At 66.8% G+C, this 56,400-nt stretch carries 47 protein-coding genes and 1 tRNA gene (2 of these 48 running past the window's edge); 18 read left to right on the top strand and 30 right to left on the bottom strand.

The annotated features are described in order from the left end of the window. Positions 1 to 170: the start of a sigma-54-dependent transcriptional regulator gene (locus tag BLS55_RS12380; RefSeq protein ID WP_092153452.1), read on the bottom strand. Its footprint begins 2,503 nt before the window's first position; only the first 170 of its 2,673 coding nucleotides appear in the window; it begins with the start codon at positions 168 to 170; its stop codon lies off the left edge, out of view. Between the two features lie 489 nt (positions 171 to 659). Here BLS55_RS12380 and BLS55_RS05985 point away from each other — a divergent pair, with 489 nt between their 5' ends. The 9 genes from BLS55_RS05985 (at position 660) to BLS55_RS05945 (ending at position 10,335) form a co-directional block, all read left to right on the top strand. Continuing rightward, positions 660 to 959, top strand: coding sequence for a DVU0150 family protein (locus BLS55_RS05985; RefSeq protein ID WP_092153465.1), 300 nt, complete (start codon positions 660 to 662; stop codon positions 957 to 959). Between the two features lie 16 nt (positions 960 to 975). Further along, a complete protein-coding gene (locus tag BLS55_RS05980; RefSeq protein ID WP_092153451.1) occupies positions 976 to 2,040 on the top strand; it encodes a sulfite exporter TauE/SafE family protein in 1,065 nt (354 codons plus the stop codon). 12 nt (positions 2,041 to 2,052) lie between these two features. Further along, positions 2,053 to 2,649, top strand: a complete 597-nt coding sequence (locus BLS55_RS05975) for a DUF4881 domain-containing protein (protein ID WP_092153450.1) — start codon at positions 2,053 to 2,055, stop codon at positions 2,647 to 2,649. 239 nt (positions 2,650 to 2,888) lie between these two features. Next, positions 2,889 to 3,236 (top strand): hypothetical protein, encoded by a 348-nt coding sequence (locus BLS55_RS05970; protein WP_257243149.1) that lies wholly within the window; start codon positions 2,889 to 2,891, stop codon positions 3,234 to 3,236. A 94-nt stretch (positions 3,237 to 3,330) separates the two neighbouring features. After that, entirely contained in the window at positions 3,331 to 4,254 is a 924-nt protein-coding gene (locus BLS55_RS05965; protein ID WP_092153449.1) for a hypothetical protein, read from the top strand. A 675-nt stretch (positions 4,255 to 4,929) separates the two neighbouring features. Beyond that, complete coding sequence (gene fdnG, locus BLS55_RS05960) at positions 4,930 to 7,971, top strand: formate dehydrogenase-N subunit alpha (protein WP_092153448.1); 3,042 nt, start codon at positions 4,930 to 4,932, stop codon at positions 7,969 to 7,971. An 89-nt stretch (positions 7,972 to 8,060) separates the two neighbouring features. After that, complete coding sequence (locus tag BLS55_RS05955) at positions 8,061 to 8,720, top strand: 4Fe-4S dicluster domain-containing protein (RefSeq protein WP_092153447.1); 660 nt, start codon at positions 8,061 to 8,063, stop codon at positions 8,718 to 8,720. Between the two features lie 160 nt (positions 8,721 to 8,880). Next, the gene (locus BLS55_RS05950) at positions 8,881 to 9,843 is read left to right on the top strand and encodes a formate dehydrogenase accessory protein FdhE (RefSeq protein ID WP_092153446.1); all 963 of its coding nucleotides are present in this window, start codon (positions 8,881 to 8,883) and stop codon (positions 9,841 to 9,843) included. A gap of 57 nt (positions 9,844 to 9,900) precedes the next feature. Beyond that, positions 9,901 to 10,335: a cytochrome c3 family protein gene (locus BLS55_RS05945; RefSeq protein WP_092153445.1), complete on the top strand. Its 435-nt coding sequence runs from the start codon at positions 9,901 to 9,903 to the stop codon at positions 10,333 to 10,335. 394 nt (positions 10,336 to 10,729) lie between these two features. Here BLS55_RS05945 and aldA read toward each other — a convergent pair whose 3' ends face one another. Beyond that, positions 10,730 to 12,163 carry an aldehyde dehydrogenase gene (gene aldA / locus BLS55_RS05940; RefSeq protein ID WP_092153444.1) on the bottom strand — a complete coding sequence of 478 codons (1,434 nt, stop codon included), beginning with the start codon at positions 12,161 to 12,163 and terminating at the stop codon, positions 10,730 to 10,732. A gap of 128 nt (positions 12,164 to 12,291) precedes the next feature. After that, a complete protein-coding gene (locus tag BLS55_RS05935) occupies positions 12,292 to 13,140 on the bottom strand; it encodes an Mrp/NBP35 family ATP-binding protein (RefSeq protein ID WP_092153443.1) in 849 nt (282 codons plus the stop codon). A 195-nt stretch (positions 13,141 to 13,335) separates the two neighbouring features. On the opposite strand from BLS55_RS05935, the gene BLS55_RS05930 reads away from it, so the two are divergent. Together BLS55_RS05930 and BLS55_RS05925 are read left to right on the top strand one after the other, a co-directional pair. Then, entirely contained in the window at positions 13,336 to 13,755 is a 420-nt protein-coding gene (locus BLS55_RS05930) for a DUF5320 family protein (protein WP_092153442.1), read from the top strand. Positions 13,756 to 14,075: 320 nt separating this feature from the next. Beyond that, the gene (locus BLS55_RS05925; protein ID WP_092153441.1) at positions 14,076 to 14,420 is read left to right on the top strand and encodes a DUF134 domain-containing protein; all 345 of its coding nucleotides are present in this window, start codon (positions 14,076 to 14,078) and stop codon (positions 14,418 to 14,420) included. A gap of 991 nt (positions 14,421 to 15,411) precedes the next feature. On the opposite strand, the gene BLS55_RS05920 is transcribed toward BLS55_RS05925, so the two are convergent. The 12 genes from BLS55_RS05920 to BLS55_RS05865 form a co-directional block, all read right to left on the bottom strand. Then, positions 15,412 to 16,551: a D-alanyl-D-alanine carboxypeptidase family protein gene (locus BLS55_RS05920; protein WP_092153464.1), complete on the bottom strand. Its 1,140-nt coding sequence runs from the start codon at positions 16,549 to 16,551 to the stop codon at positions 15,412 to 15,414. Between the two features lie 249 nt (positions 16,552 to 16,800). Then, on the bottom strand, positions 16,801 to 17,319 hold the full coding sequence (ahbA, locus tag BLS55_RS05915; protein WP_092153440.1) for a siroheme decarboxylase subunit alpha: 519 nt from the start codon (positions 17,317 to 17,319) through the stop codon (positions 16,801 to 16,803). After that, the gene (ahbD, locus tag BLS55_RS05910; protein WP_180365408.1) at positions 17,316 to 18,548 is read right to left on the bottom strand and encodes a heme b synthase; all 1,233 of its coding nucleotides are present in this window, start codon (positions 18,546 to 18,548) and stop codon (positions 17,316 to 17,318) included. Before ahbD ends, ahbA begins: the two co-directional genes overlap by 4 nt. Next, positions 18,548 to 19,534 (bottom strand): porphobilinogen synthase, encoded by a 987-nt coding sequence (hemB, locus tag BLS55_RS05905; protein WP_092153439.1) that lies wholly within the window; start codon positions 19,532 to 19,534, stop codon positions 18,548 to 18,550. The genes ahbD and hemB overlap by 1 nt, the downstream gene beginning before the upstream one ends. Positions 19,535 to 19,730: 196 nt before the next feature. Further along, the gene (locus tag BLS55_RS05900) at positions 19,731 to 20,867 is read right to left on the bottom strand and encodes a metallophosphoesterase (RefSeq protein ID WP_092153438.1); all 1,137 of its coding nucleotides are present in this window, start codon (positions 20,865 to 20,867) and stop codon (positions 19,731 to 19,733) included. A 153-nt stretch (positions 20,868 to 21,020) separates the two neighbouring features. Next, entirely contained in the window at positions 21,021 to 22,202 is a 1,182-nt protein-coding gene (gene ahbC, locus BLS55_RS05895) for a 12,18-didecarboxysiroheme deacetylase (RefSeq protein ID WP_092153437.1), read from the bottom strand. A gap of 13 nt (positions 22,203 to 22,215) precedes the next feature. Beyond that, positions 22,216 to 24,891 carry an alanine--tRNA ligase gene (alaS, locus tag BLS55_RS05890; RefSeq protein WP_092153436.1) on the bottom strand — a complete coding sequence of 892 codons (2,676 nt, stop codon included), beginning with the start codon at positions 24,889 to 24,891 and terminating at the stop codon, positions 22,216 to 22,218. Between the two features lie 99 nt (positions 24,892 to 24,990). Further along, entirely contained in the window at positions 24,991 to 26,073 is a 1,083-nt protein-coding gene (recA, locus tag BLS55_RS05885; protein ID WP_092153435.1) for a recombinase RecA, read from the bottom strand. A 175-nt stretch (positions 26,074 to 26,248) separates the two neighbouring features. After that, positions 26,249 to 27,082: a 3-methyl-2-oxobutanoate hydroxymethyltransferase gene (panB, locus tag BLS55_RS05880; protein ID WP_092153434.1), complete on the bottom strand. Its 834-nt coding sequence runs from the start codon at positions 27,080 to 27,082 to the stop codon at positions 26,249 to 26,251. Beyond that, entirely contained in the window at positions 27,079 to 27,981 is a 903-nt protein-coding gene (locus tag BLS55_RS05875; RefSeq protein ID WP_092153433.1) for an agmatinase family protein, read from the bottom strand. The genes panB and BLS55_RS05875 overlap by 4 nt, the downstream gene beginning before the upstream one ends. Positions 27,982 to 28,258: 277 nt before the next feature. After that, positions 28,259 to 28,792 carry a hypothetical protein gene (locus tag BLS55_RS05870; RefSeq protein ID WP_092153432.1) on the bottom strand — a complete coding sequence of 178 codons (534 nt, stop codon included), beginning with the start codon at positions 28,790 to 28,792 and terminating at the stop codon, positions 28,259 to 28,261. Between the two features lie 81 nt (positions 28,793 to 28,873). Beyond that, complete coding sequence (locus BLS55_RS05865; RefSeq protein WP_092153431.1) at positions 28,874 to 30,157, bottom strand: multidrug effflux MFS transporter; 1,284 nt, start codon at positions 30,155 to 30,157, stop codon at positions 28,874 to 28,876. Positions 30,158 to 30,328: 171 nt separating this feature from the next. Between BLS55_RS05865 and BLS55_RS05860 the strand changes: the two genes are divergently transcribed. Genes BLS55_RS05860 through BLS55_RS05845 form a run of 4 tightly spaced genes read left to right on the top strand, consistent with a single transcriptional unit; the run spans position 30,329 to position 35,366 of the window. Further along, on the top strand, positions 30,329 to 32,659 hold the full coding sequence (locus BLS55_RS05860) for an ATP-dependent helicase (protein WP_092153430.1): 2,331 nt from the start codon (positions 30,329 to 30,331) through the stop codon (positions 32,657 to 32,659). A 1-nt stretch (position 32,660) separates the two neighbouring features. Next, on the top strand, positions 32,661 to 33,680 hold the full coding sequence (gene thiL / locus BLS55_RS05855; protein ID WP_092153429.1) for a thiamine-phosphate kinase: 1,020 nt from the start codon (positions 32,661 to 32,663) through the stop codon (positions 33,678 to 33,680). Between the two features lie 28 nt (positions 33,681 to 33,708). Beyond that, on the top strand, positions 33,709 to 34,704 hold the full coding sequence (locus BLS55_RS05850; protein ID WP_092153428.1) for a glycosyltransferase: 996 nt from the start codon (positions 33,709 to 33,711) through the stop codon (positions 34,702 to 34,704). Continuing rightward, the gene (locus BLS55_RS05845; protein ID WP_092153427.1) at positions 34,701 to 35,366 is read left to right on the top strand and encodes a class II aldolase/adducin family protein; all 666 of its coding nucleotides are present in this window, start codon (positions 34,701 to 34,703) and stop codon (positions 35,364 to 35,366) included. Before BLS55_RS05850 ends, BLS55_RS05845 begins: the two co-directional genes overlap by 4 nt. Before the next feature lie 187 nt (positions 35,367 to 35,553). On the opposite strand, the gene BLS55_RS05840 is transcribed toward BLS55_RS05845, so the two are convergent. The 10 genes from BLS55_RS05840 to ilvD all read right to left on the bottom strand — a co-directional run bounded on the left by BLS55_RS05840 (position 35,554) and on the right by ilvD (position 45,460). Further along, positions 35,554 to 36,156, bottom strand: a complete 603-nt coding sequence (locus BLS55_RS05840) for a tetratricopeptide repeat protein (RefSeq protein ID WP_092153426.1) — start codon at positions 36,154 to 36,156, stop codon at positions 35,554 to 35,556. After that, the gene (locus tag BLS55_RS05835) at positions 36,149 to 36,286 is read right to left on the bottom strand and encodes a CcmD family protein (protein WP_092153425.1); all 138 of its coding nucleotides are present in this window, start codon (positions 36,284 to 36,286) and stop codon (positions 36,149 to 36,151) included. Before BLS55_RS05835 ends, BLS55_RS05840 begins: the two co-directional genes overlap by 8 nt. Positions 36,287 to 36,309: 23 nt before the next feature. Then, positions 36,310 to 36,993: a cytochrome c biogenesis protein gene (locus BLS55_RS05830; RefSeq protein ID WP_180365407.1), complete on the bottom strand. Its 684-nt coding sequence runs from the start codon at positions 36,991 to 36,993 to the stop codon at positions 36,310 to 36,312. Then, a complete protein-coding gene (locus BLS55_RS05825) occupies positions 36,993 to 37,670 on the bottom strand; it encodes a heme exporter protein CcmB (protein ID WP_092153424.1) in 678 nt (225 codons plus the stop codon). The genes BLS55_RS05830 and BLS55_RS05825 overlap by 1 nt, the downstream gene beginning before the upstream one ends. Next, entirely contained in the window at positions 37,658 to 38,347 is a 690-nt protein-coding gene (locus BLS55_RS05820) for an ABC transporter ATP-binding protein (protein ID WP_092153423.1), read from the bottom strand. Before BLS55_RS05820 ends, BLS55_RS05825 begins: the two co-directional genes overlap by 13 nt. Before the next feature lie 143 nt (positions 38,348 to 38,490). After that, entirely contained in the window at positions 38,491 to 40,431 is a 1,941-nt protein-coding gene (locus BLS55_RS05815; RefSeq protein WP_092153422.1) for a heme lyase CcmF/NrfE family subunit, read from the bottom strand. Positions 40,432 to 40,533: 102 nt separating this feature from the next. Then, a complete protein-coding gene (locus tag BLS55_RS05810; protein ID WP_092153421.1) occupies positions 40,534 to 40,947 on the bottom strand; it encodes a cytochrome c maturation protein CcmE in 414 nt (137 codons plus the stop codon). Positions 40,948 to 41,184: 237 nt separating this feature from the next. After that, entirely contained in the window at positions 41,185 to 42,483 is a 1,299-nt protein-coding gene (gene larA, locus BLS55_RS05805; RefSeq protein ID WP_092153420.1) for a lactate racemase domain-containing protein, read from the bottom strand. A 150-nt stretch (positions 42,484 to 42,633) separates the two neighbouring features. Next, positions 42,634 to 43,581: an AEC family transporter gene (locus tag BLS55_RS05800; protein WP_092153461.1), complete on the bottom strand. Its 948-nt coding sequence runs from the start codon at positions 43,579 to 43,581 to the stop codon at positions 42,634 to 42,636. A 193-nt stretch (positions 43,582 to 43,774) separates the two neighbouring features. Next, positions 43,775 to 45,460: a dihydroxy-acid dehydratase gene (gene ilvD / locus BLS55_RS05795; RefSeq protein WP_092153419.1), complete on the bottom strand. Its 1,686-nt coding sequence runs from the start codon at positions 45,458 to 45,460 to the stop codon at positions 43,775 to 43,777. A 375-nt stretch (positions 45,461 to 45,835) separates the two neighbouring features. On the opposite strand from ilvD, the gene BLS55_RS05790 reads away from it, so the two are divergent. After that, positions 45,836 to 45,922, top strand: a tRNA-Leu gene (locus BLS55_RS05790). Between the two features lie 247 nt (positions 45,923 to 46,169). On the opposite strand, the gene BLS55_RS05785 is transcribed toward BLS55_RS05790, so the two are convergent. From BLS55_RS05785 to BLS55_RS12300, 5 genes are all read right to left on the bottom strand, one after another. After that, complete coding sequence (locus BLS55_RS05785) at positions 46,170 to 47,225, bottom strand: asparaginase (protein ID WP_092153418.1); 1,056 nt, start codon at positions 47,223 to 47,225, stop codon at positions 46,170 to 46,172. A gap of 5 nt (positions 47,226 to 47,230) precedes the next feature. Then, complete coding sequence (locus BLS55_RS05780) at positions 47,231 to 50,359, bottom strand: transporter substrate-binding domain-containing diguanylate cyclase (RefSeq protein ID WP_092153417.1); 3,129 nt, start codon at positions 50,357 to 50,359, stop codon at positions 47,231 to 47,233. Positions 50,360 to 50,503: 144 nt separating this feature from the next. Beyond that, positions 50,504 to 51,409, bottom strand: coding sequence for a DNA polymerase III subunit delta' (locus tag BLS55_RS05775; protein ID WP_092153416.1), 906 nt, complete (start codon positions 51,407 to 51,409; stop codon positions 50,504 to 50,506). Between the two features lie 18 nt (positions 51,410 to 51,427). Next, entirely contained in the window at positions 51,428 to 52,705 is a 1,278-nt protein-coding gene (locus tag BLS55_RS05770; protein WP_092153415.1) for an adenylosuccinate synthase, read from the bottom strand. Positions 52,706 to 52,920: 215 nt separating this feature from the next. After that, entirely contained in the window at positions 52,921 to 53,319 is a 399-nt protein-coding gene (locus tag BLS55_RS12300; RefSeq protein WP_257243148.1) for a hypothetical protein, read from the bottom strand. 160 nt (positions 53,320 to 53,479) lie between these two features. On the opposite strand from BLS55_RS12300, the gene BLS55_RS05760 reads away from it, so the two are divergent. Both BLS55_RS05760 and BLS55_RS05755 read left to right on the top strand, forming a co-directional pair. Next, positions 53,480 to 54,757: an IMP cyclohydrolase gene (locus BLS55_RS05760; protein WP_092153414.1), complete on the top strand. Its 1,278-nt coding sequence runs from the start codon at positions 53,480 to 53,482 to the stop codon at positions 54,755 to 54,757. Between the two features lie 4 nt (positions 54,758 to 54,761). Beyond that, a protein-coding gene (locus tag BLS55_RS05755; protein WP_092153413.1) for a cobyrinic acid a,c-diamide synthase CobB crosses the window boundary here: on the top strand, positions 54,762 to 56,400 show its 5' portion. The gene runs 116 nt beyond the window's last position; 1,639 of the gene's 1,755 nt are visible here — the first part of the coding sequence; it begins with the start codon at positions 54,762 to 54,764; its stop codon lies off the right edge, out of view.

The following is a 56,400-nucleotide window of genomic DNA, read 5'->3' as shown; positions in this document are numbered from 1 at the left end:
CGGTTCAGGACCGTATCCACGGCCTTGCCCGTAAACAGCACGATGAGCAGCAGCACCACGGCCAGCAAAGGCAGGCCCAGCATGAGCATGCGGCTGCACAGGCTGCGGTTGAGGAAAAAACTGGTCAGCTCCAGCGAGCTGCCGCCGGGTAGGGGTCTGGGGAATCGCACGCCCGTCCTCCCTTGCGCAAAAAAGCGCAATCTGGTCTGACTATAGAGGGGTTTCTGTCCCGACGCAAGCCCCTTCCCGCAAACGGGCGGCAAATTTCCCCCCACGGGGAGGCGGCCGCGCGATTTTTTTGCGGCCCGATTTTTTTGCGGCTCGGCCCCGATCCTGCGCGCGTGGCCGTGGGGGGGCTGCGGTTCGCCTGCGGCGCAAAAGGCCAGGATTTCAGCCGGTTGCTCTGGCCCAGCCGCAGCTCTGGGGCCCAAAAGGCCCAGGCCGTGGCGCCTGTGCGGCCCTCCGCCCTTGGTTTTTCCGTCGCTTTGGGGGCTCTGCGGACCCCGGATAGCCCCTGTTGCGCGCTCAGCGCGGGCGGGGAACGACGCGCAATGGCACGGGCGTTGCTATAATTTTCACAACTGCATGGCATACGGCGGCGGGCCGCGGGCCCGACCGCACCAAACGGCCCTGAAATGTTTTTGGATCTGGAGGGAATCATGAGCAGACTACGGAAGTGCTGGACCTGGATCGCCGGCTGCGCCCTGATGGTCGCGGCCATGCCGTCCCTGGCCCTGGCGGCCAAGAAGTCGGCGGATGTGGTCATCGTTGCGGATACGCGCAAACTGGACGGCATCCTTTACTGGTGGGCGGAGATGTATAATGAAAGCCATTTCTTCTTCGCCATTCTGACCATGATCATCATCCCCGTTGTGGGCGTGATTTTCGGGTGGCTGGCCGACCTGGTCATGTCGCACATCGGCATCGACCTCAAGCACCGCGATCTGGCGGAAAAGTAGCCGGAAGGAGGCGCATATGGACTGGTTGTATATGTTGATGCCCATTTCCGGCGTGCACATCTTCTGGCCGGGACTGATCATTCTGGGGCTGGGCGTGGGAATCATCGGCGGGTTCTTCGGCATGGGCGGCGCGTGGATGGTGACGCCCGGCCTGAACATTCTGGGCTTCCCCATGGCTTTTGCCATCGGCACGGACATGGCGCAGATGGCGGGCAAATCGCTTATCTCCACCATGCGGCACGGCAAGTTCGGCAACGTGGACTACGCCCTGGGCCTGACCATGCTGGTGGGAACCATCATCGGCATGGAACTGGGCGCGCAGATGGTCATGTGGCTGGAGCGCCTGGGCTCCGTGGATAAAGTGGTGCGCTGGCTCTATGTGGTGCTGCTCTTCCTGCTGGCCTGGCTGGTCTTCCACGACATCGCCGCCCGCAAGCGCAAGGAGCGTGAGGCCCTGGCCCAGCACAAGCAGCTGGACAGCACCGCCACCGGCGTGGACTGGGCCTCGCGCCTGCAGGCCATCCACATCCCGCCCGTGGTGCACTATACGCACGCCAACATCACCTGCTCGGCCTGGCTGCCGCTGATCGTCAGCCTCTTCACCGGCTGGCTGGCCGGCATCCTGGGCATCGGCGGCGGGCTTATCCGCATGCCCGCCCTGGTGTACCTGGTGGGCTGCCCCACGCACCTGGCCGTGGGCACGGACCTTTTTGAAGTGGCCATCTCCGGCCTCTATGGCGCGGCTTCTTACGCTTACAAGGGCCGCGTGGAGCTCCTGGCCGCCCTGATCATGCTTTGCGGCGCGGCCATCGGCGCGCAGATCGGCGTGGTGGCCACCAAGTACGTCAAGGGTTACGGCATCCGCTTTGTGTTCGGCCTGGCCGTGGTGGGCTGCCTCCTTTCCGTGCTGCTCAAGCTGCTGCAGGCCGAACTGCCGGCCTGGAACTGGCTGCTTGGCCTTGTTGCCACCGTGGTGGTGCTCACCCTGGTGACGGGCATTTCCCTCTACATCACCGTTAAGATGGTGCAGGGAGCCAAGGCGGAATTGGCCGCCAAGAAGCGCCAGCCCGCCGCCAACTAAAGGAGACGCGCCATGAAGATGCAAAATCTGCTGCTTACGCTGGCAATGGTCGGCTCCCTCGCCCTGCTTGCCGGCTGCAACTTTGACGGTGGGGTGGAGCAGGGCCGTTGCGTGGCCTTCGACCCCGCCGCAAAAACCGTGACCATCGTGGTGGACGTGACCCACGATCAGTTCAACCCGCACTACAGCGGCGGCGTACACACCTTCAAGCTGCCCGCCGAGTCCAAGGATATGGGCCCCGCGCCCACCCCCGGCGGCCGCCTGATGATCGACCTCAAAAAGTCTGCGGTGCTGATCTACGAGCCCGTCTCCAAGAGCGTGCGGGAGCTGCCCGTGCAGTTTACGGATGTGGAAAAGAACATCGGCGCGGACCACCCCAAGGTGGCGGGCAAGACCTTCCCCGTGGTGGATAAGGAGCAGAGCTCCATCACCGTGTATTCCGCCAGGCTCAAGGCGCTGCTCACCTTTAAGGTTCCGGCCGAAGCCCTGGATCTGCCGCCCTACGCCTGGACGGCCGGACACGAAGTGCGTGTGGCCTTCCGCAATGCGGAGAAGGGCCAGGCCATTCGCGTTATGAACGTAACCAAGACCAATATCTTCAAGAAGTAGCCCCCAGACCGGGCGGGGATCATGCCGCCCCGCCCGGTAAGCACGCGGCGGCTCCCCTCCGCCGCATATAACGGCCGGAGCGGACGCGTTCCGCTCCGGCTTTGCCGGAAGCGCCGCCCGGAATTTCTGCCTGACCGCTCCGTCCGGAGGCCCCGGTCCTGGCAGGCCTGTCCCCACGAGGGGGCGTCACGGCCCCGGCCGCTTGCGGCACGATTGACCGCCGCAAAAAGGAGGAAGACGTGAACAGTTACCGGCAATCCCTGTACGCAGGCCTTATTCGGGTGCTGGCCAACCTGACGATGGTGGCGGCCGTGTTTGTGGCCATGTATATGGCCTCGCACAGCGCCGCGGCCTCCGAGCTGGTGTTCAGCGCCTGGTTTTTCGGCATCAGCGTGCCCGCCTGGGTCGCGGCCTTCTGGCTGACCCGCCTGGTGCGCCGCCGCTGGCCCGCCGTCGGACAGAGCCTGGTGGAGCTGCCCGGCCACGGCAAAAGCCTGGTCCGCTGGCAGGTGGCCGAGCCCGCGCCGCAGGCCCTGCCCGCGCGCGGCCGACCCTCCCTGTCCATTCGGCCGGGCAGCGCCGCCTGACGTCGCCGATCCCCGCACCCGGCCCGACGCCCCCGCGCCGCAGGCTTGCTTTGCGCCCGCCGCAGGGTCATAACCGTCGCAGGAGGGAACCCCCATGCCCCATACGCCCACGCCGCCACCTGCAGCTTCCGCGGCCGCGTCCGACGCCGCCTGGCGTGAATACGCGCGCTTTCGCGGCGTCCAGCGACGGCTGGGCGCGTGCTGCGCCGCCCTGCTGGTTCTGGCCCTGCTGGCCCTGGCCGACGGCATCCAGGGGCTCATGCGCGCCGGCGCGGACGTGCTTGAGCTCACCCCCGGAGAAAGCCTGAGCGTCTCCGGCCCGGCAGCCCTGAAAAATCCTGTGGACAGCGATCTGCAGGTCACCTTCGACCCGCCGGACCCGGCCCTGACCTTCCGCCTGGAAGGATTTTTTACTGGCTACTGGATGGGCAACGGCATGTGGCGCGCACAGGTGGCCGCCGGGCCCGCGGCCGAGCCGGGGCGCTACAGCCTGCGCATCCGCTTTCGCGACGCGCCCGCAAGCACCGACCAGAGCCTGAGCGTGCTGGTGTACGCCGACGACAGCGCCCGGCGCGCGGCCGCCCTTTCCCTGCTGCAAAGGCTGCTGGGCTGGAGCCCCTTTATCCTGGCGGCGAGCTTGTTTTTGCCCGTCCTTGTGGCGGGCGTGCTGGTCTTTGCCCTGGGCAGCCGCTGCCAGCGTCTGCTGGCGGCCCTGGGCTGCGGCGAGGTGCTGCGCGTGCAGGCCGAGGCAACAGGCCGGCGCCTCTGGTGTCTGCTCCTGGGCGCGCCCGCCCCCGCGCCGGGCACGCCCTGCGCCGTGCTGGACCCGCAAGGCCGCCCCTTGGGCCAGGCCGTGGCCCAGGCCCTGCCCCCCAAGCCCCGCGGCGTGCTGGAGCTGCTGCTGGAGCAGAACACGGCCGTCGCCTTTCCCTCTTCTACCCGTTCCGCCGTGCGGCCAGGCTGCCTGGTGCGCCTGCGGCCCCCAAGGCCGCGCACTCCTCAGGCCACAGGGCGCTGACCCACGGCCAGGCCGCGCGGGGCGCGATCCCCCGCGCGGCCGCACGAGAGAATGGTTTTTGTGTGGGGGGAAGGGGAAACTTTTGAGCGCTGCTGTCTTCGCCCGTAACTAGCGCTGCTGTCTTCGCCCGTAACTAGCGCTGCTGTCTTCGCCCGTAACTTCCTTCGTCGTAACGGGCTAAGCTCCTTCGTCGTAACGGGCTAAGCTCCTTCGTCGTAACGGGCTAAGCTCCTTCGTCGTAACGGGCTAAGCTGACCAAACGTTTCCTCTTCCTCCCCCCACGCCCCCCATCCCCTTCAAAAAACTTTTTTCCCCTTCAGCGAGGCAACAGGGCGTACCCGTGGTTGCCCTTGGGGCGTGCCCCTCCCTGGCAGGCGACGCCCACGCGGCGGGCACCCGAAAAGCGGCAGTCCGTCTTTTTTGGCGCGCACGGGCCAGAATCTGTCCGCGCCTGCCGAATGGTATGCTATTCTGCATAGATGGCCGCGACGGCAAAACCGGCGAGGACTCTTGTAAATAATGGCACAGCCTTGCACTATCACGATTTTTGGAATAGGGTGACAACAATTCCCCCCGATGCGGAAGAACGCCGCGCACGGGCGCGGCACAGAGTGGAGCGTCCGGGGCTGCCTCGGCCCCGCCCGTCCTGTATCGGCAAAATCAAGGAGAGGTATAATGAAAAGCACCCGACGGAGTTTCCTCAAGGGCGTCGGCGCAGGAGTCCTTTGCCTCACGCTGGGGCAGCTGGGCTTTGACCTGGGCGAGGCCCAGGCCTATGCCGGCAAGCTCAAAATCGAAGGCGCCAAGGAAGTCATCAGCGTCTGTCCGTTCTGTTCCGTCTGCTGTCAGGTCATTGCCTATGTGCGGGACGGCAAGCTGGTCTCCACCGAGGGCGATCCGGACTTCCCCGTCAACGAGGGCGCTCTCTGCGCCAAGGGCGCGGCCCTGTTCACCATGTACACCAGCGACCATCGGCTGAAAAAGCCCCTCTACCGCGCGCCCCACAGCGACCAGTGGGTGGAGAAGGATTGGGAGTGGTGCCTGAACCAGATCGCCCAGCGGATTAAAGAAACCCGCGATAAGGATATGGTCCTCAAAAACGCCAAGGGCCAGACGGTCAACCGCCTGGACACCATTTTCTGGATGGGCACCAGCCACGCCTCCAATGAGGAGTGCGCCGTCATCCATCAAGCCATGCGCGGCCTGGGTGTTGTCCATATGGACCACCAGGCGCGGGTCTGACACAGCCCCACTGTTGCGGCTCTGGCAGAGTCGTTCGGACGCGGCGCTATGACCAACCACTGGATCGATATCAAAAATACCGATGCAGTGCTTATTATCGGCAGCAATGCCGCTGAACACCATCCCGTGGCCTTCAAATGGATCATGCGGGCCAGGGACAACGGGGCCGTGCTCATGCACGTGGACCCCAAATTCTCGCGTACTTCCGCCCGCTGCGATTTCCATGTGCCCCTGCGATCGGGTACGGACATTGCCTTCCTGGGCGGCATGATCAACTATATCCTTGAGAACGATCTGTACTTCAAAGATTACGTCCTCAACTACACCAACGCGGCCTTTGTGGTGGGCGAAGGCTACGGCTTTAAAGACGGCCTCTTCACCGGCTACGACCCCCAGACCCGCAAGTACGACAAAAGCAAGTGGGGCCTGGCCAAGGGCCCGGACGGCGGGCCGGTCATCGACCCCAGCCTTAAAAACGAACGCTGCGTGCTCAACCTCATGCGCAAGCACTACTCCCGCTATACGCTCAAGAACGTCTCGGACGTCACGGGCGTTTCGCAGGAGAACCTGCTCAAGGTCTACAAGGCCTTCTGCGCCACCGGCAGGCCGGACAAGGCGGGCACCGTCCTCTATGCCCTGGGCTGGACCCAGCACACCGTGGGCGTGCAGAACATCCGCACCTCCACGCTTATCCAGCTTCTGCTGGGCAACATCGGCGTGGCGGGCGGCGGCATCAACGCTCTGCGCGGCGAGCCCAACGTGCAGGGATCCACAGACCACGCCCTGCTCTACCACATCCTGCCGGGCTACCTGCCCGTGCCGCGCGCGCCCTGGCAGGCCCTGGCCGACTACCAGAAGGCCAATACCCCCGTCACCACGCTCAAAAACAGCGCCAACTGGTGGGGAAACCGGCCCAAATACATGGTCAGCCTGCTCAAAGGCTGGTTCGGCGACGCCGCCACGCCCGAAAACAACTTCTGCTACGACCTTCTGGCCAAGCTGGAGCCGGGCGAGGACTGCTCCTACATGTACGCCATGGACAAAATGTACCAGGGCAAGATGCGGGGCGGCTTCATTGTGGGCGTGAACCCCATGAACAGCTTCCCCAACACCAACAAAATGCGCGCCGCGCTGGACAAGCTGGACTGGCTGGTCTGCTCGGAAATCCACCACTCCGAAACCACGGACAACTGGATGCGCCCCGGCGTGGACCCCAAGAACGTCAAGACGGAAGTCTTCCTGCTGCCCTCGGCGCACCGCATCGAAAAAGAAGGCACCATCAGCAACAGCGGCCGCTGGCTGCAGTGGTTCGACATGGGCGTGAAGCCCGGCTACGAGGCCCGCGACTTTGGCGACCTTATCGTGCCCCTGTTCAACAAGATCCGCGGGTTGTACCAGGCGCAGGGCGGCACGCTGCCCGACCCCATCCTCAAGATGCACTGGACGGACAAGTTTGTGGCCGCCGAGTGGACCCGCCGTATCAACGGCCAGTTCTGGGCCGACGGCAAGGTGGGCAACAAGCAGTACAAACGCGGCCAGCAGGTGCCCGCCTTCGGGGCGCTCAAGGACGACGGCACGACCTCATCCCTCAACTGGCTCTACAGCGGCAGCTGGACGGAAGAGGACGGCAACAAGTCCAAACGCCGCGACGCCAGCCAGACGCCCATGCAGGCCAATATCGGCCTTTTCCCCAACTGGTCCTGGTGCTGGCCCGTCAACCGGCGCATCCTTTATAACCGCGCCTCCGTGGATCCCAACGGCCAGCCCTGGAACCCCCAAAAGGCCGTCATCCAGTGGGACGGCTCCAAATGGGTGGGCGACGTGCCCGACGGCCCCTGGCCGCCCCTGGCCGATAAGGAAAAGGGCAAGCTGCCCTTCATTATGATGAAGGACGGCCACGCCCAGTTCTACGGCGTGGGCACGGCGGACGGCCCCTTCCCCGAGCACTACGAGCCCGCGGAAACCCCGCTCAAGAGCCACCCCTTCTCCAGCCAGCTGAGCAGCCCGGTCTACAAGTTCCATACCTCGGATATGGACAAGATAGCCCCGCCCGCGGACCCGCGCTTCCCCATCGTGCTCACCACCTACAGCCTTACGGAGCACTGGTGCGGCGGCGGCGAAACCCGCAACGTGCCCAACCTGCTGGAGGCCGAACCCCAGCTCTATGTGGAAATGAGCCATGAGCTCGCCAAAGAAAAAGGCATCAAAAACGGCGACGGCGTCATCCTGGAGAGCGCGCGCGGCACCTGCGAGGCCATCGCCATGGTCACCGTGCGCATCCGGCCTTTCACCGTCATGGGCAAGACCATCCATCTGGTGGGCATGCCTTTCGCCTTCGGCTGGACGACCCCCAAGTGCGGCGACTCCACCAACAGGCTGACCGTGGCGGCCTTTGACCCCAACACCACTATTCCGGAATCCAAGGCGTGTTGCGTCAATCTGCGCAAGGCCGAGAAGTTGACTGAAATCGGCTAGAGCGGCGGCCCCCCAGGGGCGCTTCTCTGGAATCGGACCCACAGGGCGGGCGCGTCCCCCACAGGGCGCGCCTGCCAAGGAGCATAGCAATGCCGAAGACCTTTCTTGTCGACACCACGCGGTGTACGGCATGCCGGGGCTGCCAACTGGCCTGTAAAGAGTGGCACAACCTGCCCGCCAATAAGACCAAGCAGCGCGGCTCGCACCAGAATCCGCCGGACCTCAACCCCAACAACCTCAAAATCGTCCGCTTCAATGAGCATATGGACGCCAAAGGCACGGTCATCTGGAACTTTTTTCCCGACCAGTGCCGCCATTGCCTCACGCCTGTCTGCAAGGACGTGGCCGATATGAGCGTGCCCGGCGCCATCGTCAAAGACCCCAAAACCGGCGCGGTGCTGGTTACGGAAAAATCCGCCCAACTCAGCGAGGAAGACGCCCAGGCCGTCATTGACGCCTGCCCGTACAACATCCCCCGCCGCGACCCCAAAACCGGCATGCTCGCCAAGTGCGACATGTGCATCGACCGCGTTTCCGCCGGCATGCAGCCCATCTGCGTCAAGACCTGCCCCACGGGAACCATGGTCTTCGGCGAACGGGAAGAGATCCTGCCGCTCGCCCAGAAACGTCTGGAAGAAGCCCGCAAGCGCTTCCCCAAGGCCTTCCTGGCCGACTTCACCGAGGTAAGCGTCATCTACCTGCTGGCTGAGGAAAAAGAACACTATTACGAATACGCCGCCTTCATGTAAGGCCCCCACGGGGGAGCGGCCAAGGCCGCTCCCCCGCAAAAAAGCGGCTTCCCGCAAAGAAGCCGCCGCCCTGGAGTTGTAAAAATGCCCACAGGGCGGTACTATTCTCCAGCGGATGGCCTTGGCCGTCCTTCTTCCCCACTTTTTTCCCGGAGCGCTCATGCCCCTTACCCTTGCCCGCACGACCGAACAGGTGAACCGCACCCTGGACGAACTCCACGCCTGGCGGCCCGTGCTGGACCCCGTACTGCACGCCTTTGCCCCCCTGCTGCGCGCCCGCGCCGACCTGGCCGCCCCCATGGCCGCCGCCCTCACGGAAGCCGGCCTGGCCCTTCCCCCCCTGAACCCCGATCGCCTGCGCCAGGGCGTGCCCCTGCTGGCCGATGCGGATTTCACGGGCAGCGCCGCGCCCCTGCGCCTGGCGGCCGGAACCCTGCTGCCGCACCTGCGGGAGCTCAAAGGCGTGGGGGCCGCCCTGCCCGCCCTGGAAGCCGCCCTGCTGGCCGAAGATGCGGCGCACGTCCACGCGCAGGAGGCGCTGGTCCGGGCCGTGGCGGCCGACGACCACGCCGCGCTGGCCCGCCTGGCCGAAGACTGGGGCCTGGAGCCGCCGGTACTGGAATTTGCGGCGCAGATCATAGCCGGGGCCGTGCTGCGCGGCCTTGCGGCCCAGGCCGCGCCGGAAGGCGCGCCCTCCCCGTGGGACGAGGGCGGCCTGTGGCGCGAAGGCTGCTGCCCCGTGTGCGGGGCGCTGCCCATCCTGGGCTGGCTGGACAAGCCCGCCGTGGACGAAAAAAACGCCTACCTGGTGGGCGGCGGGGGCAAAAAGCACCTCCACTGCGGCCTGTGCGGGGCCAACTGGCAGTTCCGGCGCGGGGCCTGCCCGGCCTGTGGGGCCGAAGGCAACGACGTTATGGAGATCCTGCGCGAAAGCGGCCCGGCCCACGGCGAACGCCTGGACTGGTGCGCCAAGTGCAAAGGCTACTGCCCCACCGTGGATCTGCGGGAACGTGACACCGTGCCCGACCCCGACGCCCTGGCCCTGGGCATGCTGCACCTGGATATGGTGGCGGCCCGCAAAAAGCTGCACCCGCTCCGCCCTTCGTTCTGGAACACCTTTTAACCCCTATGGACGCACGGCGGGTTCGCCGGGCGCAACCGCTCGCTGGAGGAAGCACCAATGAAGTACGCTGTTGTTCTCATGCTGGCCCTGACCTGTTGGTGGGCGGGCAACGCGCAGGCCCGCACCATTAAGGAAATGTCGCAGATCATCAAAAATCCCATCAAGATCGAAGGCGGCAACTCCGACCGCATGAGCGTCATGTTCCCCCATACGGCGCACAAAGGCATCAGCTGCATCCACTGCCACCACGAGAACCCCGGCGACGACCGCTACGTCTCCTGCACGGAATGCCACGCTACTCCCGGCGCGCGCGAACGCGACCCCATGAGCATGTTCATGGCCTTCCACTCCAAAAATTCCGACCGCTCCTGCTACGGCTGCCACTCCCAGAAAAAAGCCCAGGATCCGGCCCGCTACGCCAAATTCAATGGCTGCCGCCCCTGCCACATGAGCCCCGCCGCCCGCGAAGCCGCCGCCAAAGCCGGCAAGTAACGAGCGCTGCAGAGCAGATCTTTTTTGTGGGGGGGAAGGGGAAACTTTTGTGAACAAAAGTTTCCCCTTCCCCCCCACGCCCCCCATCCCCTTCAAAAAAACTTTTCCCCCTCAGGGGACGCGACAGGCTCACCCTGGGCAGGCGGTTTTGTATTCTTGCGCTGCTGTCCGGGTGTCCTTCCAGGTTGTTACGCGCGCATAAAGGGGGCGGCCGCAGGGCAGGCAAGCCTGCGGTCCGGGTATCGCCCGGCTTCCTGCTCCGCCCCGCAGAAACATGGCGGAAAGCGTTTGCGGCAGCATCGCTGCGCCAGCCTTCCGCATTGTTTGCAGGGCGAAAAAAAGGGGGGCGAAACCGCCCCCCGCATAGCCCGCGCTGTAAGCGCAGCGCTGGCGCTTAATAGTCGATATAAGCCACATGGGTCTGCAGATACTCCATCAGGCCATGCTTGCCGTCGGCCCCGCCGATGCCGGACTTGCGCCACCCGGCGTGGAAGCCCTGCATGGCCTCAAAGTGCTCGCGGTTGACGTAGGTTTCACCGAACTTGAGGCGGTTAACGGCCTCCAGTGTGTTGGTGAGCTTGGTGGTGAAGATGGAGGAGGTGAGCCCGTATTCGCAGTCGTTGGCCATGGCAATGGCCTCATCCAGGGTGTGGAAGGTGAGCATGGGCAGCACGGGGCCGAACACTTCCTTGCGCACGATTTCCATATCCTGGCGGCAGTTGCCCAGCAGGGTGGGGGCGTAGAAGTAGCCCGCGCCGCGGCTCAGGGGCGCGCCGCCGGTAATGGTCTCCGCGCCGTCGGCCTTGGCGCGCTTGACCATGCCGTCGATTTTTTCCAGGTGCTCGGCGCTGATCTGGCTGCACATGTCGGGGGCGGGCTCGTCAAAGGGATCGCCCAGGCGCACCTTGGCAAAGGCTTCGGCCAGCTTGTCGGCAAACTGTTCCGCAATGCTGTCCTGCACATAGAGGCGCTCGGCGCAGTTGCAGACCTGCCCGCTGAAGATGGTGCGCGAGGCCGTGACGCCGCGCACGGCCAGGTCCAGGTCGGCATCGGCGCAGACGATGACCGGGGCCTTGCCGCCCAGCTCCAGGGAAACCTTGGTGACGTTGGCCGCGCTGGCGGCGATGATGCGCTGGCCGGCCTCCACACTGCCGGTAAGGGTAACCATGTCCACCAGCGGGCTGGAGGAAAGGGCCTCGCCCAGGGTGGAGCCGCCGCCGGTGACAAAGTTGAGCACGCCGGCGGGCAGGTCCAGCTCGGCCACCATTTTGGCAAATTCCATGACCGTTACGGGCGCGATGCTGCTGGGCTTGATAACGGCCGTGCAACCGGTGAGCAGGGAGGGGGCCACCTTGCGGGCCATGACAAAGAAGGGGAAGTTCCAGGGGCAGATGCCCGCCACTACGCCGATGGGCTGGCGGTAGAGCAGGATGTTTTCGCGCTGGCGGTCGCTCTGGATGATTTCGCCCTCATAGATGCGGGACCATCCGGCGTAATAATCGAAATATTCCGCGGTGCCGTCAATTTCCGCATAGGCCAGAGGCAGGGTTTTGGCCTGTTCTTCGGCCAGCAGACGGGCCAGCTCTGTGCGGTGCTTGCGCACCAGGGCGGCCATCTGCTTGAGGTACGCGCCGCGGGCGGCGGCGGGCTGCGCGGCCCAGGCCTCCTGAGCCTTGTGGGCGGCCTCCAGGGCCTCCAGGGCGTCTTCGCGCCCGCCGTTGGGGGTCTGGGCCATAATTTTTCCGGTAGAGGGGTTTTCCACCTCAATCATGCCCTGACCGGGACGGGAAACCAGTTTGCCGTTGATGAACTGCTGATAGGTGCGCATAGGCTGCTCCTTGGTTTCCCGAACCATAGCCCCAGTCTGCCCCAAAGGTAAAGACAGGCGGCAGACCTGCGAGCCTTGCGGGGCCGCAGGCCTGCCGCCCGCAGAAAGCGCGGCGCAGGCGCGGAGGTTCAGGCTGCGGGCCGGGCCTCCAGGCCCTCCACCGCGTCCAGGGCCTTGTCCAGCCAGGGCCCGGCGACGGATTCCACGTTTCCGGCGTCACAGGCCGCGGCCAGGGCCGGATCAATGGGCAGGCGGCCCAGCACGGGCAGGTGGTGGCGCGCGGCCACCTCGTCCAGGCGGCTCTCACCGAAAATTTTGTACTCCTTGCCGTTGTCCGGGCATTTGAAGTAGGCCATGTTTTCCACCAGGCCCAGGATGGGGATATCCATCTGCCGGGCCATGTCGATGGCCTTCTCCACAATCATGGAAACCAGATCCTGGGGCGAGGTCACCACCACAATGCCGTCCACAGGCAGGGACTGGAATACGGTCAGGGGCACGTCGCCCGTTCCTGGGGGCATGTCCACAAACATGTAGTCCACATCCTTCCAGATCACTTCAGACCAGAACTGCTTGACCACCCCGCCGATGATGGGCCCGCGCCAGATGACGGCATCGCTTTCGCCCGGCAGCAGCAGGTTCATGGACATGATCTGCACCCCGCCCTGGCTGCGCACCGGCAGCAGGCCGGATTCGTTGGCCATGGCCTTGCCGTGCTGGCCGAAGATTTTGGGGATGGAAGGGCCGGTGATGTCCGCATCCAGAACGGCGCTCTGCCGCCCCCGCCGGGTCATGCCCGTAGCCAGCAGGGCCGTGACCAGGGATTTGCCCACCCCGCCCTTGCCGCTCATGATCGCCACCACTTTGCCCACGCGGCTCTGCGGGTGCGGCTTGACGTGAAAATCCGTCTGCTCCGCCTGGCGCTCCGCGCACTGCTCCCCGCAGGCGCCGCACTCGTGACTGCACTGTTCGCTCATGGGAATTTGCCTTCCTGAGGTAAAAGTTTTTAAGCTGCCCAGAATTTTTATTGACATATGTCATAAACTGGGCCTAAATGGATTTACGACATATGTCAAATAACAACTCCCGCCAATTCTGGCAAGAGAAACGCAGGGCCCAGGGGCCGACCTGAAAGGATACCCCGCGGCGCCCCTGCACACAAGGAGGGCAATATGCCTTGTTACAATCACACAGGTCCTGAAGGCAAGGGTTCCCGCACCGGGCGGGGCATGGGAACGTGCGGCAACGCGCAGAACGGCGCGGATGCGGCCCAGGCCGCAGGTCAGGAAGCAGGCCCGGCGCAGGGCCGGGGCATGGGACGGGCGCGGCGTTGCGGCCAGCGGCGCGGCGCGTGCCAGGGCAATGGTCAGGGCATGGGCCAGGGGCGCGGCAGAGGCCGTGGCCAGGGCATGGGCCAAGGAATGGGCATGGGCCAAGGAATGGGCATGGGCCAAGGAATGGGCATGGGCCAAGGAATGGGCATGGGCCAAGGAATGGGCATGGGGCAGGGCCGGGCGGCCGCCCCGGCAGCGCCCGCCGCGCCCGACGCCGCCCCTGTGGTCGCCAGCGGGCCCGATGCCGAAAAAGCGTAATCCCTGACGCCACGCGGGCGGGCCGCATCTGACGCGGTTCCCCGCCTACGTGGGGGCTTCCGGCGCGTCAGAATCCGGCTTCTGCTCCATCTGCCCCGCCGTGGGGCGGGGCGGCAAAAGCCGGAGCGCGCGTCCGCTTGCCTTTGCCGCTCTGGTTTGGCAAAGGCAAAGGGTTCCAAAGGACCGATGGCGGCGGGCAACGCCCCGCGTCCGTCGCCGTCGGATTTTTACAAACCGACGCAGGAAGCGTAACCTGCAAGTGCAGGAAGCGGGGCCGCGCGCCCCGGTTTTTTTCAGGAATCCAACGCTGAGGTCAATCCATGCCGCGTCCCAGAAAATGGCGCAGGGTCTGCTGTCTGCCGGAGAGCGACAGCTTCGGGCCGTTGGGGCCGCGCCCGCCGCAGGGCGAGGTGGTCATGACGGTGGATGAATACGAGGCCGTGCGCCTTATTGATCTGGAAGGGCTCAACCAGGAGTCCTGTGCAGAAAAGATGCGCATTGCCCGCACCACGGTGCAGAGCATTTATGCCGCGGCGCGCCGCAAAGTGGCGGAAGCCCTGGTCAATGGGCGGCGGCTGCGCATTGCGGGCGGCGACTATCAGCTCTGCGACGGGCATGGCCCGCAGTGCGGGGCGGGGGGGTGTAGGCGGCGGCGTGGCCTTTGATTTTTGTTATATTATCCGGGGCGGCGGGACGCGCGGATTTTGCCCCCTGGCGGCGTCAGCGGCCCCTTTCCGGCCGGGTCTGTACCTAAGAGTACTATCCCCGTCCGGGCGGGGCCGCTTCCTTGCCAGGGACCAAAATCCGCAGCGTCCCGCCGCCCCGGATGCCCTTGCCGTTGCCCTTGCCGTCGCTGCCGGATGCCCTTGCCGTTGCCCTTGCCGTCGCTGCCGGATGCCCTTGCCGTTGCCCTTGCCGTCGCTGCCGGATGCCCTTGCCGTTGCCCTTGCCGTCGCTGCCGTCGCCCTTGCCAGAGGCCCTTGCCAGAGGCCCTTGCCGTCGCTGCCGTCGCCCTTGCCAGAGGCCCTTGCCGCCGTTCTTCCGGATGCCCTTGCCAAGAGCGCGGCGGCCTTGCGGCCAGCGGCGTCAGCGGCCCCTTTCCGGCCGGGTCTGTACCTGAAGCAGATTACCTTTGAGAACAGGCATTCTCAACGTTTAAGGCACGCTTGTTTCGGCGCTTAACAGCGCAAATAAATTGCGCTTACGCCTCCACAGCGGGCGTCTGCTCACGCAGCCGCCAGGGCATTTCAAAGTTGAAATGCCCTAAGAGTACTATCCCCGTCCGGGCGGGGCCGCTTCCTTGCCAGGGACCAAAATCCGCAGCGTCCCGCCGCCCCGGATGCCCTTGCCGTTGCCCTTGCCGTCGCTGCCGTTGCCCTTGCCAGAGGCCCTTGCCAGAGGCCCTTGCCGCCGTTCTTCCGGATGCCCATGCCAAGAGCGCGGCGGCCAAAATCCGCAGCGTCCCGCCGCCCTGGACGCCCCAGCCGGAAGGTGTACTGCCGTGAGAAGCGTGCAGCCGTTCAGCCTGGGTGCGTTCTGCGTGTTGCCTGAGGGGAGAAAAGTTTTTTGAAGGGGATGGGGGGCGTGGGGGGAAGGGGGGACTTTTGTACACAAAAGTCCCCCCTTCCCCCCACAAAAATATTCCCCCAAATCCTTTTAACTTGCTTGGTTAGCTGCGGCAACGCGGCGGGCGGCCTGGCCGTCGGCGCGTTTGTGGCGGGCGGCTTTCTGGCCGGCGGCCTTTTTGGTTTTGGCGGCTTTGAGGTGTTTATCCTGCTGGCGGGCGGCCTTGCGCACCTGTTGTTTGCGCGGGGTCTGGTCTGCGCCGGCGTAGAGGCGGCTGGCCTCGCGGGCCAGGAGGTGCGGATCGGGCCGGTAGGCGTTGGGGGGCAGGGCATCCAGGGCGGCGGCCACGGAGACGGCCTGGTTGGCGCAGACTTTGAAGCCCGCGTCCAGCAGGCGGAAGGCTTCCACGCTGCGGGTGCGGGAGTCTGGCGCGCCCATGATCACGGCCAGGAGGCGGCGGTTGCCCTGGGTGGCGGTAAAGATGAGATTGTAGCCGGAGGCGTTGGTCCAGCCGGTTTTGAGGCCGTCCGCGCCGGGGTACTGGCCCAGGAGGGGGTTGCGGTTCCAGGTGACGCTGCCCCGGTGGTTGAGCACATGGGTGCTGTGGAAGCGCAGAGCTTCCGGATAGGTGCGCAGGTAGGCGCGGGCAAGGGCCAGCATGTCGCGGGCGGTGGTCACCTGCCCGCGGGCGGGCAGGCCGTGGGGATTGCGGAAGACGCTGTCCCGCATGCCCAGGCTGCGGGCCTTGGCGTTCATCATGTTGACGAAGGCGGGCACGGAGCCGCCCACGAATTCGGCCACAGCGGTGCTGGCGTCGTTGCCGGAGGACACGGCCATGCCGGTGAGGAGCTGTTCCAGGGTGAGCTGTTCGCGCTGGCGCAGGCCCATGCGCGAGCCGCCGGTGCGTGCGGCCAGGCGGCTGACGGTCACGGGGCTGTTCAGGCTGGCGAGCCCGGCGCGAATCTGGTCCAGGGCCAGGAACATGGAAAGCACCTTGGTGAGGGAGGCCGGGGGGATGGGCACATCGGCGTTCTGCTCAAAAAGAATGGCGTCCTGATCCAGATCGTAGAGGATGGCGGAGCAGACCGCCACTGCGCCGTGTTCGGGCACAGGCGGCGCGGCGCGGCCCACGGCGGCAAGCCCGACCAGCAGCCAGCACAGGCAGCTCAGGGCCAGGACTGCGGCGCGCGGGGCGCGGCCGCGTGCGGCGGCAAAAGGCACTTTGTTCATGCGCATACCCTCGGTTCGCTCCGGGTTCGTGCGGCGGCGCATGGGGCCATGCGGCTGGGGCCTGGTCCTGCGCGACGGCGGCGGGGCGGGGATGTTCTTAATCTAGAAAAACAGTAGACAATTTATTGCCCTGTACGCGAGAAAGCGGGCAAAGGCAAGTGCGCCGTTGTGCAACGGCGAAACGTTTTAGGGGCGGGGCCGGGCTACGGCAGGGGCCGCAGCCCGCCAGGCGGCCTGCGAGGGGGATTTTTACGCCTCGTCCGCCGGGTTGTCCATGCGGAAGTCCACCCGGATTTTGAACAGTTTGGTGGCGGGCAAGTTGAGGATGCCGATGCCCGTATCCCGGCTGATGGCGTCCAGGGTGCTCTGCGCCTCTTCCCGCGAGGGGCTGATGAGGGTGAACCAGATATTGTAGGCGTGTTCGCGTTGGTAATTGTGGGTGACGCCCGGCTCGGCATTAACGCGCGCGACAAAGGCCGCCATTTTCGCCTCGGGAACTTTGGCCGCGCAGAGGGTGGAAACGTAGCCCAGCTTGGCGGATTGGAAGTTGGCCCCCAGGCGGCGGATGATGTTGCGGGCCTTGAGGGCGCGCACCCGTTCAAAGGCTTCCTGCTCGCTGATGCCCAGTTGTTCGCCCAGCACGGCGTAGGGGCGGGGGGCCAGGGGGAAGGCGGTCTGGATGATGTTGAGCAGCTGGCGGTCCGTGCGGTCCAGGGGCTCCTGGGGCGCGGAAGCGTCGGGGGCGGCGGAGGCGCGGGCCTGGGTCATGGCTGTTCTCCCTTGGGTCGCAGTTTGGCCGGGATGTAGGTGCAGAGGGGCTCTTCGCCCAGGTGGTCGTTATCCATGCTGTAGGCGCGGGCGCGGCAGCCGCCGCAGACCTTGTGGTATTCGCACGCGCCGCACTTGCCCTTGTAGCAGGACTGGTCGCGGAATTGCAGGAAGTACTCGCTGCTGCGCCAGATTTCAGGGAAGGGCGTTGTGCGCACGTTGCCGCAATTGAGCTCCAGATAGCCGCAGGGCTGCACCTGGCCCACATGGCTGATGAAGCAGAAGCCCGTGCCGCCCAGACAGCCGCGGGTGAGGGCGTCCATGCCGAAGGTTTCGGGCGTGACGCTCAGGCCTTCTTCCCGGGCGCGCTGGCGCATGATGCGGTAGTAGTGCGGCGCGCAGGTGGCTTTGAGGTGCATTTTGGTGCTCTTGCGGAAGTCGTAGAACCAGTGCAGCACGTCTTCGTATTCCTGGGCGGTGATGACCTGATCCGCCAGGCCGGAGGCGCGGCCCATGGGCACCAGCAGAAAAATGTGCCAGGCGTCGGCCCCCAGGCGTTCGCAGAGCTCGAAAATTTTTTTGAAGCTGCTGAGGTTGTTGCGGGTGACGGTGGTGTTGATCTGGAAAGGCACGCCCACGGCCTTGAGGTATTCTATGCCCCGCAGGCTGGCCGCAAACGCGCCGGGCACGCCGCGGAAGCTGTCGTGGCTGGCCGCGTCCGGTCCGTCGATGGAGATGGAGCAGCGGTTAACGCCGGCGGCTTTGATGCTGGCCGCCGTTTCCGGGGTGATGAGGGTGCCGTTGGGCGAAAAGGCGCAGGGCAGGCCCTTGGCGTGGGCGTAGGCCACCAGCTCGTAAACGTCGGGCCGCATCATGGGGTCGCCGCCGGTGAAGATGATGATGGGGCGGCCCACCTGGGGGAAGGTGTCGATCAGGGCCTTGGCCTCGGCTGTGGAAAGCTCGCCGGGGTAGGGCTCCGGATGGGCCTCGGCCCGGCAGTGCTTACAGGCCAGGTTGCAGGAGCGGGTGACCTCCCAGGCGATAAGGCGGCACACGGGGCTGCCGTCCGGGAGCAGGGCGGGGCGGGGCCTGCCGCCGGGATGCCCCTCAGGGCCTTTGCGCGCCTGTCCGCCGGAGAGGGCCGCAGCGTCGGGCACGGCGTCGGGCAGGCCGCAGGCGGGGTTGCCGCCCAGGGCGGATCCGCCGGGGTGCGTGGCGTGGTGGGACATCAGCGGACCAGCCTTTCCTTGAGCAGGGTTTCGGTGAAGTAGGTGATGAGCATATCCGCGCCCGCGCGCTTGAGCCCGGTAAGGGATTCGAGCATAACGGCGCGCTCGTCGATCCAGCCGTTGAGCCCGGCGGCGCGGATGAGGGAGTATTCGCCGCTGACCTGGTAGGCGCAGAGGGGCACGTTCACGTGCTCGCGCACCAGGCGGAGGATATCGCTGTACGGCCCGGCGGGCTTGACGATGAGGGCGTCGGCCCCTTCGTCCAGGTCGGCCAGGGCTTCGATAAGGGCTTCGCGGGCGTTGGCCGGGTCCATCTGGTAAGACTTGCGGTCGCCGCAGGCCGGGGTGCTCTCGGCCGCGTCGCGGAAGGGGCCGTAGTAGGCCGAGGCGTACTTGACGGCGTAGGAAAGGATGGGCGTTTCCGTAAGGCCGCCGTCGTCCAGGGCCTGGCGGATGGCGGCCACGCGGCCGTCCATCATGTCCGAGGGGGCCACCATGTCGGCTCCGGCCTCGGCGTGGCTTACGGCGGTTTTGGCCAGCAGGGGCAGGGTGGCGTCGTTGAGCACCGCGCCGTCGGGCATGAGCACGCCGCAGTGGCCGTGGCTCATGTATTCGCAGAGGCAGACGTCGGTAATGACCAGCAGGCTGGGCCAACGCCGCTTAAGCAGACGCACGGCCCGCTGGACAATGCCGTCCTCGGCGTAGGCGCCGCTGGCCTGCTCGTCCTTGGTGGCCGGAATGCCGAACAGGATCACGGCATGGAGGCCCGTATCCACGGCCCGGGCCACCTGGTTTTCCAGCTCCTGCAGGCTGAGCTGGCACTGGCCGGGCATGGAGGGGATTTCTTTGCGAAAGTCCGCGTCGGCGGTTTCCACCACAAAGTAAGGCATGATCAGGTCTTCGGCCAGCAGCGGCGGGGTCTCGCGGACCAGGGTACGGAGCTCCGGGGTCCAGCGCAGGCGGCGGCCCCTGTGAAATGCGGTCATGGCGTGTATCCTTTTATGTTCTGCGGCCGCAACGCAAGCGCGGTGCGGGGGTTTTCAAATAGGCGTATTGTCCTGCCGGAGCGCGGTCCTGTCAAGGGCGTCCGGCGGGCGCGGCGTCTGCCCGCCTGGGGCGCGGGGATGCCGCGCGGGCAGGGCCGGTTGCCATGGTCCGGAGCATATTGGCCTTAAAAATGCCCTATGCCGCGCGCAGCACCAGGCGGGAGATCTCCGCGGGCACGCCCAGGCGGACGGGGAAGCCCGCCCAGAGGCCCGCGCCGGGGCTGACAAACAGTCGCATGGCCTCCAGCTCGTAAAGCCCGCGCAGAAAACCGTCGTTGCGGGCGGCCACGATCTGGTCCAAGCCCAGCATCTGCCCGCCGTGGGCGTGCCCGGAAAGCTGGAGGTCAACGCCGCAGGCGGCGTTGCCGCGCGCAAAGACGGGCTGGTGGGCCAGAAGCAGAGTTGTGGCCCCGGCCGGTGCGCCGTCCAGGGCTTTTTCCACGTCCGGGCCGGGCCTGCCGAAGAGGGGGGCCATGGGGTCGTTGAGGCCCGCGATGACCAGAGGGTGCCCCCTGACCTCCAGAATCGTGTGGGCGTTGTGCAGCAGCGGCAGGCCCAATGCGGCGAAATGCCGCATCCAGCCCTCGTAATCCGCGTAGTATTCGTGGTTGCCCTCGCAGGCGTAGACGCCGTAGCGGGCGCGTAAGCGCGCCAGGGGGGCCACGTCGTCGCGGCGGTTTTCCGTGCTGCCGTCCACCAGATCGCCGGTGCAGAGGATGAGATCTGGCCGCAGATCGTTGACGGCAGCCACAATGGCCGCCACGCGGGGCGCGGGCAAGAGGGCCGAGGCGTGCAGATCGGTCAGCTGCACCACCGTAAGGCCGTCCAGGGCTGCGGGCAGGCGCGGCAGCGGCACTTCCGTAGTGCGGACCTCCGGCGTTTTGAGCCCTTGTTTCACGCCGTACGCGCCCAGTGTCAGCCCCAGGCCAGAGAGCACCACGGCCCTGCGGCCAGGCGAAAAGGGAACCCTGGTTGCCGGCGCGAGCCTGCGCGCAAGAAACAGCCCCAGGAAAACAAGGTCGCGGAGCAGCAGCAGGGCAAAAATGAGGGTCAGGGCCACAAAGGCGTAGCTCAGGCCCAGAAGCAGGGGGTAAGGCAGCTCCGGCGAGCTGAGCGAGCCGAACAGCAGGCGGATGCAAAGATGGAACTGCGAGGCCAGAAAAACAAGCGCGACGGCCAGAGCCTTGCCCCCATGCGACAAAGGCGCGGGCAGGATGAGCCGGAAGGTCACATAGAGGAAGAGCAGTATGCCGTAGAGGTGGATGAGGATCATATGCCCTGCGCAGGGAAGGGGGAAGGGGGCCGCTCCGGCAGGATACGCCTGTCGCGTTGCCGGAGGGGAGAAAAGTTTTTGAAGAGGAAAGGGCGGTGGGGGGGGGAATCTTTTGTGAACAAAAGGTTCTCCTTCCCCCCACCAGAAACTTCTTTACAGCCCTATTTCTTCATCCGTGAGATAACAGGCGGGGTCCTGGGCCCAGATGTCGCCGTAGAAGGCCTCGGCGCGGGCGCGGAAGTTGCCGCCGCAGATGTTGAGGTAGCGGCACCTGGCGCAGCGGCCCTTGACGTGGGATTTTTTGTCCTTGAGCTGGTGCAGCAACTCAATGGAGGGGTCGTCCCAGATCTGGGAGAAAGGGCGCTCCAGCACGTTGCCGAAAACGTGCTGCCGCCAGAACTGGTCGGCGTGGACCTTGCCGTCCCAGGAGATGCAGCCGATGCCCCGGCCGGAGTTGTTGCCTTCGTTGTACTGCAGGAGCTCAAAGACCTCTGCGGCCCGCTTGGGGTCTTCCCGCTGGAGGCGCATCCAGACGTAGGGGCCGTCGGCGTGGTTGTCCACGGTGAGGATTTCTTTGGGCTTGCCCGCGTCGAACAGGGCGCGGGTTTCGTCCATGATCAGGTCCAGCACCTGGCGGGTTTCGCTGTGGTCCAGGTCTTCCTTGATGAGGTCGGAGCCGCGGCCGGAATAGACCAGGTGGTAGAAACAGGCCCGGGGCACTTCCAGCTCGCGCAGGAGGCGGAAGATGCCGGGGATTTCGGCCACATTGCGCTTGTTGATGGTAAAGCGCAGGCCCACCTTGAGGCCCTCGGCCTGGCAGTTGGCAATGCCCTCCAGGGCTTTTTTGAAGGCTCCGGGCACGGCGCGGAACTTGTCGTGCACGGGCTCCATGCCGTCCAGGGAGACGCCCACATAGGAGAGCCCCACGGACTTGAGCTCGCGGGCCTTGGCCTTGGTGATGAGCGTGCCGTTGGTGGAGATGACCGCGCGCATGCCCGCGGCCGTGGCGTGGCTGGCCAGCTCCACCAGGTCTTTGCGCACCAGGGGTTCGCCGCCGGAAAAGAGCATGACCGGCGCGCCGTAGGCGGCCAGATCGTCGATCATGGCCTTGGCCTGAGCGGTGCTGATCTGGTCTTCGCCGTCCACGGGCACGGCCTTGGCGTAGCAGTGCACGCACTTGAGGTTGCAGCGCTGGGTCATGTTCCAGACCACAACGGGCTTCTTATCTTTGGAGAATTGCAGAAGGTGGGAGGGCAGCTTGCCCGATTGCCGCCCGTAGCGCAGGGCGTCTGAAGGCTCCACCTGGCCGCAGTAAAGTTTGGAGATGCCGATCATGGCGTATATGTCCTTATGCGTCCAGCAGGCGCTGGTGTAACAGGGCGAAGGCGGCTTCCAGGCCTTCGGGCTTTGTGCCGCCGGCCTGGGCCATGTCCGGGCGGCCGCCGCCCGAACCGCCGCACGGGGCCGCCGCCTCCTTGATCAGGGCGGGGGCCGTGAATCTGTTGTGCAGGTCTTTGGAAACATAGACGAGCAGGCCCACCTTGCCGTCCTCCACCGTGGCCAGGCAGGCCACGGCCTTTTCCGGCAGGCGGGAGCGCACGTCGTCCATGAGGCCGCGCAGGGCCTTGACGGGCACGCCGTCCAGGCGGGCGGCCAGCAGGCGCAGGCCGTTGATTTCCTTGACCTGGGCGGCCAGGTCCGCGCCCGTGGCGGGGGCGGCCTTTTCCGAGGCTTTGCGCAGTTTTTTGATCTCGGCGTGCAGGGCCTGCACGCGCTCGGCCAGCTGGCCGGGGCGGGCCTTGAGCATCTCGGCCAGGGAGCCCAGCTCGGCCCGCTGCTCCACGGCGCGGGCGTAGGCGTTCCAGCCGGTAACGGCCTCAATGCGCCGCACCCCGGCGGCCACGCCGCTTTCAGAAACAATGAGGAACGCGCCCGCCTGGCCCGTGCGCGCCAGGTGCGTGCCGCCGCACAACTCCACGGATTCGGGCTCGTCGGCCCCTGGGGCAGCTACAGTGAGCACACGCACGGTATCACCGTACTTTTCGCCGAACAGGGCCATGGCCCCGCTGGCCATGGCTTCGGCCACGGGCATAACTTGGGTGGCGACGGGCATATCCGCCATAATGGCGCGGTTGACCTGGCGCTCCACGGCGGCCAGCTCCTCAGGGCTCAGGGCCGCGATGTGGGAAAAGTCGAAGCGCAGATGCGCGCCGTCCACCAGGGATCCGGCCTGCTTGACGTGGCTGCCCAGCACCCGGCGCAGGGCCGCATGCAGGAGGTGGGTGCAGGTGTGGTTGCGGGCTGTGGCCGCGCGGCGGTCTTCATCCACGGTCAGCTCCACCGTGTCGCCTAGGCGCAGCTCGCCCGAATCCACATGCACTTCGTGCACCAGCAAGGCGGGCGCGGGCTTGAGGGTCGTGCGCACCGCGGCCGCGCCCGAAGCGCTGCGCAGGCGGCCCGCGTCCCCGGCCTGGCCGCCGCCTTCGCCGTAGAAGGGCGTGCTTTCCGTGACCACATAGCCCGTTTCGCCCTCGCCCAGCACCTCCACGGCCGCGCCCGCGCTGTCGCGCAGGGCCGTAACGGGGCTTTGGGCCGTCAGGCGTTCGTAGCCCACAAAGGCGCTGCTCAGGCCCGCATCCAGCAGAGGCTGGAAGGGGCTGGCCCCCGCGCTGCTCTGGCCCAGCAGGCCGCCTTTTTTCTGGTGTTCGCGGGCGCGGGCGCGCTGTTGGGCCATGTGGGTCTCAAAGCCCGCCGCGTCGGCGGCAAAGCCGCGCTTTTCGGCCACGTCCGTCACAATGTCCAGGGGGAAGCCGTAAGTATCGTAGAGCCTGAAGCAGAAGTCGCCGGGGATGACGGTCTGGCCCGCAGCCTTGAGGGCCCCCAGCTCTTCGTCCAGCAGTTCCAGGCCCTTTTGCAGGGTAAGGGAAAAGCGCTGCTCCTCCTCGAATACGGCGCGGGCGATGAAATCCGCGTGTTCCACCAGCTCTGGGTAGGCGTCGCCCATGACCTCCGTGACCTTGCGGGCCACCTTGTGCATGAAGGGTTCGTGCACGCCCATGAGGGTGGCGAAACGCAGGGCCCGGCGGATAAGGCGGCGCAGCACATAGCCGCGGCTTTCGTTGGAAGGCAGGACGCCCCCGGCGATGAGGAAGGCCGCGGCGCGGCTGTGGTCGGCAATGACGCGCAGGGCCGTATCCACGTCGTTGGCGTCCGGGGCGCTGTAGCTGTAGGTCACGCCCGCAAGACCCGCCGCGTACTGGATGATTTCCTGAAAGAGGTCGCAATCAAAGTTGGAGCGCTTGCCCTGCACCACGGCGGCCATGCGCTCCAGGCCCATGCCAGTGTCGATGTTGGGCCGGGCCAGGGGCGTGCGCGTGCCGTCGGCGGCCTGGTCAAACTGGGTGAAGACCAGGTTCCAGATTTCCAGGAAGCGGTCGCAATCGCACTTGCCGATGCCGCACTCCGGGCCGCAGGCCATGGCTTCGCCCTGGTCCACATAGATTTCGGAGCAAGGGCCGCAGGGGCCCGTATCGCCCATGGTCCAGAAGTTGTCCTTCTCGCCCATGCGCACGATGCGTTCTTCCGGCAGCCCGGCCAGCTCGGCCCAGAGGGCGGCGGCCTCGTCGTCCTCGCGGTAGACCGTGACCCAGAGCTTTTCTTTGGGCAGGCCCAGCTCTTTGGTCACAAATTCCCAGGCCCAGGTTATGGCCTCGCGCTTGAAGTAGTCGCCAAAGGAAAAATTGCCCAGCATCTCAAAAAAAGTGTGGTGGCGCGCGGTGCGGCCCACATTTTCCAGGTCGTTGTGCTTGCCGGAAACGCGCAGGCACTTCTGACAGGTGGTGGCGCGGCTGTAGGCGCGCTTTTCCTCGCCCAGAAAGAGCTTTTTAAACTGCACCATGCCCGCGTTGGTGAAGAGCAGGGTGGGGTCGTTGGGCGGGATGATGGGCCCGGAAGGCACAATGGCGTGCTGGTGACGGTGAAAAAACTCCAGGTAACGGCGGCGGATTTCTTTGGCGGTGAGCATAGGGGCTCCGTAGAGTGCAGGGGCTGCGCGCGGCAGGGCGCGCCGCACAACCCTTGGAGCGACGCGCCCTGCCCGGAACAAAGGGCCTGAATGTTGTGGTCAGTCGTACTCGGGGGTGGGGGGGGCCTCGTCCAAATCGTCATCGGCGGCGGGCACGCTTTCCTGCGGATGCAGGCCCAGAAATTCCACCACCTTGGCTTCGATCTGATTGCGCAGATCGGGGTTTTCGTCCAGCAGGGCGCGCACTTTTTCGCGGCCCTGGCCCAGCTTTTCCGAGCCAAAGGCGAACCACGAGCCGCTCTGCTCAATGATCTTGGCCTCAATGCCCAGGTCAATGAGCTCGCCGGAGCGCGAAATGCCCTGGCCGTACAGAATGTCGAAAATCGCACTGCGGAAGGGCGGCGCAACCTTGTTTTTGACCACCTTGACCTTGGTGCGCGAGCCGAAAGACTCCTCTTTGTCCTTGAGGGTCTGGATGCGGCGGATGTCCATGCGCACCGAGGCATAGAACTTGAGGGCGTTGCCGCCGGTGGTGGTCTCCGGGCTGCCGTAGCCCGTAACGCCGATCTTCATGCGGATCTGGTTGATGAAGATGACCGACGTGCGCGACTTGTGGATGGTGCCCGTGAGCCGCCGCATGGCGTGGGACATGAGCCGGGCCTGCCCGCCCACCTGGGTCTCGCCCATGTCGCCGTCCAGCTCCGCCTGAGGAATAAGCGCGGCCACCGAGTCCACCACTACCAGGTCCACCGCGCCGGAGCGCACCAGCATGTCCGCAATGTCCAGGGCCTGCTCGCCGTAGTCGGGCTGCGAAATGAGCAGATCGTCCGTATTGACGCCCAGGCGCTTGGCGTAGCCCACGTCCAGGGCGTGCTCCGCGTCCACAAAGGCGCAAGTGCCGCCCTGCTTCTGGCACTCTGCAATAATGTGCAGGGTAAGCGTGGTCTTGCCCGAAGATTCCGGGCCGAAAATTTCCGTGATGCGCCCGCGCGGGATGCCCCCTACCCCCAGGGCCAGGTCCAGGCCAATGGAACCCGTGGGAATGACAGGGATGTTGACGTGGGCCTCGTCGGAGAGCTTCATGACCGCGCCCTTGCCGTATTTGCGCTCAATGGTGGAAAGCGCCGTGCCCAGGGCTTCGGCGCGCGCGTCCGCAGGACTGAGGGCCGGTTTTCTGGCCATAATTATACTCCGTGTAAAGATGCCTTCAAGCGGTACAGCATACCAAAGCCGCCGCCGCATGGCAAATGCTCCGCCCGGCAGGCGGCGGGATGGAGCGGGGGGATTTGTGAGGGGAAGGGAATTTTTGTTCACAAAAGTTCCCTTCCCCCCACACCTGAACAAAAATAAAAAATTTTTATTTCAGCTTCCGAAAGGTTTTTTCCGCGCCTTCGGGCAGGGGGTAGGCGTGCTCTTCGGCGGGGAAGGTTCCGGCGCGGACTTCGCGGGCGTAGGCCTCCACCGCGCCGCGCAGGGCTTGCCCCACTTCGCCGAAGCGTTTGACAAAGCGGGGGAGTTTGCCGGGGTTCATGCCGGTCATATCCTGCCAGACGAGCACCTGGCCATCGCAGTCCGGCCCTGCGCCGATGCCGATGGTGGGGATGGCGAGGGCCTGGGTGATTTTGGCGGCCAGGGGGGCGGGCACGCATTCGAGCACCAGGGCGAAGGCCCCGGCGTCCTGCAGGGCGCGGGCGTCGTCCAGGAGTTTTTGGGCGGCGGTGGGGGTTTTGCCCTGCACTTTGTAGCCGCCGAAGGCGTTGACGGACTGGGGGGTGAGGCCCAGGTGCCCCACCACGGGAATGGAGGCCCGCACCAGGGCGCGCACTTCGGGGCAGAATGCCGCGCCGCCTTCCAGTTTGACGGCCTGGGCGCGGCCCTGAACGATGAGGCGGCCGGCATTGCGCACCGTGTCTTCCACGCCCGTGTGGTAGCTCATGAAGGGCATGTCGCAGACCACCAGGGCCTCGCGCGTGCCGCGCGCCACGGCGGCGCAGTGGCGCGCCATATCGTCCAGGGTGACGGAGAGGGTGTCTTCGTAGCCCAGCATGACCATGCCCAGGGAATCGCCCACCAGGATGGCGTTGACCCCAGCGGCGTCCATGACCCTGGCCGTGCTGTAGTCGTAGGCCGTGATCATGACCAGCTTTTCCCCGCCTTTGGCTTCCCGAAACGTGACCACCGTGTTTTTCATGCGTGCGCCTCCGCAGATTGTTTTTCCGTGGTGTTGGCGGCCCCGGCCAAGCCCATGAGCAGGTGGGTCAGCTTGGCCGCCGTGAAGTCCGCGTGGTGCAGCCCGGCGATGGGGGCCAGCTCCACCACGTCCAGGCCCGCCACCCGGCGGCCCGCCACGCAGCGTTCCAGGATGAACTGGGCTTCGCGCCAGTTGAGCCCGCCGGGTGAGGGCGTACCCGTGGCCGGCATGAGGGAGGAATCCAGCCCGTCCAGATCAAAGGTGATGTAAATGTTGTGGGGGAAGCCTTCGGGCAGGGGCTGCTCCGGCAGGCCCACACGGGCCAGAAAGCGCGCGTCGTAGTGGGCAACGCCCAGACGTTCGCGCGCGGCGGCCTCCTCGCGGCTGAAGTCCCGCACGGCAAACTGGAGCAAGGGCAGGCCCAGGTCTGCCGCGGCCCGGTACATGACGCAGGCGTGGGAGTAGGGATCGCCCTCGTAGCTCTGGCGCAGGTCGGCGTGGGCGTCAAACTGCACCACGCCCAGGGGTTCGCCGCGCTGGCGGGCCTGCGCCGCCAGGGCGCGCAGGGCCCCCAGGCTGACGGTGTGTTCGCCCCCCAGCAGCACGGGCACGGCCCCACAGGCCAGGGCCCGCGTTGTGGCCTGGGCAATGCGCTCCAGCACGTCCGCAATGGGGCCGGCGCAGTCCACGGGGGGGGCAGTATAAAAACCTGTCTCGCCGGGGGCAAGGCCGCTTTCCCAGGCCTCAAGCTGCTGCGAGGCCGCCAGAATGGCCGCCGGGCCTCTGGCCGCGCCCCCGCCGTAAGAGACGCTGCGCTCCAGCGGCGCGGGAATGATGTGAAAGCCTGCGCGCTCCGGCGGGCAGGGCGGATACTCCGAAGCCAGAAAATGCTCGTGCATGCCGTTCACCGTGGTTGTTGCGATAAAAAAACGGCCCGCTTGGGGAGGCAGGCCGTTTCGTTTGGAGGAGGCTGTCAGCAAAAGAAAGGAAGGTACTTTCTATTCTGCAAGGGCCGTGCCAAGAAAAGGGGTTCTTTAAAATTTTTATAACACTGCTGTTTTGCAGGCGATTTTAAATAATGCCTGGGGGTGGTTGCGTAAAAAATGTTTAACCAATCCTGCCGCGGATCCGCTGTGCTGGGCCTGGGGTGTACAAAATCTTGCCCCGGCAGGGGCCTTACTGCACGGTGGCGTCGGCGGCCGGCGCGGCGGATTGGAAAGAAAGGGAGAGCTTTTCGCCCAGTTCCTTGGCCGCGGGGGTGGCCGTCCACTCCGTAAAGAGCTTGCGCCACGCGTCGAAGTCCAGGAAGCCCCGGTCCAGCTGGGCTTCGTGCATCTGCACCCAGGTGTTGAAAAGCTGGAGCCGCACCTGGAAGGCCGCACTGCCGAAGATCATGCCGGCGGTGTTGCGGGGCAAGACCTTGCCGTCCATCTGCTCCAGCACGAATTGACAGACCGCCTGGCGCGAGGTCTCAAAGGCCACTTCCTTGCCGTTCATGGCGTCGGCCAGGGGCAGCAGGTGGGGGTAAAGCTCGCTGATGCGCTCCATGCTTTTGACCGGCACGGCCATAAACAGGGGCGGTTCGCCGCCTTCGGGGACGTCGGCGTCGGGCTTTTCGCTGATGAAGTAGAAGCGCAGCCAGTTTTCAAACATGACGGCTTCCAGCACCTGATCCACATTTTTCCGGAACTGTTCCTGCTCTTGGGGCATGGGTATTCCTCGCAGTGTCCGCCGCGTGAGCGCGGCGCGGGTTGGGGCCGCCTGTGGTTGTAAACGCGCCGGCCGGTTGCGTCAATGCGGGCGCGGTGCGGAGGGGTCTTGTGCGGCTGCGGTTTCGGCCCGGCGGCGAGCCAGCAGGCGGTTGCCCGCAAACCCGGTGAGCAGGGCCAGCAGGCCGCTGGCGGCGCAGACCAGGCCCAGGGGCACGGCCGTATCCGGGCCGCCCAGGCCCACCAGGGGGGAGGAGGCGGCTCCGGCCAGGAACATGGCCACGCCCAGAAGGCCTGAGGCCGTGCCCGCGCCCACGCGCTGGGCCTCAATGGCCAGGGTAAAGGCGCAGGGCATGGTCATGCCCTGCAGAACCAGCATGCAGTACAGGCTGGCCATGATGGGCAGGGGCGAGGCGGGCCGCGCCAGGGTAACGCCCAGAACGATCAGGCAGGCGACCATGCGCAGCCGGTTGCCGATGCTGAGCAGGCGCATTTCACCCATCCGGAGCGCCAGGCGTCCGGTAATGACGGCCATGATGGTGACGCTCAGGGCGTTGCCGCCGAAGATGAGGCTGTAACCCGTGGGGGAGATGGCGTACATGTTCTGGAAGACAAAGGGCGAGGCCGCCACATAGCCGAAAAAGCCGCCCATGGTGAAGCCCTGCATGCCCACATAGCTCATGAAGGCCGGGTCGCGGCAGAGGGCCGCGGTGGCCCGCAGGCTGGCGCGCGTGCCGCCCTGGCGGCGCAGGCTTGGGGGCAGGGTTTCCGGCAGGCCGAAGCCGCAGAAAAGGAGCAGAAAAACGCCCATCCCGGCAAGAAAGATGAACACCCAGCGCCAGCTGCCCAGGGCGGCCAGCGCGCCGCCCAGCACGGGCCCGGCGATGGGGGCCACGCTGTTGACGGCCATGAGCAGACTCATGAAGCTGGTAAGCTCCGGCCCGCGGAACAGGTCGCAGGCGATGGCGCGGGAAAGCACGATGCCCCCGGCCCCGCCCAGGCCCTGGGCAAAGCGCAGGGCGATGAAGCCGTGCCCTGACTGGGCCGCCACGCAGGCGGCGGAGGCCAGGGTGAAGAAGGCCAGGGCGCAGAGCAGGGGGCCGCGGCGGCCCGTGCCGTCCGAGAGGGGCCCCACAAAGAGCTGGCCCAGGGCCATGCCCAGCAGACAGGCCGTGATGGTGAGCTGCACGGCGGCGGTGGAGAGAGACAAATCCTCGCCCAGAGCGGGCAGGCTGGGCAGGTAGGTATCCGTGCAGAGGGGGCCGAAGGCCGCCAGCATGCCAAGAAGTACGGCCAGGTAGAGCCGCCGCCGGCGGGAGAGCCGGGCCCCCGCCCCCACCACCAGTTCGTTTTCCGTAAAATGCATCGTTAATCCTTACTGAAGGCCAAAGAAGGATTGTCAGCATTCCACGGCGCGATGTCAAGGTACGTGCGCCTGCCGGGGAAAACGCCAGGCCGTGCGCCAGGGGCTGCCGGACCGCGCCGCCCGGTTCCTGGCCTCTGGCCTGCGGGGGCGGGCTGTGCTACCGTGCCGGTCATGATCGACTACGCACAAGCCCTTAATGAGGCGCAATACGCGGCGGCCACCAGCGGCGACGGTCCCACCCTGGTGGTGGCGGGCGCGGGCAGCGGCAAAACCCGCACTATTGTTTACCGTCTGGCCTGGCTGGCGGAGCGGGGCGTGCCCCCGGAGAACATGCTGTTGCTCACGTTCACGCGCAAGGCCGCGCGGGAGATGCTGCACCGGGCCGGGCTGCTGCTGGGGCAGGGGCTGGCCGGAGTGCAGGGCGGCACGTTCCACGCCTTTGCCTATGGGGTTTTGCGTCGCTGGCGGCCCTCCTGGCTGGGCGACCGTCCGTTTACGGTCATGGACGCGGCGGACATCACGGCGGCGGTCAAGCAGTGCAAGGAAGCCCTGCGGCTGGGCAAGGGGGACCGCTCCTTCCCCAAGACGCAGAGCATTGTGGGCCTGCTGAGCAAGGCCAGGAACAAGGAGCAGCCCTTGGACGAGGTGCTGCAGCGCGAGGCCTTCCACCTTTTGCCCCACGCCGAGGCCCTGGCCCAGCTGGATATGGCCTACAGGGCCTACCGGCGGGAAAAGGGCCTGCTGGACTACGACGACCTGCTTTTTGAGCTGGAGGCGCTGCTGCGGGAGAACGCCGCGGCTGCGGAGGCCCTGCGCGCGCGCTACAGCCATATTCTTGTGGACGAATACCAGGACACCAACCTGGTGCAGGCCCGCCTGGTGCGGCTTTTGGCCGGGGAGGGCGGCAACGTCATGGCCGTGGGCGACGAGGCCCAGTCCATCTACGCCTTCCGCGGGGCCAACGTGCGAAATATTCTGGATTTTCCCAAGCTGTTTCCGGGGGCGCGGGTCATCCGCCTGGAGGAGAACTACCGCTCCACCAGGCCGGTGCTGGAGGTGGCCAACAGCCTGCTGGCCCACGCGGCGGAATCCTTCCGCAAAAAGCTGTTTACGCGCAAGGAGGGCGGCGCGCCCGTGCGGCTGGTGGCGCCTTTGAGCGATCTGAGCCAGGCCAGGCTGGTGGTGCGGCGCATTGAGGATCTGCTGCAAGAGCATCTGCCCCATGAGATCGCCGTGCTTTTCCGGGCCGGGTTCCATTCCTACCAGCTGGAGCTGGCCCTGAACCAGGCCTCCATTCCGTTCCGCAAGTACGGGGGGCTGCGCTATACCGAGGCCGCGCACGTCAAGGACGTCATGGCCTATGTGCGACTGCTGCTCAATCCGCTGGATATGCCCGCCTTTGCCCGGGTGGCGGCGCAGCACCACGGCATAGGCCCCAAGACCGTGGAAAAGCTCTATGCGGCGGCGGCCAGGGGCGACGCCAAAATAACGGGAAAAGCCTTTGCCCGCTTTCCCGGCCTCTTGGAGGACCTGCGTTTTGTGGATGGCCTGCGCGCCGCGCCGCAGGCCCCGGCGGCCACCCTGGGCACGGTGCTGGAGCACTACCGCCCCCGGCTGGAGACCCTCTACCCAGAGGACTGGCCCCGCCGCCAGCAGGGGCTGGAGGAGATTGTGCAGATGGCCTCAGGCTATACGGATCTGGATCTTTTTGTGGCCGATCTGGCCCTGGAATCGCCGGAGGAAGAGAGCGACGACGGCGAGGGCCGGGTGACCCTGTCCACCGTGCATTCGGCCAAAGGGCTGGAGTGGAACGCCGTGCTCATCATTGACCTGGTGGAGGACCGCTTCCCCTCGCGCCACGCTCTGGCCCGGCCTGAGGATTTTGAGGAGGAGCGCCGTCTTATGTATGTGGCCTGCACCCGCGCCCGGCAGAACCTGGATCTGTATGTGCCCGCCACCCTGTACAGCCGGGCGGAGCGCGGCAGCCAGCATGTGAGCCCCAGCCCCTTTGTGCGCGAGCTGGCTCCGGGCCTGGTGGAGGAATGGGTGGAGGGTTTCGGCGGCGCGCTGACCCGGCGCGAGGCGGGCGGCATGGGCTTCGGCCGCAAAACGGGCTTGGGCGAGCGCCCGCCCGTGGGCTGCGGCGCGGCGGACGGGCGGCCCGGAGGCCGGGCGGAGCGCCTGAGCGCCGCCTATGACGATTGCCAGCTGCCGCCGGAGGAACGCGCCGACGCGCCCGCGGGGGCAGGCGCAACGGCCCGCGCGACAACGCGGCAGACGCTCCCGGCGGCTGCCGCCTGCCCGACGGCTTGCGGGACACCCCCTTCCGGCCCGGCCGGAGAGCGGGCGGAAGGCCCCGCGGGCGCGCTCTGTTATTGTCGGCACCGCATTTTCGGGCGGGGCAAAATCGTGAAGGAACTGCCGCCGGACAAAGTGCAGGTCAATTTTCCCGGTTTCGGGCTGAAGGTGATCCTGCGCGAATACCTGCTGCTGGAGGGCTGAGATGGGCGCGTCGCTTTCCGAAGACGGCATTCTGGGCCTGCTGGCCCGCCATTTTCCTGCTGCCCATCCCTCGCTGCTGCTGGGGCGCGGGGACGACTGCGCCATCCTGCGGGCCGGGCGTCCCCTGTGCGTAAGCAGCGACCTTTTTCTGGAGGACGTCCACTTCCGCCGGGCCTATTTCACGCCTGAGGACACGGGCTACAAGGCCCTGGCCGTCAACGTGAGCGATGTGGCCGCCTGCGGCGGCCGCCCCCTGGGCTTCAGCCTGTGCCTGGGCCTGCCCTCCTGGGCGGACGCGGCCTGGCTGGACGGCTTTTTTGCCGGCATGGCCGGTCTGGCGCAGGAACAGCAGATGGTTCTGGCTGGGGGCGACCTTTCCCGCTGCGAGCGGCTGCACGTTTCCGTCACGGTCTGGGGCGAGCCCGTGGAGCCGGGGAGCTTTCTTGTCCGCGGCGGCAGCATGCCGGGGGATACGCTGTTTGTGGTGGGGCGTCTGGGGCTGGCCCGCACGGGCCTGCAGGCGCTGGAAGCGCAGGGGCGCGCCGCTCTGGAGGTCTGGCCCGCAGCCTGCGCGGCCCATCTGCGGCCCCGGCCGCAGGTGGACGCGGGGCTTATGCTGGCGCGGGCGGGCTACAACGCCCGGCCCCCGGCCCTCATGGACCTCTCCGACGGGCTGCTGCGCGACCTGCCCCGGCTGCTGGGCCTTACGGGCGAGCAGAGCGTCGCCTGCCAGGACCGTTGCGCCTGCCTGGGCGCGGAGATCGTCCTGGCCCAGGGGCAGCTCCATCCGGAAGTGGTGCGCTACGCCGCGCAGAGGGGCAGAAACCCCGTGCACGAGGCCCTGCGCGGCGGCGAGGACTACGCCCTGCTGGGCTCCTGCGCGCCGGACATGCTCCCGGCCCTGCACGCGGCCATTCCCGGCCTGACCAGCATCGGCGTGGTCACTTCCGGCGGGCGCATCCTCTGCAACAACGAGTCAACGGACAGTCTGGGGCACGGCTTCGACCATTTTGAAGCCTAAGGGTAGGCAGCTGGAAAGGGGTGCGCTCGTGAACGCCGTGCAGTGCAACATCACCATGCCGGTTTACAACCGGCCGGAAATGACCCTGAAGAACATCCTGAACCTGCGCGGCAAGACGCGCACGTCCATTCCGTATGTGCTGACGGTGGTGGACAACGGCAGCGAGCCGGAGCTGCGCCGTCGGCTGCTGGACCTGCACCGGGAAGGGATCATCCATAACCTGTTTCTGCTGCCGCGCAACATGGGCATTTCCTGCGCCTGCAACGTGGGCTGGCAGGCCGTGGACGCGCCCTTTTACCTCAAGTTCGACAACGATATGCACATCAGAGCCCCGGACTGGCTGGACCGGCTGTTTCGCCTCTACGCCAGGGTGGAGCCGCGCGCCAATCTGGGGCCGTCGTTTTCGCTGGAGCGGGTGCGGCAAAGGCCACGCCTGCGCTGCGAGGACGGTGAGCTGGGCGTGTGCGGCACGAATCTGTGCGGACAGTGCATTCTTGTGCCCAGGGCGGTTTCGGACATTCTGGGCTACTGGAGCGAGGACTACGGCCTCTACGGCGCGGAAGACGGCGACTACGGCCTGCGCATGCAGTGCGCCGGGTTTCCGCAATACTATTACTATGCCGCGCAGCTTATGGAACATCAGGGCAAGGATCCCAAGGACTATGATCCGCGTTTTTTGGATAAGGGCCTGGAGCACTGCAGGCTTTTTGTGGAAGAGGACGGCACGGTAGGGCTGTTCCGCCTGAACAGCTATCTGTACAAAATCTGCGCGCGCAGCTGGCGGCCGCCCTTGCGCTGCCGCGTGCTGGACGTCACCGCCGGGCATGAGGTCATTCTGGGGGAAAACCCGGAATATGCCACTGTGGCGCAGGCCCTGCATATATCTCAGGAACTTGTGCAACGCCGGTACGCCCGTTATGGCGAGGCCGGCATTGCCGAAGACGCTTTCGTATGGAAAATAAAGCGCATCTGGGAAGACTGCGGGCAAGGCTGCGAGGCTATTCTGAAAGGAGCCGGAGCATGAACGCAACCTGCGTCTCTCTGCCGGGAGAAGCCGTGGAGCAACTGCGCGAAGCCTGCCGCGACGCCTGGCGGCAAGGGCTGCTCTGCGGCTGCAACGGCAACGTGAGCCTGCTGCTGCCCGGCGGTTCGGGCGGAACTCCGCCGGGCCGTGCGGACGCGGCGGCAGACGGGCTAAACGTTGCGCAGCCTCTCCCCGGCGCGCGCGTCTGCATCACCCGCTCCGGCGCGGCCAAGGGGCGGCTCACGGCGGCGGATTGCTGCCTTATGGACGCGGCCACAGGGGCCGTGCTGCTGGGCGGGCCGCCCTCCAGCGAAAGCGCCATGCACCTGGCCGTGTACGCGGCTAGGCCGCGCTGCAGGGCCATCGTGCATGTGCATCCGCGCCACCTGCTGGCCCTGAGCCTGCGCCTGAAGGCGGAAGACATGCTGCGCCTGCCCCTGTTTGAGGCAGAGGTCTGGCGCGCCAGGCTGGGCTTTGCCCCGGCCCTGCCCCCCGGCAGCGCGGCCCTGGCCCAGGCTGTGGGCAGCGCCGCCGCCCAGCGCCCGGCCGTATGGATGGCCGGGCACGGCCTGTGCTGCGCCGGGGAAGACCTTACCGCAGCCCTGGCCCTGGCCGAAGAGCTGGAACATCTGGCGGCCATCCAGCTTTTGGCGCGGCTGTAGCGCCGGCCACGCCCACAAAGCTGCGGCGGCCCAAGACGCCGCCCCTGCAAAGGCAGGACGCGCCAGGGCAGTTTTAGGCGGGCATTGTTCTGAAGGCGCGGCCACGCGAGAGAAAGCGCAAGGCCTGCGCGCGACCGCGCGCCGCTCCTTCATCCGCGCGGGCAGTTCAGGCTGCGCCGGTCCACTGCTACTTCTTGCCCTTGGCGTCCGCATCCCCGCCCGGCAGGGGGGCCTTTTCCAGCTCCGCCCGGATGGCGGCCTTGAGGTCTTCGCCGGCTTCGGGGCTGTGCAGCCCGGCGCTGAGCTGCGCGATGCCGCGTTCCGGTTCGTTCAGGTAGTACAGATAGAGCACGCCCAGGCTGTAGCGCACGGCGGCGTCGTCCTTGAGGGTCAGCACTTTCTCCAGGGTGGCGGCGGCCTCTTTGTGGCGGCCCTGATTGTGCTGCACCACGCCCAGCAGATAGAGGGGGCGGGGATTGTTCACGTCCAGGGTAATGGCGCGCTGGGCAAAGGTTTCGGCGGCTTCCCAGTTCTGGGCGCTGACCAGGTGCTCCACCAGATGGACCATGGCGTTGAGGTCGCGGGGGTTCTCCGCCACCTGGCGCATGAGGTCGCCGATGGCGGCCTCGCCGCTGTCGCGGGCCGCCGGGGCGGGTTGGCGGTTTTCCACGGTCAGGTGGGGGTGCTCAAAGCGGTCCTTGAGCGAAATGCCCAGCATGATCAGCAGGCCCAGGCCCAGAAACAGCGCCAGGGCACGGGCGCGGCCCGCGCCTTGAGGGGTGTCAGTCATGGTCGCAGAGCTCCAGTTGGGTCAGACGGGCGGCCAGTCGGCGCTGGCGCGCCGCCAGAAAGGCCAGGTACGCGCCAAGGCCCGCCCACACGGCGGCGTTGGCCAGCAGTATCCAGGTCAGGGTATCCATAAGGGGGTTCTCCTAAAAAAGCGTCAGCCGCGCAGCCGGTTGACGTTACAGGCCTCCAGGCGGGCCGCAAGGTCCAGCTGGCGTTTGCGGGTCCAGACCAGCCCGGCCCAGAGCAGGCCGAAGGCGGCCACGCAGACCATGGCCGTGAGGCGCATTTCCGGCTCCAGGCCGCCGCCTTTGCTGGCAAACACGGCGGGGTGGATGGAGCGCCAGATGCGCGCGGAAATGAAGACCAGCGGCACGTCCAGAAAGGCCGCCACGCCCACCACAGCGCAGACCGTGGCCCGGCGCTGGGGCGGCAGATCCAGCCCGCGCAGCACCAGATAGCCCGCGTAGACAAACCACATGATCAACGTGGTGGTGAGGCGCGGATCCCAGGTCCACCACACGCCCCAGGAACGCCGCGCCCAAAGCATGCCCGTGGCCAGGGCCAGCCCGCTCAAAAGCACGCCCACCTCGGCCGCAGCGGCGGCCAGCCGGTCCGCGCCGGGGCCGCGCCGCCATAAGTGCGCGATGGAGGCGAGAAAAACCACAAAAAAGCTGATCAGCGCCCACCAGGCCAGGGGCAGGTGGACGTAAAAAATCTTCTGCACCAGGCCGAGCGTGGCTTCTGTGGGGGCGTAGGCATAGATGAGCCACTGGCAGCAGGCAAAAGCCAGGCCGCCCAGCAGAGCCAGAACCTGAGGCAGCAGTGAGAATTTGGGCATCAGTCCTCCCCCGCATAGATAAAGCCGAACAGCAGGAGCCCCGCCCCCAGAAATACAGCGTCAAAGGCGGCGGCCAGGCCGAGCCAGAGTCCGGGGCCGTCCGGGGCGGGCGCGCCCAGGGCCTGCGCGCCCACGCTGATGCCCGCCAGCAGGAGCGGCGTCAGCAGCGGGAACAGGACAATGCTCAGCAAGGATTCGCGCGCGGCCTGCCCCTGGGCCAGGGCCCCCAGCAAAGAACCCAGGGCGCACATGCCCACGTCCGTCAGGGCCAGGGCGGCCAGGGCCGGAGGCAGCGGGCCGCTCGCGTCCTGCCCCAGAAAAACCACGGCCGCGGGCAGAAACACCAGTTGCGCCAGGGCGAGAAGCACCCACCCCGCACAGGCCTTGCCCAGCCACACGGCCTGCACGGGCGCGGGGCAGAGCAGCAGGCCCAGACGGGCGTTGCCGGCCTCTTCCAGGGCGTAGAGCTGGTTAAAGATCAACACCTGGCAGAAGGCCGAGCTGATCCAGAATACGGCGGCCGCGCCCTGGGGCGTCATGCGTTCGCCCACGCCCTGGGAAAGGCTGAACACGAAGAGCAGCAAGAGCCCCAGCAGCAGGGCCTGTACCAGGCCGCTGCCCCTGGCCAGCACCAGGGTCAGGTCTTTGCGGCATACGGCCAGGGTCAGGCGCAGCATGCCTTGCCTCCTGGGGCGGCGGGGACGGCCGCTGGGTCCGACGCGGCAAAGCCGCCGAAGGCCGCAGGCGGGCCGTCAAAAATCAGGCTGCGGTCCGCCAGGGCCAGCAGCCGGTCCGCCAGGGGCGCGTCCCCGGCCAGGTCGTGGCTGATGAGCACCACACAGGCCCCGCGCGCTTTGGCGGCAAGGACTTCCCGCCGCAGCAGAGCCAGGGAGGCCGCGTCCAGCCCCGTGCCCGGCTCGTCCAGGAGGAGCAGATCCGGCTCCTGCATGAGCACCCGGGCCAGGTTCAGGCGCTGGGCCATGCCGCGCGAAAACACCCCGGCCCGTTCCTGGGCGTGGGCCGCCAGGCCTACCCGCTCCAGGCAGGCCGTGAGATCCTTGCGGGAAAGGGGCAGGCCATAGGCTTCGCGCCAGAAATTGAGATTTTCCAGCGCGCTGAGCCCGGCGTATAAAAAGGTGCTGTGCCCCAGATAGCCCACGCGCAGGCTTTCGTCGCGGCGCACCGCGCCCGCGCTGGGCCGCGCCAGGCCCGCCATAATCCGCATCAGCGTGCTTTTGCCCGCGCCGTTGCCGCCCACCAGCAGGGAAACGTTGCCCGCCGCAAAGGCGCAGCTCACGTTTTTGAAGACGACCTTAACGCCGTAAATTTTGGCCACGCGCGTGAGTTCCAGCACCGGATCACCCCGGACGGATTGTGAATGGTTGCGGGCAGCGATGCCCCAGGCCTTCCCTTTGGCCCCGGCTTTCCGTCAGCTGCGGGGGGCTCGCGGCGGGAGCATTGCAGGGGCGCGCCCGTGAGAGCCGCGTCGCGGGCCGCTCAGGCGGTTGTGCGGCCTGCCGCCCCGGCGTCCGTGCCGTCGGTTTCCTGGCCATCGGCCTTGCCCTTGCCGCGCCGCAGGCCCATGAGCGGCAGCAGGCACATGAGCGTGCCGCCGATCCACAGCCAGTTGACCAGCGGCTCCACGCTGACCTTGACCACCACGCGGGAGCGGCTGTCCAGGCCCAGCAGGGAGGCGTAGACCTCGTTGCCCAAGCCAGGGATCACGTCCACTTCCGAAAACTGCATGTTGCCGAACTTGTCGTACAAGCGGCGTTCCGGAGCCACTTCGCCCACGGTTTTGCCGTTTTTGCGGATCTGCAGCCGGGCGGCGATGAAGTCATAGCCGGGGCGGCGGCCCTCCTGCAGTTCCAGCAGGGTGGCCGTGTACGCGCCCACCGCGCCGGAGTCGCCCTGGGCCAGAGAAAGCTCGCTGTCCTGCGTATAGGGGCCGGAAAAGGCGATGCCCAGGGCCGCCAGGGCCAGGCCCAGATGCGCGCCCAGGGCCCCCAGGCTGGGGGGATGTCGACGCACGGCCTGCCGGGTGAGAAGCACGCCCACACCGACCAGAATGCCGATGCAGGCCGCGGCGGCAATGAGGGCCACGGGCTGGCGGTAGCCCAGCAGCCAGATGCCCGCCCCGCTCAGATGGGCCGCCGCCAGCACGATGAGAAAGTTTTTTCTCTCGCGCATGCCGCCGCCCCAGCCGAACCAGGGGCAAAAGGTCATGAGCAGCAGCAGCACGGCCCCCAGGGGCAGGCAGACGCGGTTGTAGAACCGGGCGTCCAGGCCCTGCGGCGCGGCGGACCACAGCTTGCTGATCACGGGCCACATGGTGGCCGTGAGGATGATGGCGGCCAGGGCCAGCAGCACCCAGGCCACCAGGGTAAGGAAGCCTTCGCGGCTGTCCAGCCCGGCCAGGGGCGCGCCCTCGCGCGGGGCGGTCATGGGCACCCAGAAGGCCACGGCCAGCCCGGCCAGGATGAAGCAGAGCAGGGGCGTGCCCACGCCGCCGTCGCCGAAGGCGTGTACGGAATCAATGACGCCGCTGCGCACCAGATAGGTGGCGAAAAAGGCGGCCACGGTGGTCAGGGCCATCATGGCTGCGTTGACCCGCGTGAGCTTGCGGCGGCGGTCCTCCACGATGAGGGTGTGCAGGGAGGCCGTGGCGATGAGCCAGGGGATGAGGGAGGCGTTCTCCACCGGATCCCAGGCCCAGTAGCCGCCCCAGCCGAGCTCCATATAGGCCCACCAGGCCCCCAGCACTATGCCCGCAGTGAGAAAAAGCCAGGCCAGGATGATGCAGGGCCGCGCCGCGCGGAACCAGGCCCCTTCGGCGCGGGCCTGGCCGGAAAGGCTTTGGGCCAGGGCCAGGCAGGCGGGCACGGTAAAGCCGCCGTAGCCCAGGAAAAGCAGGGGTGGGTGAAAGATCATGCCGGGGTTCTGGAGCAGGGGGTTCAGGCCGTTGCCGTCGGCCGGGGCCGGGCTTTGCAGCACAAAGGGGTTGCTCCAGACCGTAAGGACCAGGGCAAAAAAGCCCATGATGACGTAAAAAAAGCTCCAGTACCAGAGCCTGGTGGGGCGGCTCAGGCCTTGGTAGGCGCGGGTGCAGGCAAAGAGCGTGCCGCTCAGGCCCACGGCCAGGGCCCAGAAGAGCATGGATCCGGGCTGCCCGGCCCAAAAGGCCGTAAGGCGGTAAAACACGGGCAGGATGCGGTCCGTGTAGTGGGCCACATACTGCACGCTGAAGTCGTTCCAGTACAGGGCGTGCAGGAGCAGGGCCGAGGCCAGGGTCAGCGCGGCGCTGATGGCCAGGTGGGCCTTTTCCACCAGGCGCAGGCAGTCGTCGCGGCCCTGCCAGATCTGGAGCAGGGCCAGGCCGCCGCCGCCCAGCGCGGCCAGCAGCACGAGAAGCAGGAGGGCAAAGGCAAATACGTACATGAAGGTCCTTTGACGGGCGTCGCGGTGTTGCGGCGCGCACGAAAGCGCGCGTCCGCCTGCAGGCGGACGCTGCCCTGCGGCGGCCGCAAGGCCCGGTCGCGGTCAACCGCGCCGGTTTTCTTTCTGGTATTTGGAAGGGCACTTGGTCATGAGCGTCTTGGCCTTGAAGCGGCCCTCAGGCCCCATGCCGCCCTCCACAATGACTTCCGCCCCGGCCTTGAAGGTGTCGGGCACTACGCCGCGGTAGCTGACCTCAATGGTCTGGTTGGCGTTGTCCTTATCCACCAGGCGAAAATCCACGCCGGGGCCGGAGCTGTGCGGGGCGAGCCCGGCTTCGGCCACGGTGCCGAACAGGCGGGCCGCGGTGAGTTTCTCAGGCGTGGCGGCCTTGGCCTCGGCAACGTTGAGGAAGTAGACGCTGTTTTCGGCAAAGCCGGAATACGCCAGATACCCCACGCCGCTCAGAAAGAGCAGCAGGGCGACCACATAGATGCCGGTGTTTTTTTTACACGCCATGGTTTCTCCTGCGCCGCGGCCGCGCGGCTTGCAGCGGGAAAAGCGGCCTGCGGATACGCAAAGCAGCCTACGCCATTTCAGGCCCGCTGACAAGATAGCAACTGTTCTTGTTAGAGCGGGGAAGGCCTTTCCTTCGCCTCTAACCACGCTGCAAAGCAGCGCGCGCCAAAAATAAGGCCGGGCCCTCCCCCTGTGCGGGGAGGGACCCGGCCTTTGCACCGTTCGCGGGCGGCGGCTTCAGGCCAGCTTGGGCAGGGTGTTGGCCCCGTGGGGCAGCAGGGCGGCGCGCAAGGGGGCGTCGCCCTTGTGCAGCCTGCGGGCCAGGGCCAGAGCCTCGTCCAGGGTGCGGGTCACGTGGATGCTGGTTTTGGCAAAGGCCGCTTCCGGCATGGCGCAGACCATGATGAGGTTGTGCTTTTCCGCCGATTCAGCAAACAGAAAGCCCACATAACTGCCGATGGAGAAGTGGGCGCGCAGGTCTTTTTCGCGCGCTTCCATGGTCTCGAAATCGCAGATCTGGTGTTCCGTATCCTTGCTGCCGAAGCCTTCGGTGCAGGCCGAAAGCAGGATGATGGAGCCGCCTTCGGCCGCCACGGCCAGAGCGTTGGCCAGGGTTTTGATGGTCTGGTAGAAGTTGATGTCCTTGGGCGCGCCGCCCGCGCTGGCGATGACCAGGGGCGCGCGTTGGGCCACGGCCACGCCGTCAATGGCGTCCACCAGGGCGCAGGCTTCGCGGTGGGCCTTGACCATATCCCCGGCCACGGCCTTGATGATGTTGTGCTCGTCGTCCACCACCACGTTGAGCAGGAAGCTGGGACGGGCCAGCAGGGCGGCTTCTTCCAGATCCGTATGGAAGATGTTGTCCCGCCCCAGGTTGGCGCTGCGCACGGCGGGGTTGCTGCCGCTGCCGAAGCCCTTGTTAAGGGCCAGGTTGTGGTGCTGCTGGATGGTCTCGTAGCTGGCGATGCCGGGCAGCATGTACTTGGGCCCGCCGCCGTAGCCCGCCAGAAAGTGGTAGACCACCCCGCCCGTGAGCACAATGTGGTCGCTCTCCATGGCCGCGCGGTTAAACCAGACCTCTGTGCCGTGGGAGGTTACGCCGGCCTTGACCATGTTTTTGCTGTCCGTGCAAACGTGATCCACCACCTGGATGCGCTTATAAATCTCTTCCGAAACAATGGCCATGTGCTCCTCGCGGGACATGGCGCGGTGCGAGCCCGTGGCCGTGAGGATGCGGATGTGGTCGTCGGTTACGCCGGCGGCGTTGAGGCGTTCCACCACGGCCGGGATATAGATGTGGGGCGACTGCCACAGGCGTGTGGCGTCCGGCGCCACAATGCAGACGGTCTGGCCGGGCTTGACGATTTCTTCCAGACGGGGAGAGCCGATGGGATGGTCCAGGGCGTAGGCCACATGCTCGCGGGCCGTGCGCCTGGGCAGGGACACGGCATTGGGCTCCAGCTCGCAGAGGATGTCTTTTTCGTCAAGGTTAACGGTAAATTCCTGGTCGCCATACTGCATCAGATGCCGGCTCATGGTCGTTGCCCCACGGGTTCAGAGTTGCACGCGGCAGCGCCGCGCAAAGCCGCCCGGTGGGGGACCGGGCTGTTCGGCCGCACAATCATCCGCGGCCTGGAGCCCTTGTACCGCCCTTCGCCGGGTTTGTGAACAGCCCTTGCGGCGCGCCTACAGCAGGATTTCCAGCAGGGTCATGTACAGAGGAATGGTCACCACGGAAAGGAGCGTGGAAAGGGTTACGGCCAGCGCGCCGAACCGGGCGTCCGTATGGTAGTGGGCGCTCAGAATGGCCGCCTGCATCATGACCGGCAGGGCGGACTGGATCATGAACACCTTGCCCATCAAAGGCGGCACGGGGAAAATCTGCAGGAAGGCCAGCATCACCAGCGGCCCGCCTACCAGGCGGCCCAGCAGCACGGCCGTCAGGTCGCGCTCCAGGCGCAGGCCTTTGAGCCCGATGTCATAAATGCTGATGCCGATGAAAATCAGGGCCAGCGGGGTGGTCAGTCCGCCCAGATAACGGGCCGCGTCCTGCACGGGCGTGGGCAGGGCCACCCCGCAGAGGGTCAGGGCCACCCCCAGCAAAAAACCCAGCAGCGGCGGCGAAAAAATCTGCAGCAGCAGGGTGCGCGCCGAAAGCGGCCCCTTGGCGCCTTCCTGATCGTGCACCACGGCGTACTGCCCGATGGTCCAGAAAAATACCGTGCCCGCGCAGTAGTAAACCAGGGCGTAGGGCAGGGCCGCCTCTCCGAACAGGGCCAGGTTGACGGGTATGCCCACAAACACCGTGTTGGGGTTGGAAATGCTGGCGCAGAACAGGCCAAAGTGCTTGTGCGGCACCCGCAACAGCCTGCCCAGCCCGCAGGCCAGCCCAAAGGTGACCGCAATGGAGGCCAGCGGCAGCAGCGCGCCCCGCGCCAGCCCCGGCAGGGCCTCCCGCGCAAAGGAGTGCATGATGGTGTACATGAGAAAAGGCGGCAGGGCCACGCAGGTCACCAGCCGCGGCAGCAGAATGCGCGTCTCCGCGCCGAACCAGCCCCTGGCCGCCAGCACATACCCCACCAGCCCCATGATGATGAGCCCGAAAACGCCGCTCAACGCATGCAGAAAAACCATGCAGCCCCCAAAACAGGCTTGTGCGATGGGGAGAAGAGGGCTTTTGTGCGGGGAAGGGGAAACTTTTGCGGACAAAAGTTTCCCCTTCCCTCACGCCCCCCTCTCCTTCAAAAACTTTTCTCTGGGTGTGCCAGCTATGGCAGTTGCGGCCGTATCTTGGCCGTGGGAGCGATTGTCCCGCGGTGTCTGCGGGTCAGATCTCTTTGTACCGTCCGCCGTTGGCCGCCGAGCTCACCAGGGCCGCGTAGCGCCGCAGCACAGGGTAGGGGCAGTCCTTCTTGTGCGGGGTAAAAGCGGCCCGACGCTGTTCCAGCTCTTCAGGGCTGACCAGCAGGTCCAGCTTGCGGTTGGGGATATCAATATGGATCACGTCCCCTTCCTGCACCAGGGCGATGACGCCGCCGTCCGCCGCTTCGGGCGAGATGTGCCCGATGGCCGCGCCGTTGGTGCCGCCGGAGAAGCGCCCGTCCGTGAGCAGGGCCACGTCCTTGCCCAGGCCCATGCCGGTGATGGCCGCCGTGGGGGAGAGCATTTCGCGCATGCCCGGGCCGCCGCGCGGGCCTTCATAGCGGATGACCACCGCATCCCCGGCCTTGATTTTGCCGTCCAGGATGGCGCGCATGGCGTCTTCTTCGTTTTCAAACACGCGGGCGCGCACATCGCGGCACATCATTTCGGGCGCCACGGCGGACTGCTTGACCACCGCCCCGCCGGGGGCCAGGCTGCCGCGCAGGATGGCGATGCCGCCCTGTTTGGAATAGGGGTTGTCCACGCTGTGGATGACTTCCGGATCCAGCACGCGGGCCTTGAGGTCCGTGAGGTTTTCGCCCACGGTCTTGCCCGTGACGGTCATGCAGTCTTTGTGGATCAGGCCGAGCTTGTCCAGCTCGGTCATGACGGCCGGGATGCCGCCGGCATTGTCCAGATCCACCATAAAATATTTGCCCGCCGGGGAGAGCTTGCAGAGGTTGGGGCTCTTGCGGCTTACCGCGTCAAAGATTTCCAGGCCCAGGTTGAGGCCGGCTTCGCCGAACACGGCGGGCAGGTGCAGCACCGTGTTGGTGGAGCAGCCCAGGGCCATGTCCACGGCCACGGCATTGGCCACGGCGTCCGGGGTAACGATGTCGCGCGGGCGGATGTTGCGCTCCAGCATGTCCATAACGCGCATGCCCGCCGTCTTGGCCAGGCGGATGCGCGCGCCGCTCACGGCCGGGATGGTGCCGTTGCCGGGCAGGGCCACGCCGATGGTCTCGGAAAGGCAGTTCATGGAATTGGCCGTGAACATGCCCGCGCAGGCCCCGCAGCCGGGACAGGCGCGTTCGGTAAGGCGCTCCAGGTCTTCTTCAGTCATGGCCCCGCTGCGCACCTTGCCCACGGCCTCAAACACGGTGATGAGGTCGCCGCGCTGGTGCGGGCCGATGTCGCCGGGCAGCATGGGCCCGCCGGAAACCAGCACCGAGGGGATGTTCAGGCGCATCATGGCCATGAGCATGCCGGGCACGCACTTGTCGCAGTTGGGGATAAAGACCAGGGCGTCGAAGGCGTGGGCGCGGGCCATGATCTCAATGGAATCGGCGATGAACTCGCGCGAGGGCAGGGAGAAGCGCATGCCCTCGTGGTTCATGGCCAGGCCGTCGCAGACGGCGATGGCCGGAAACTGCAGGGGCGTGCCCCCGGCCAGGCGCACCCCGGCCTTGACCGCATCGGCCAGGGTATTGAGGTGCATGTGCCCCGGCACCACCTCGTTGGCGGCGTTAACCACGCCCACCAGGGGGCGGTCCATTTCTTCCCTGGTCAGGCCCAGGGCGTAGAGCAGGGAGCGGTGGGGGGCCTTTTCCAGGCCGGACTTCATCTTTTTACTGCGCGCTGTAGCATCCATGGCGGCATCCTTGTGGGTAAAGAACAAAAAATCCCCGGCACGATCGCGCACAAGGGCAAGGTCTTTTGCTTACGCCAAAACGCCCCGGCCGTAAACACGGCCCGCCGGGGCGGGGCCGCCCCGCCCCGGAACCGGAAAACCGCGGCCTGCCTGCCATAACGGGCGGCCCGGCGTTGCCCCCACGCCGCCGTCCAGCGCAACCTTTCCGCGCAACGGCCCTTTTTCCGCCAGCGGCTCTGCAACGGCGCAGGGCCCGCGTCAGAATCCGTGGCGGTGCAGGGCCGCCGGCAGCCCCCCGGCCGGGGAGAAGATTTTTCAGCAAGCTGCAAAAAATTGCTTGCCAAGCCGGGCTTGTTGACGTAGAAGATTCCTCGCGCCGAAGTGGTGGAATTGGTAGACACGCTAGGTTCAGGGTCTAGTCCTGGCAACGGGGTGGGAGTTCGAGTCTCCCCTTCGGCACCATCAAGAAATCCAAGCAAAGTCCCGTAAGGTCTTTAACGCCTTACGGGACTTTGCTTTTTTTGTTACGGCGAATCTCATGCGGGCCGCTGAAGCGGTAAGGGGGTCTACACCAAAGACCGGGGCAGGGGCTTTGGTAATCATCCTATTTTTATGAGCACTTACAAGTAGAGCCTAAGAAACCTGTGCGAGCTTCATGGCGGGAGTTATGCCGCCACAAATTATTGCACTGGCGTTGCGCCTGCCCTGGCTACAGCCTGCCGCCCTGGGCAAAGGCGGCGGCTGCGGCGGCCTGGCGCTGGTCTGGGGGCAGGGTGGCCGCGGCGGCCAGGGAGAGCATGAGCAGGACGCGGGCTTTGGCCGGGGAGAGCATGCCGGCGGGGATGAAGGGCGCGTAGTCCGGCAGGGGGGTGACGGGGCCCGCGCCGGTGCGGCTGGCGCGGACCACGACCAGACCGCGCGCGGCGGCCTGGCGCAGGAGGTCGCGCACCTCTGCGGGCATGGAGCCGTTGCCCATGCCGGCCAGGACCAGGCCCTGGGCGTGTTCCGCGCTGTAGCGGGCGAGATCCGCGGCCATGCCGGCGCAGGCGTAGAGCACGTCCACGCGCGGCAGGGCGGGCTCTCCGGCCAGGGCGGCGTAGGCCCCGGCCAGAGGGGCGGCCCCGCCGCTGTCGGCGAAGAACAGGGGCTGGCCGTTGACGGTTCTGCCCAGGCCGCCGGATTCCGGGGCGGCAAAGGCCTCCACGTCCACGGTGGCCACCTTGACGGCGGTGCGGGCGGAGAGGATGCGGCCGTTCATAACCAGCAGTGCGCCCCGGTTCCGGGCTGCGGGGCTGGCGGCCACGGCCACGGCGTCGCGGATGTTGATGGGGCCGTCGGCGCTGAGGGAGGTGGCCGGGCGCATGGCCCCGGTGAGGACCACAGGCTTGGCGGGCGGCAGGGTCAGGTAAAGGTAAAAGGCGGATTCTTCCAGGGTGTCCGTGCCGTGGGTGAGCACGACGCCGCAGGTTTCCGGGTCTGCCAGGGCTTCTGCGCAGCCCCTGGCCAGCAGGGCCCAGTGCGTGGGGGTGCAGTTTTCGCTGGGCAGGTTGGCGCACTGGCGGCGGAGGATGCGCGCCACGCCTTCGATGCCGGGCAGGCTTTCCAGCATGCGCTCCACGCCCAGAACGCCGGCGGCGTAGTCGATCTGCTCCAGAGGAGAGGCGGCCACGCCGGCGATGGTGCCACCCGTGGCCAGGAGGGCCACCTGGGGCAGGGCTGCGGCCCGGACAGGGACGGAGGGGACGGAAGAATAGCGGGGGGACATGCGGATCAGGGCTCCTGCTCGGCGGGGGGCGTTGGGCGCGCTGCGGGTTCTTCGGGGGCGGCGGGGGCCTTGGCGTCGTCCGGGCCGGGCGCGGCGGCCGGAGCGGCATCCGACGGCGCTGCGGCGGGCTCAACGGGAGCGCGGCGGCGCGGAGCTGTTTTCTGCAGTGGGGGCGCGGCGGCCGGGGCCTCCTGCGCGGGCGTGGGGGCGCTTTCGGCGGGCGTGTCCGGGAAAAAGGCGTGGAAGCCGGAGGTGAGGTTTTCAAAGTCCGCCACGTCGTCAAAGAAGGTGTAGCGGTTTTTCCCGGCTTCCTTGGCGTAGTAGAGGGCGGCGTCCGCCCGTTGCAGGGCTTCCTCGTAGCTGCTTTCGTCGCCGGTGAAGAGGTAGACGCCGATGCTGGCGGTAATGTCCACCTTCTGGCCCTCGCGGGTGTAGGAGAGGCGCAGGGCGGCCAGTACGGCTTCGGCCCTGGCCTGCAGCACCTCCCTGGTGATGCCCTGCAGAAAAATGCAGAATTCGTCCCCGCCAAAGCGGCCCATGACGTCCACGGTGCGGAAAGTGCGGCGGAGGGCTTCGGCCGTGTCCACCAGGGCCATATCGCCCACCACATGCCCCAGGGTATCGTTGAGTTCCTTGAAGTTGTCCAGATCCAGGAACATGAGGGCGTCCGTGCGGTCGCCCTCAGGGCGTGCGGGCATGCAGGCGCGCACCTGTTCTCTGAAAGCGGTTTTGTTGTAGAGATCGGTGAGGCTGTCGCGCTGGGAGCGGCGCTCCAGCTCCGCCCGGCGGCGGACTTCTTCGTCGATGTCCACTATCTTGCCGATCATGCGCAGGGGCGCGCCTTCCTTGCTGATGCGGGTGACCTGGATGCGACACCAGATGTAGCGCCCTTCCGCTGTGGGGATGCGCACGACGCTGAAGACGGTGTGTTCTCCGGCGTAGACCCGTCGGCGCAGCTCCAGCAGGGCTGGCCTGTCCTCGGGGTGGACCACCTGGCCGTTGCGGGGCCGGCCGCCGCCGTTGAACAGCGGCGTGGCTTCCCGGCCGAATTTGGCGAAGAAGTTGGGGGAGCACTGGAACTGACGTTTTTCCGTATCCACGTCAAAGATAATGTCCTGAGATTGTTCCACCAGGATGCGGTAGCGTTCCTTTTCCTGCTCCAGTTCCTCCTGCATGTTTTTCTGTTCGGTGATGTCCACCACCACGCAGTGGAAGACGGGGAACGGGCCGTCGTCCTCGTGGGCGGGCGTGCCGCGCAGCAGGACGGGCAGCCAGGTCTGGTCGCTGTGGTGCAGGCGCAGCTCCAGGCTCAGAGTTGCGGCTTTGTTGTGCATGGCCGCGCGCAGCTTGTCCGCGTCCTCGGCGTGCAGCCAGGCGGTGAGGGCGTCTTCCTTGGGGCGCGCGTCGTAGCCCAAAAGCCGCCAGAAGCCCATGTTGGCCTGGGCGATGTGCAGCGGGGGGTCCGCCAGCAGGCTGAGGACGCCGCCGTTGATGTTGGCCGCCAGGGTGGTCAGGCGGCGTTCGCTTTCCTGCGCGGCCCGGCGCGAACGCCGCCGCAGGTACATGGCGTAGGCGGCAAAGGCCGTCAGAAAAAGCACCAGCTCCACCGTCAGCAGCAGGGCGGCGCGGTGCTCGTAGAGCATATCCGCCAGAGACAAGGGCGCGACAATGGAGGAGACGTTGTCGGAGATGATCTGGCTTTTTTCGCGCTCGTCCAGGTCGGCCAGGGTTTTATTGAGGATGGAGAGCAGCAGCGGCGGCATGGCCGGGCTCAGGGCCAGGCGGTCGTCTTCGTGATCCTGGTATTCCGTGAGAAAGGTGATGTCCTTGTAACGCGGCTTGGTGAGCAGGCAGGTGACTTCCAGGGACGTGTAGAGCAGGGCGTCGGCTTTGCCGTAGACCACAGCGTCCAGGCAGTCTTCGGCAGTGGGGTACTGCCGTATTTCGGCTTTGGGGAAGGCGGCGCGCACATAACGGCCGCCGCCGCGCCAGCCTTCCAGCAGGGCCAGGGTAAATTTTTTGTCCGGGGTAAGGGCCTTGCCCCGGCGCACATAGAGGTGCAGGCTGCTGCGCAGCAATGGGGCGGAAAGGCGCTGCGTCGTAAGCTGGCCGAGCGGATTCTGGTACATAAGGCCCGCGGCCAGATCCATGGCGTCGGCGGCGAAGTATTCTTCAAGTTCTTTTTTTTTGTCCGTAAGGGGCACAAAAGTAAAGCGCAGGCCGCTGCGGCGGCCTGCCAGGCGCACGATATCCGGCAGGATGCCGCGGGCTTCGCCCGTGGCGGGGTCGCGCCAGGACAGGGGCTTGCGGTCAGGGTTGTAGCCTACGCGCAGGGGGGGCATGGTGGCAATGCAGTCCAGCTCTTCCCGGTTCAGGGGCGTCTGGTAGCTGCGGGCCAGGTAGGTGCGGGCCAGGCGGTTTTCCAGGTTGGGCCGTTCCAGTTTGAGCTGGGCCACGGCCTGGTTCAGCTCGGCCATGAGGCCCTGGTTCTGCCTGGTGGTGATGTAGTAGAAAGGCGCGGGATCGTATTTTGCCAGCAGCTTTTCGTCGTCCAGCAGGTTGAAGGCGTTGCCCAGGATGGCGTCCACCTTGCCGGCGCGCATGGCGATGCGGGCGTCGGCCATATCGTTGAAAATCAGCAGGGGCGGGGGGGTGAAGGCCTTGCGTCGGGCATAGGCTGCAAAGTTCTGCTGCCAGAAGGGGGATTGCGCCGTGCCGATGCGCAGGTTTTCAAAGGCGGCGAAGTCTTCGTAAGTAAGCGCCGTCTTGTCGCGCAGGGTGACCAGGGCCGTGAAGGCGGTGCCGCTGGGGTAGCGGCAGAAGAGGTAGCGCTTTTCCCGGTCCGGGGTGTGCAGGGCGGGGCCTAGCAAGTCGATGCGCCCTTGATCCAGGGCCCGCAGAGCGTCGGTCCAGTTGTCCAGGACGACGGGCGTGAGGATCCAGCCGGCGGACAGGGCCACCTGCTCCAGGTAGTCCATGTTGTAGCCGGAGACCGTGCCCTCTCCAATGTGGTTGAAGCCGGGCAGGGGAAAAACGCCGACCCGCACCACGCGCGCTTCCTGAGCCGCGACGGGCAAGGGCTCGGCCAGCAAGACCAGGACGGCGAGGAGCAGAAGCAAGCAGTGCCGGTGCATAGGCGGCCTTCGTGGCGGTAGACGTTGCGGTGCGCAAAGACGCCGTCCGGGCGGCGAAAATCGGTTCGCCTGCCCGCCCTGCGGCGTGCGGCCCCGTGCGGAGGGACGGCCGCGTGCAGGGCACGGGTCCAAAAACTGTGCCGTTCAGGCTGCGCGGCCTTGCCGCCGCAGCACAAAAAGGCGGGCGGCCAGGGCCTCCAGAACGCGCGCGGGGGCAACCCCGTAGCGCAGGGCCTCCTGCGCTTCGGCAAACCAGCGGCAGGCTGCGGCGCGGGCGGCTGCGTCCAGCGGCGCGAAGGCCGCGTCCAGCGGGCGCTCCGGCCCGGGGCGCGCCGCCAGGATGCGGCCCATGGCTTTCTGGCAGGCCAGAAGCAGGGCGTCCGCGCCTGCCGCGTCCAGCGCGCCTTTGGCCGCGGCGCGCTCCAGAAAGCCCTGCCCGGTTTCCAGAAAGACGGCCAGGGCGGCTTCCCAGGGGGCCAGGGCGGCTTCGGTTGCCGTATCCGGCTGCCAGGGAAGCGTAAGGCAGAACGCGCGGGAAACCAGAGTGGGCAGCAGTTGTTCCCGCTGGGGGGCCAGAAGGACGAAGACCGTGGTTTCCAGGGGCTCTTCCAGGGCCTTGAGCAGGGCGTTGGCGGCCTCGTCCCTGGTTTGTCCCAGGCCCATGAGCAGGACGACCCGCCGGCCCGGGCCGTGGGGGGCGTCGCGCAGACGTCGGCGCAGCAGGCGGACGTTTTCCATGGTGAAGGCGCGCACCTGGCCGGGGTTTTCCGCGTCTTCCCGATTGCTGATGCCGCCGTCGTAGGCGGCCAGGTCCAGGTGTTCGCCGTCGGCCAGCTGGCGGCATGTGGGGCAGGTCAGGCAGGGCGCGCCTGCGGTCAGGGCCTGGGGGCAGTTGCAGCACATGGCCCAATAGAGCGCCATTTCCCGGCGCTGGGCCGCGCTGCCGCCCTCCAGCAGCAGCACCTGCGGCGGGGCGGCGGCCAGACGGCGCAGCATGCCCTTGAAGGCGTCAAAGGCCGGGGAGGCCACCGCGGGCAGGAGCGCATCCATACCGACCCAGGCCCGCGCTCAGCGCACGATGGTCTGCCGCCGGTCCGCGCCCACGGAGATCAGGCTCACCCGCACGCCCGTGAGGGCTTCGATGCGCTCCACATAGGCCCGCACCGGAGGGGGCAGCTCGTCAAAGGCGGCACAGGCGGCGATGTCTTCCTCAAAGCCCGGCATTTCTTCATAAACGGGCGTCACCCGCGCAAGAGCGCCTTCTTCCTGCGGCGGATAGTCCAGGCGGCGGCCTTCGTATTCGTAAGCCACGCAGATCTGGAGCGCGGGCAGGTTCTGCAGCACGTCCAGTTTGGTCAAGGCGATGTCCGTCAGGCCGTTGAGGCGCACGCTTTCGCGCAGGACCACCGCATCCAGCCAGCCGCAGCGGCGCGGGCGGCCCGTGGTGGCGCCGAATTCGTGCCCCTGGGTGCGCAGGTAGCTGCCCGTATCGTCCAGCAGCTCGGTGGGGAAGGGGCCGGAACCCACCCTGGTGGTGTAGGCCTTGACGATGCCCACCACGCGCGTCAGGGCCGAGGGGGCCGTGCCCGCGCCCGCGGCGGCGTTGCCGGCCACGGTGTTGGAAGAGGTCACAAAGGGGTAGGTGCCGTGGTCAATATCCAGATGGGTGCCCTGCGCGCCTTCAAACAGGATGTCGCCGCCCTGGCGCTGCACTTCCTGGAGGCGGGCCTCCACATCCGTGAGGTAGGGGATAAGACGCGGGGCCAGGGCCAGCAGGCCTTCGGCCACGGCGTCGGGATTGAGCGGCTCAAATTTGTAAAGCTCGCGCAGCAGGACGTTTTTTTCCTGCAGGGCGTGGGCCACCTTGGCGCGCACCAGGTCGGGCGCGGCAAGGTCGCCCGCGCGCAGGCCCACGCGGGCGGCTTTGTCTTCATAACAGGGGCCGATGCCCCGGCCCGTGGTGCCGATTTTGTGGCCGGCGCGGCGGACTTCGCGGGCCTGATCCAGGCTTTTGTGGTAGGGCAGGATGAGGTGGGTTTTTTTGCTGATGCCGAGGCGCGCGGGGCTCACGTCCACGCCGCGGGCGGCAAGGTGGTCCACTTCTTCAAGGAAAACATGGGGGTCCAGCACAACGCCGTTGCCGATGAGGCAGATTTTGTCCGTGTGCAGAATGCCGGAAGGGATGAGGTGGAGGATGGTTTCCTCCCCCCCCACTTTGATGGTGTGGCCAGCGTTGTTGCCGCCCTGGAAGCGCACGATGGCGCGACTTTGGGCGCTCAGCATGTCCACAATTTTGCCCTTGCCCTCGTCGCCCCACTGGGCGCCGATGATGACCGTATTCGCCATGGTTCTCCCTGCCTGAAAGGCCGCGCAAAAAGGGCGGCGGATGGTAAAAAACCGCGTCCACGTCCGGGGTGGCGCGACGGCCCGAAAACGGGACGCAAAGCCTTTGAGGATACCTATCCCGGATGTGTCGGCAAGTCAAATGCCTGCGCGGCGCAAAGATTTGCGCAGGGCGTCGGCGCCCGGCGCCGTCGCTGCGGCGGGGCCTTCAGCGCGGGCTACAGCGGCGGGGTGCGGGGATCGGGATCCGGCGGCAGCGGATCGGAGTCTGCGTCGTCCTCCTGGTCCTCGTCCTGGCGGGAAGGGCGGAAGGTCAGCACGCGGCAGTGGCTGGGGGTCGGGGCCGGGGGCTCCTGAAGGTCAAAATCGGGCAGCAGGGGGGCTGCGCCGGGCAAGGGCGCTTCCGGGGCCTGGCTCTGGCGGGCCCAATAGTAGTTGAAAAGCTGATTTTTCCAGCGCTTGGCCTGGATGAGCGAGAAGATCAGCGCGGCTTCTTCCCAGCGCTTGGTGGGTTCAAAGCGGCTGGTCAGGGTGGCGTATTTGCTCCAGAGCGACATGAGTGAAGCCTCGTCGATGGCGTCCAGTTGCCGGGCAAGCCGGGCCAGCAGCTTTTCCATGGTTCCTCCTGTAGGGCCTTGCAGTGTATGTCGCCGGGGCCGCCGCGTCAACGCGGGGCCGTCGCCCTTCGCGCCCGGGGCGGCTGGCCTGTGGGGCTGGCCGTCCGGCCCGGTTTATGGTATGCCCGGTTTTTCTTACCAGCCAATTCCGGAGGCACTTATGGCGGACCTCAAATCCATGTACAGCACCGTCCACAAGGACGCTTTTCCCGATACCCTGACCATCCTGCTGGGGGACGAAAAACTCGTCTACCACAAGCGCACCTGGACGCTCGACAATGAGGAAAAAGGCCTGCGCTACGGCGAAAATCCGGACCAGCCCGCCGCGCTCTACGCCCTGGCGGAGGGCTCCCTGACCTGCGGGGGGCTCAGCTGGCGCGGGCCGGGCAACGGCATTGTTTCTGCCCTGACCGAGGGGCAGATGATCCAGGCCGGCAAGCATCCGGGCAAGACCAACCTCACGGACGTGGACAACGGGGCCAATATTCTGCAGTACCTTACGGACCGCCCCGCCGCCCTGATCCTCAAGCACAACAATCCCTGCGGCGCGGCCTGGAGCCGCGAGGGCGTGGCCGCCGCCCTGGACAAAGCCTTCTGGTGCGACCGCATCGCCGCCTTCGGCGGGGCCGTGGTGGTGAACCGCCCCTTTACCCGCGAGGCCGCCGCCATGGTGGCCGCCAATTATTTTGAAGTGGTGGCCGCCCCGGCTTTTGAAGAGGGCGTGGTGGAGATTCTCAAGGGCCGCAAAAACCTGCGCATCATGGAGCTGCCCGGCCTGGGACGGCTGGAGGAGCTGACCCGCTCGGCCTTCCTGGACATCAAGAGCCTGGCCGACGGCGGCATCATCGTCCAGAAGTCTTTTGTGAACCGCATCCTCACGGACGCGGACTTTTTGCCTGCCACGGCCTCCACCAGGGACGGGCTGACCGTTACCGCCCGCGCGCCCGACAAGGCGGAGCTGGACGATCTGCGCTTTGCCTGGGCCGTGGAAGCGGGCGTGACCTCCAATTCCGTCATTTTCGCCCGCGACGGGGCCACCCTGGCCATCGGCACCGGCGAGCAGGACCGGGTGGGCTGCGTGGAACTGGCGGCCCACAAAGCGCGTACCAAGTATGCGGACATGCTGGCCTTTCGCGAACAGGGCCTGTCCCTTTACGAGCTCAAGCAAAAGGCCGCCGTTGCTGCGGACGCGGCCCGCGCCTTGGAGGACATTGAACGCCGCACCGAAGAGGCCCGCGGCGGGCTGACGGGCTCCGTGCTGGTGTCGGACGGCTTCTTCCCCTTCCGCGACGGGGTGGACGCGGCCGTGGCTCAGGGCGTGCGGGCCATTGCCCAGCCCGGCGGCTCCCTGCGCGACGCCGAGGTCGTCATGGCCTGCAATGAGGCCCGGCCTCAGGTGGCCATGGTCTTCACGGGCCAGCGCTCCTTCAAGCACTAGGGCCATGGGCGCGTCCGCTCCCTGCAGCCTGCCCCGGCTCTGCGTCGCCGCCCTGGCCGGCGGCGGCGGTAAAACCCTGCTGGCCCTTGGCCTGGCCGGGGCTTTGCGGCGGCAGGGGCTTGCGGTTCAGCCCTTCAAAAAAGGGCCGGACTATATCGACGCCGCCTGGCTCTCCCTGGCTGCCGGGCGGCCCTGCACCAATCTGGATCCCTACTTTCTGTCGCCGGAGCGGCTGCGCGCCCTGTTCGTCCACACCCTGTGGGCGGCCGGGGACGCGGAGCCGACCGCAGCGCCCCGGCCGGCGGCCCCTGTGCTGGGGCTGGTGGAGGGCAACCGCGGCCTTTTTGACGGTCTGGACGTGGCGGGCTCCTGCTCCACGGCGGCCCTGGCGCGGGAGCTGGCCTGCCCCGTGCTGCTCAGCCTGGACTGCACCAAGATGACCCGCACGGCGGCGGCCGTGGTGCGCGGGGTTCTGGCTTTTGAACCGGGGGTGCCTTTGGCCGGCGTGGTGCTCAACCGGGTGGGCTCCGCCCGGCACGAAAACCTGCTGCGCAGCGCCCTGGAAACCTATACGGACCTGCCCGTGCTGGGGGCGCTGCCCCGCCTGGCGGCCAACCCCCTGCCCGAACGGCACATGGGCCTGGCCGCCCACGGCGACGCCCTGGGGCCGCAGGCCGAAGCCGCCCTGGAGCGCCTGGCGGCCCTGGCGCGGGAGCATCTGGATCTGCCTGCCGTGCTGGATATAGCCCGCAGTGCGCCGCCCCTTGCGGCGGCGGCCTTCTGGCCCCCCACGGCAACGGCTATCCCTGCTGTCGGTTCCACCGCTGACGCTGACCCCAGCGCAGAAGAAGCCGATCCCGCTTCAGCCGCCGTCCCTGGTCCAGCCGCCGCGCCTGCCCAAGGGGGGGGCCCCGCCCCCCTCGCCTCGGATGCCGCTTCCGCTGCTGCCGCGCCAGCCGCGACGGCGGCGCAGTTTCGCCCCGTTCCGCCCGGCGTCCCTGCGGCGTCCCGCCCTGGAGCTGCGCGCGCCGCTGCCTTCGGCCAGGCCGAAGGGGCGGCCCCGCGCATCGGCTATGTGCGGGACGCGGCCCTGTGGTTTTATTACCGGGAGAATCTGGAAGCTCTGGAACGGGCCGGGGCGCGGCTTATCCGCCTTTCCGCGCTGGACGCGGCCCCCTGGCCCGCGCTGGACGGCCTGTACCTGGGGGGCGGCTTTCCTGAGGACTGCGCGCCGGAGCTCAGCCGCTCGCCCCACCTGGCGGATCTGCGCCGCCTGGCGGACGCGGGCCTGCCCATCTATGCCGAGTGCGGCGGCTTTATGTTGCTTTCGCAGGGTATTGAGCGGGAAGACCGGCTCTGGCCTCTGGCCGGGGTCTTTGCCGTGCGTGCGCAGTTTTTGCCCCGGCCCCAGGGCCTTGGCTATGTGTGCGGCGAGGTGACGGCGGCCAATCCGTTTTTCCCCGTGGGTCTGGCCCTGCGCGGGCACGAGTTCCACTATTCCCGCTGCCGCTGGCAGGGCGCGCCGCCGGCCTTTGCCCTGCGGCTGAATAAGGGCGTGGGCATGGGCCGGGCGCAGGCCGGCGGTCCGGGGCTGGACGGCCTGACGCGGGACAGGGTCTGGGCGTCCTACACGCATATTTTTG

Source organism: Desulfovibrio legallii (assembly GCF_900102485.1).
GTDB lineage: Bacteria > Desulfobacterota > Desulfovibrionia > Desulfovibrionales > Desulfovibrionaceae > Desulfovibrio > Desulfovibrio legallii_A.
The sequence above is the reverse complement of the archived record's forward strand: the minus strand, read 5'-3'. Positions and strand labels throughout refer to the sequence as shown.

What these genes read in the sequence shown, in the direction of transcription:
- BLS55_RS05985 (WP_092153465.1), top strand. Translation starts at nt 660, where the DNA reads ATGAGCAGACTACGGAAGTGCTGGACCTGGATCGCCGGCTGCGCCCTG.
- BLS55_RS05980 (WP_092153451.1), top strand. Translation starts at nt 976, where the DNA reads ATGGACTGGTTGTATATGTTGATGCCCATTTCCGGCGTGCACATCTTC.
- BLS55_RS05975 (WP_092153450.1), top strand. Translation starts at nt 2,053, where the DNA reads ATGAAGATGCAAAATCTGCTGCTTACGCTGGCAATGGTCGGCTCCCTC.
- BLS55_RS05965 (WP_092153449.1), top strand. Translation starts at nt 3,331, where the DNA reads ATGCCCCATACGCCCACGCCGCCACCTGCAGCTTCCGCGGCCGCGTCC.
- BLS55_RS05955 (WP_092153447.1), top strand. Translation starts at nt 8,061, where the DNA reads ATGCCGAAGACCTTTCTTGTCGACACCACGCGGTGTACGGCATGCCGG.
- BLS55_RS05950 (WP_092153446.1), top strand. Translation starts at nt 8,881, where the DNA reads ATGCCCCTTACCCTTGCCCGCACGACCGAACAGGTGAACCGCACCCTG.
- BLS55_RS05945 (WP_092153445.1), top strand. Translation starts at nt 9,901, where the DNA reads ATGAAGTACGCTGTTGTTCTCATGCTGGCCCTGACCTGTTGGTGGGCG.
- aldA (WP_092153444.1), bottom strand. Translation starts at nt 12,163, where the DNA reads ATGCGCACCTATCAGCAGTTCATCAACGGCAAACTGGTTTCCCGTCCC.
- BLS55_RS05935 (WP_092153443.1), bottom strand. Translation starts at nt 13,140, where the DNA reads ATGAGCGAACAGTGCAGTCACGAGTGCGGCGCCTGCGGGGAGCAGTGC.
- BLS55_RS05930 (WP_092153442.1), top strand. Translation starts at nt 13,336, where the DNA reads ATGCCTTGTTACAATCACACAGGTCCTGAAGGCAAGGGTTCCCGCACC.
- BLS55_RS05925 (WP_092153441.1), top strand. Translation starts at nt 14,076, where the DNA reads ATGCCGCGTCCCAGAAAATGGCGCAGGGTCTGCTGTCTGCCGGAGAGC.
- BLS55_RS05920 (WP_092153464.1), bottom strand. Translation starts at nt 16,551, where the DNA reads ATGAACAAAGTGCCTTTTGCCGCCGCACGCGGCCGCGCCCCGCGCGCC.
- ahbA (WP_092153440.1), bottom strand. Translation starts at nt 17,319, where the DNA reads ATGACCCAGGCCCGCGCCTCCGCCGCCCCCGACGCTTCCGCGCCCCAG.
- ahbD (WP_180365408.1), bottom strand. Translation starts at nt 18,548, where the DNA reads ATGTCCCACCACGCCACGCACCCCGGCGGATCCGCCCTGGGCGGCAAC.
- hemB (WP_092153439.1), bottom strand. Translation starts at nt 19,534, where the DNA reads ATGACCGCATTTCACAGGGGCCGCCGCCTGCGCTGGACCCCGGAGCTC.
- BLS55_RS05900 (WP_092153438.1), bottom strand. Translation starts at nt 20,867, where the DNA reads ATGATCCTCATCCACCTCTACGGCATACTGCTCTTCCTCTATGTGACC.
- ahbC (WP_092153437.1), bottom strand. Translation starts at nt 22,202, where the DNA reads ATGATCGGCATCTCCAAACTTTACTGCGGCCAGGTGGAGCCTTCAGAC.
- alaS (WP_092153436.1), bottom strand. Translation starts at nt 24,891, where the DNA reads ATGCTCACCGCCAAAGAAATCCGCCGCCGTTACCTGGAGTTTTTTCAC.
- recA (WP_092153435.1), bottom strand. Translation starts at nt 26,073, where the DNA reads ATGGCCAGAAAACCGGCCCTCAGTCCTGCGGACGCGCGCGCCGAAGCC.
- panB (WP_092153434.1), bottom strand. Translation starts at nt 27,082, where the DNA reads ATGAAAAACACGGTGGTCACGTTTCGGGAAGCCAAAGGCGGGGAAAAG.
- BLS55_RS05875 (WP_092153433.1), bottom strand. Translation starts at nt 27,981, where the DNA reads ATGCACGAGCATTTTCTGGCTTCGGAGTATCCGCCCTGCCCGCCGGAG.
- BLS55_RS05870 (WP_092153432.1), bottom strand. Translation starts at nt 28,792, where the DNA reads ATGCCCCAAGAGCAGGAACAGTTCCGGAAAAATGTGGATCAGGTGCTG.
- BLS55_RS05865 (WP_092153431.1), bottom strand. Translation starts at nt 30,157, where the DNA reads ATGCATTTTACGGAAAACGAACTGGTGGTGGGGGCGGGGGCCCGGCTC.
- BLS55_RS05860 (WP_092153430.1), top strand. Translation starts at nt 30,329, where the DNA reads ATGATCGACTACGCACAAGCCCTTAATGAGGCGCAATACGCGGCGGCC.
- thiL (WP_092153429.1), top strand. Translation starts at nt 32,661, where the DNA reads ATGGGCGCGTCGCTTTCCGAAGACGGCATTCTGGGCCTGCTGGCCCGC.
- BLS55_RS05845 (WP_092153427.1), top strand. Translation starts at nt 34,701, where the DNA reads ATGAACGCAACCTGCGTCTCTCTGCCGGGAGAAGCCGTGGAGCAACTG.
- BLS55_RS05840 (WP_092153426.1), bottom strand. Translation starts at nt 36,156, where the DNA reads ATGACTGACACCCCTCAAGGCGCGGGCCGCGCCCGTGCCCTGGCGCTG.
- BLS55_RS05835 (WP_092153425.1), bottom strand. Translation starts at nt 36,286, where the DNA reads ATGGATACCCTGACCTGGATACTGCTGGCCAACGCCGCCGTGTGGGCG.
- BLS55_RS05830 (WP_180365407.1), bottom strand. Translation starts at nt 36,993, where the DNA reads ATGCCCAAATTCTCACTGCTGCCTCAGGTTCTGGCTCTGCTGGGCGGC.
- BLS55_RS05825 (WP_092153424.1), bottom strand. Translation starts at nt 37,670, where the DNA reads ATGCTGCGCCTGACCCTGGCCGTATGCCGCAAAGACCTGACCCTGGTG.
- BLS55_RS05815 (WP_092153422.1), bottom strand. Translation starts at nt 40,431, where the DNA reads ATGTACGTATTTGCCTTTGCCCTCCTGCTTCTCGTGCTGCTGGCCGCG.
- BLS55_RS05810 (WP_092153421.1), bottom strand. Translation starts at nt 40,947, where the DNA reads ATGGCGTGTAAAAAAAACACCGGCATCTATGTGGTCGCCCTGCTGCTC.
- larA (WP_092153420.1), bottom strand. Translation starts at nt 42,483, where the DNA reads ATGAGCCGGCATCTGATGCAGTATGGCGACCAGGAATTTACCGTTAAC.
- BLS55_RS05800 (WP_092153461.1), bottom strand. Translation starts at nt 43,581, where the DNA reads ATGGTTTTTCTGCATGCGTTGAGCGGCGTTTTCGGGCTCATCATCATG.
- ilvD (WP_092153419.1), bottom strand. Translation starts at nt 45,460, where the DNA reads ATGGATGCTACAGCGCGCAGTAAAAAGATGAAGTCCGGCCTGGAAAAG.
- BLS55_RS05785 (WP_092153418.1), bottom strand. Translation starts at nt 47,225, where the DNA reads ATGTCCCCCCGCTATTCTTCCGTCCCCTCCGTCCCTGTCCGGGCCGCA.
- BLS55_RS05780 (WP_092153417.1), bottom strand. Translation starts at nt 50,359, where the DNA reads ATGCACCGGCACTGCTTGCTTCTGCTCCTCGCCGTCCTGGTCTTGCTG.
- BLS55_RS05775 (WP_092153416.1), bottom strand. Translation starts at nt 51,409, where the DNA reads ATGGATGCGCTCCTGCCCGCGGTGGCCTCCCCGGCCTTTGACGCCTTC.
- BLS55_RS05770 (WP_092153415.1), bottom strand. Translation starts at nt 52,705, where the DNA reads ATGGCGAATACGGTCATCATCGGCGCCCAGTGGGGCGACGAGGGCAAG.
- BLS55_RS12300 (WP_257243148.1), bottom strand. Translation starts at nt 53,319, where the DNA reads ATGGAAAAGCTGCTGGCCCGGCTTGCCCGGCAACTGGACGCCATCGAC.
- BLS55_RS05760 (WP_092153414.1), top strand. Translation starts at nt 53,480, where the DNA reads ATGGCGGACCTCAAATCCATGTACAGCACCGTCCACAAGGACGCTTTT.